The 56,539-nt window shown below is 66.5% G+C and carries 54 protein-coding genes and 1 riboswitch (2 of these 55 cut by a window edge); of the genes, 32 read left to right on the forward strand and 22 right to left on the reverse strand.

Annotation, left to right across the window (positions count from 1 at the left end; all coding sequences use genetic code 11):
- Nucleotides 1–107 carry the 3' portion of a cupin domain-containing protein gene (locus KY496_RS19570; RefSeq protein WP_005663760.1) on the forward strand. It extends 271 nt beyond the left edge of the window, so the window shows 107 of its 378 coding nt (coding positions 272–378); the start codon falls outside the window, past its left edge; its stop codon occupies nt 105–107.
- A gap of 46 nt (nt 108–153) precedes the next feature.
- Here the strand turns inward: KY496_RS19570 and KY496_RS19575 are convergent, their stop codons facing one another.
- From KY496_RS19575 to KY496_RS19595, 5 genes are all read right to left on the reverse strand, one after another.
- Complete coding sequence (locus tag KY496_RS19575; protein WP_219862047.1) at nt 154–1,185, reverse strand: NAD(P)H-dependent glycerol-3-phosphate dehydrogenase; 1,032 nt, start codon at nt 1,183–1,185, stop codon at nt 154–156.
- 18 nt (nt 1,186–1,203) lie between these two features.
- Nucleotides 1,204–1,617 (reverse strand): SH3 domain-containing protein, encoded by a 414-nt coding sequence (locus KY496_RS19580; protein WP_005663757.1) that lies wholly within the window; start codon nt 1,615–1,617, stop codon nt 1,204–1,206.
- Between the two features lie 122 nt (nt 1,618–1,739).
- Complete coding sequence (gene secB, locus KY496_RS19585) at nt 1,740–2,201, reverse strand: protein-export chaperone SecB (protein ID WP_005663756.1); 462 nt, start codon at nt 2,199–2,201, stop codon at nt 1,740–1,742.
- A 170-nt stretch (nt 2,202–2,371) separates the two neighbouring features.
- The gene (grxC, locus tag KY496_RS19590) at nt 2,372–2,635 is read right to left on the reverse strand and encodes a glutaredoxin 3 (RefSeq protein WP_005663754.1); all 264 of its coding nucleotides are present in this window, start codon (nt 2,633–2,635) and stop codon (nt 2,372–2,374) included.
- Nucleotides 2,636–2,681: 46 nt separating this feature from the next.
- Entirely contained in the window at nt 2,682–3,083 is a 402-nt protein-coding gene (locus tag KY496_RS19595; RefSeq protein ID WP_005663752.1) for a rhodanese-like domain-containing protein, read from the reverse strand.
- A gap of 91 nt (nt 3,084–3,174) precedes the next feature.
- Between KY496_RS19595 and gpmA the strand changes: the two genes are divergently transcribed.
- The 16 genes from gpmA to KY496_RS19675 all read left to right on the forward strand — a co-directional run bounded on the left by gpmA (nt 3,175) and on the right by KY496_RS19675 (nt 19,228).
- Nucleotides 3,175–3,921, forward strand: coding sequence for a 2,3-diphosphoglycerate-dependent phosphoglycerate mutase (gpmA, locus tag KY496_RS19600; RefSeq protein ID WP_219862048.1), 747 nt, complete (start codon nt 3,175–3,177; stop codon nt 3,919–3,921).
- A gap of 9 nt (nt 3,922–3,930) precedes the next feature.
- On the forward strand, nt 3,931–5,394 hold the full coding sequence (locus KY496_RS19605) for a murein hydrolase activator EnvC (protein WP_229520545.1): 1,464 nt from the start codon (nt 3,931–3,933) through the stop codon (nt 5,392–5,394).
- Between the two features lie 17 nt (nt 5,395–5,411).
- Nucleotides 5,412–6,896 (forward strand): S41 family peptidase, encoded by a 1,485-nt coding sequence (locus KY496_RS19610; protein ID WP_219862050.1) that lies wholly within the window; start codon nt 5,412–5,414, stop codon nt 6,894–6,896.
- Nucleotides 6,897–6,912: 16 nt separating this feature from the next.
- Complete coding sequence (locus tag KY496_RS19615; RefSeq protein WP_219862052.1) at nt 6,913–7,671, forward strand: molybdopterin-synthase adenylyltransferase MoeB; 759 nt, start codon at nt 6,913–6,915, stop codon at nt 7,669–7,671.
- 194 nt (nt 7,672–7,865) lie between these two features.
- Nucleotides 7,866–8,303, forward strand: a complete 438-nt coding sequence (gene gspG, locus KY496_RS19620; protein ID WP_184238452.1) for a type II secretion system major pseudopilin GspG — start codon at nt 7,866–7,868, stop codon at nt 8,301–8,303.
- Between the two features lie 9 nt (nt 8,304–8,312).
- Entirely contained in the window at nt 8,313–8,792 is a 480-nt protein-coding gene (locus KY496_RS19625) for a GspH/FimT family pseudopilin (protein WP_005663746.1), read from the forward strand.
- Between the two features lie 8 nt (nt 8,793–8,800).
- Nucleotides 8,801–9,193, forward strand: a complete 393-nt coding sequence (gene gspI / locus KY496_RS19630; RefSeq protein WP_040774939.1) for a type II secretion system minor pseudopilin GspI — start codon at nt 8,801–8,803, stop codon at nt 9,191–9,193.
- On the forward strand, nt 9,190–9,852 hold the full coding sequence (locus KY496_RS19635) for a type II secretion system protein J (RefSeq protein ID WP_005663744.1): 663 nt from the start codon (nt 9,190–9,192) through the stop codon (nt 9,850–9,852). The genes gspI and KY496_RS19635 overlap by 4 nt, the downstream gene beginning before the upstream one ends.
- Nucleotides 9,852–10,835, forward strand: a complete 984-nt coding sequence (gene gspK / locus KY496_RS19640; protein ID WP_219862054.1) for a type II secretion system minor pseudopilin GspK — start codon at nt 9,852–9,854, stop codon at nt 10,833–10,835. The genes KY496_RS19635 and gspK overlap by 1 nt, the downstream gene beginning before the upstream one ends.
- Before the next feature lie 16 nt (nt 10,836–10,851).
- Complete coding sequence (gene gspL / locus KY496_RS19645) at nt 10,852–12,099, forward strand: type II secretion system protein GspL (protein WP_040774936.1); 1,248 nt, start codon at nt 10,852–10,854, stop codon at nt 12,097–12,099.
- On the forward strand, nt 12,096–12,614 hold the full coding sequence (gspM, locus tag KY496_RS19650; RefSeq protein ID WP_005663740.1) for a type II secretion system protein GspM: 519 nt from the start codon (nt 12,096–12,098) through the stop codon (nt 12,612–12,614). Before gspL ends, gspM begins: the two co-directional genes overlap by 4 nt.
- Nucleotides 12,611–13,384: a type II secretion system protein N gene (gspN, locus tag KY496_RS19655; RefSeq protein WP_005663739.1), complete on the forward strand. Its 774-nt coding sequence runs from the start codon at nt 12,611–12,613 to the stop codon at nt 13,382–13,384. The genes gspM and gspN overlap by 4 nt, the downstream gene beginning before the upstream one ends.
- The gene (gspD, locus tag KY496_RS19660) at nt 13,384–15,798 is read left to right on the forward strand and encodes a type II secretion system secretin GspD (protein ID WP_219862056.1); all 2,415 of its coding nucleotides are present in this window, start codon (nt 13,384–13,386) and stop codon (nt 15,796–15,798) included. The genes gspN and gspD overlap by 1 nt, the downstream gene beginning before the upstream one ends.
- Before the next feature lie 3 nt (nt 15,799–15,801).
- Nucleotides 15,802–17,223, forward strand: a complete 1,422-nt coding sequence (gspE, locus tag KY496_RS19665; protein ID WP_005663735.1) for a type II secretion system ATPase GspE — start codon at nt 15,802–15,804, stop codon at nt 17,221–17,223.
- A 21-nt stretch (nt 17,224–17,244) separates the two neighbouring features.
- Nucleotides 17,245–18,465, forward strand: coding sequence for a type II secretion system inner membrane protein GspF (gene gspF, locus KY496_RS19670; protein ID WP_071360811.1), 1,221 nt, complete (start codon nt 17,245–17,247; stop codon nt 18,463–18,465).
- 19 nt (nt 18,466–18,484) lie between these two features.
- Complete coding sequence (locus KY496_RS19675; protein WP_229520314.1) at nt 18,485–19,228, forward strand: hypothetical protein; 744 nt, start codon at nt 18,485–18,487, stop codon at nt 19,226–19,228.
- Between the two features lie 52 nt (nt 19,229–19,280).
- Here the strand turns inward: KY496_RS19675 and KY496_RS19680 are convergent, their stop codons facing one another.
- The 9 genes from KY496_RS19680 to KY496_RS19720 form a co-directional block, all read right to left on the reverse strand.
- Entirely contained in the window at nt 19,281–20,012 is a 732-nt protein-coding gene (locus tag KY496_RS19680) for a helix-turn-helix domain-containing protein (RefSeq protein ID WP_184238442.1), read from the reverse strand.
- Between the two features lie 152 nt (nt 20,013–20,164).
- Nucleotides 20,165–20,368: a hypothetical protein gene (locus tag KY496_RS19685; RefSeq protein WP_005663727.1), complete on the reverse strand. Its 204-nt coding sequence runs from the start codon at nt 20,366–20,368 to the stop codon at nt 20,165–20,167.
- Between the two features lie 20 nt (nt 20,369–20,388).
- Nucleotides 20,389–21,729: an ATP-dependent protease ATPase subunit HslU gene (hslU, locus tag KY496_RS19690; protein ID WP_040775527.1), complete on the reverse strand. Its 1,341-nt coding sequence runs from the start codon at nt 21,727–21,729 to the stop codon at nt 20,389–20,391.
- A gap of 13 nt (nt 21,730–21,742) precedes the next feature.
- On the reverse strand, nt 21,743–22,279 hold the full coding sequence (hslV, locus tag KY496_RS19695) for an ATP-dependent protease subunit HslV (RefSeq protein ID WP_071360808.1): 537 nt from the start codon (nt 22,277–22,279) through the stop codon (nt 21,743–21,745).
- Nucleotides 22,280–22,535: 256 nt separating this feature from the next.
- Nucleotides 22,536–23,795: an STAS domain-containing protein gene (locus KY496_RS19700; protein ID WP_219862058.1), complete on the reverse strand. Its 1,260-nt coding sequence runs from the start codon at nt 23,793–23,795 to the stop codon at nt 22,536–22,538.
- 214 nt (nt 23,796–24,009) lie between these two features.
- Complete coding sequence (dksA, locus tag KY496_RS19705) at nt 24,010–24,459, reverse strand: RNA polymerase-binding protein DksA (RefSeq protein WP_005663718.1); 450 nt, start codon at nt 24,457–24,459, stop codon at nt 24,010–24,012.
- A gap of 421 nt (nt 24,460–24,880) precedes the next feature.
- The gene (locus tag KY496_RS19710; protein WP_071360807.1) at nt 24,881–25,939 is read right to left on the reverse strand and encodes a GTP-binding protein; all 1,059 of its coding nucleotides are present in this window, start codon (nt 25,937–25,939) and stop codon (nt 24,881–24,883) included.
- Between the two features lie 154 nt (nt 25,940–26,093).
- Complete coding sequence (xerC, locus tag KY496_RS19715) at nt 26,094–27,014, reverse strand: tyrosine recombinase XerC (protein WP_219862060.1); 921 nt, start codon at nt 27,012–27,014, stop codon at nt 26,094–26,096.
- A 10-nt stretch (nt 27,015–27,024) separates the two neighbouring features.
- Nucleotides 27,025–27,690, reverse strand: a complete 666-nt coding sequence (locus KY496_RS19720; protein WP_005663712.1) for a DUF484 family protein — start codon at nt 27,688–27,690, stop codon at nt 27,025–27,027.
- A gap of 322 nt (nt 27,691–28,012) precedes the next feature.
- Between KY496_RS19720 and KY496_RS19725 the strand changes: the two genes are divergently transcribed.
- A complete protein-coding gene (locus KY496_RS19725) occupies nt 28,013–28,729 on the forward strand; it encodes a hydrolase (protein WP_005663710.1) in 717 nt (238 codons plus the stop codon).
- A gap of 60 nt (nt 28,730–28,789) precedes the next feature.
- Here the strand turns inward: KY496_RS19725 and KY496_RS19730 are convergent, their stop codons facing one another.
- Nucleotides 28,790–30,070: a porin gene (locus tag KY496_RS19730; protein ID WP_005663709.1), complete on the reverse strand. Its 1,281-nt coding sequence runs from the start codon at nt 30,068–30,070 to the stop codon at nt 28,790–28,792.
- A 189-nt stretch (nt 30,071–30,259) separates the two neighbouring features.
- On the reverse strand, nt 30,260–31,309 hold the full coding sequence (locus KY496_RS19735; RefSeq protein ID WP_219862062.1) for a porin: 1,050 nt from the start codon (nt 31,307–31,309) through the stop codon (nt 30,260–30,262).
- Between the two features lie 509 nt (nt 31,310–31,818).
- On the opposite strand from KY496_RS19735, the gene KY496_RS19740 reads away from it, so the two are divergent.
- Nucleotides 31,819–33,549 (forward strand): SEL1-like repeat protein, encoded by a 1,731-nt coding sequence (locus KY496_RS19740; RefSeq protein ID WP_219862064.1) that lies wholly within the window; start codon nt 31,819–31,821, stop codon nt 33,547–33,549.
- A gap of 62 nt (nt 33,550–33,611) precedes the next feature.
- On the opposite strand, the gene dapF is transcribed toward KY496_RS19740, so the two are convergent.
- The 3 genes from dapF to KY496_RS19755 are packed head-to-tail and all read right to left on the reverse strand — an operon-like array spanning nt 33,612 to nt 36,238.
- Complete coding sequence (gene dapF, locus KY496_RS19745) at nt 33,612–34,472, reverse strand: diaminopimelate epimerase (protein WP_219862066.1); 861 nt, start codon at nt 34,470–34,472, stop codon at nt 33,612–33,614.
- A 3-nt stretch (nt 34,473–34,475) separates the two neighbouring features.
- Nucleotides 34,476–35,339: a hypothetical protein gene (locus KY496_RS19750; protein WP_005663698.1), complete on the reverse strand. Its 864-nt coding sequence runs from the start codon at nt 35,337–35,339 to the stop codon at nt 34,476–34,478.
- Nucleotides 35,336–36,238, reverse strand: a complete 903-nt coding sequence (locus tag KY496_RS19755; RefSeq protein WP_219862067.1) for a lysophospholipid acyltransferase family protein — start codon at nt 36,236–36,238, stop codon at nt 35,336–35,338. Before KY496_RS19755 ends, KY496_RS19750 begins: the two co-directional genes overlap by 4 nt.
- Nucleotides 36,239–36,384: 146 nt before the next feature.
- Here KY496_RS19755 and metK point away from each other — a divergent pair, with 146 nt between their 5' ends.
- The 4 genes from metK (at nt 36,385) to metF (ending at nt 40,456) form a co-directional block, all read left to right on the forward strand.
- Nucleotides 36,385–37,551 carry a methionine adenosyltransferase gene (gene metK / locus KY496_RS19760; RefSeq protein WP_005663694.1) on the forward strand — a complete coding sequence of 389 codons (1,167 nt, stop codon included), beginning with the start codon at nt 36,385–36,387 and terminating at the stop codon, nt 37,549–37,551.
- A gap of 100 nt (nt 37,552–37,651) precedes the next feature.
- Nucleotides 37,652–37,726, forward strand: a riboswitch (S-adenosyl-L-homocysteine riboswitch).
- Nucleotides 37,727–37,755: 29 nt separating this feature from the next.
- Nucleotides 37,756–39,168, forward strand: coding sequence for an adenosylhomocysteinase (gene ahcY, locus KY496_RS19765; protein ID WP_005663692.1), 1,413 nt, complete (start codon nt 37,756–37,758; stop codon nt 39,166–39,168).
- Between the two features lie 114 nt (nt 39,169–39,282).
- Nucleotides 39,283–39,639, forward strand: a complete 357-nt coding sequence (locus KY496_RS19770; RefSeq protein WP_005663690.1) for a phage holin family protein — start codon at nt 39,283–39,285, stop codon at nt 39,637–39,639.
- Complete coding sequence (gene metF / locus KY496_RS19775; RefSeq protein ID WP_219862069.1) at nt 39,626–40,456, forward strand: methylenetetrahydrofolate reductase [NAD(P)H]; 831 nt, start codon at nt 39,626–39,628, stop codon at nt 40,454–40,456. The genes KY496_RS19770 and metF overlap by 14 nt, the downstream gene beginning before the upstream one ends.
- 30 nt (nt 40,457–40,486) lie before the next feature.
- Here the strand turns inward: metF and KY496_RS19780 are convergent, their stop codons facing one another.
- Nucleotides 40,487–41,095 carry a 5-formyltetrahydrofolate cyclo-ligase gene (locus tag KY496_RS19780; RefSeq protein ID WP_219862071.1) on the reverse strand — a complete coding sequence of 203 codons (609 nt, stop codon included), beginning with the start codon at nt 41,093–41,095 and terminating at the stop codon, nt 40,487–40,489.
- Nucleotides 41,096–41,208: 113 nt separating this feature from the next.
- Between KY496_RS19780 and KY496_RS19785 the strand changes: the two genes are divergently transcribed.
- From KY496_RS19785 to KY496_RS19810, 6 genes are all read left to right on the forward strand, one after another.
- Nucleotides 41,209–43,194: a lytic transglycosylase domain-containing protein gene (locus tag KY496_RS19785; protein WP_219862073.1), complete on the forward strand. Its 1,986-nt coding sequence runs from the start codon at nt 41,209–41,211 to the stop codon at nt 43,192–43,194.
- 16 nt (nt 43,195–43,210) lie between these two features.
- Nucleotides 43,211–44,179, forward strand: a complete 969-nt coding sequence (locus KY496_RS19790; protein WP_219862075.1) for a complex I NDUFA9 subunit family protein — start codon at nt 43,211–43,213, stop codon at nt 44,177–44,179.
- A 17-nt stretch (nt 44,180–44,196) separates the two neighbouring features.
- Nucleotides 44,197–44,916 carry a glutathione S-transferase family protein gene (locus tag KY496_RS19795; protein WP_005663679.1) on the forward strand — a complete coding sequence of 240 codons (720 nt, stop codon included), beginning with the start codon at nt 44,197–44,199 and terminating at the stop codon, nt 44,914–44,916.
- Nucleotides 44,917–44,918: 2 nt separating this feature from the next.
- Nucleotides 44,919–46,022: a multifunctional CCA addition/repair protein gene (locus KY496_RS19800; RefSeq protein ID WP_219862077.1), complete on the forward strand. Its 1,104-nt coding sequence runs from the start codon at nt 44,919–44,921 to the stop codon at nt 46,020–46,022.
- 161 nt (nt 46,023–46,183) lie between these two features.
- The gene (locus tag KY496_RS19805; protein ID WP_229409711.1) at nt 46,184–47,740 is read left to right on the forward strand and encodes a diguanylate cyclase; all 1,557 of its coding nucleotides are present in this window, start codon (nt 46,184–46,186) and stop codon (nt 47,738–47,740) included.
- Between the two features lie 33 nt (nt 47,741–47,773).
- Nucleotides 47,774–48,424 (forward strand): GNAT family N-acetyltransferase, encoded by a 651-nt coding sequence (locus KY496_RS19810; protein ID WP_219862079.1) that lies wholly within the window; start codon nt 47,774–47,776, stop codon nt 48,422–48,424.
- A gap of 42 nt (nt 48,425–48,466) precedes the next feature.
- Here the strand turns inward: KY496_RS19810 and KY496_RS19815 are convergent, their stop codons facing one another.
- Entirely contained in the window at nt 48,467–48,976 is a 510-nt protein-coding gene (locus KY496_RS19815; protein WP_071360791.1) for an Lrp/AsnC family transcriptional regulator, read from the reverse strand.
- A 171-nt stretch (nt 48,977–49,147) separates the two neighbouring features.
- Between KY496_RS19815 and KY496_RS19820 the strand changes: the two genes are divergently transcribed.
- From KY496_RS19820 to KY496_RS19830, 3 genes are all read left to right on the forward strand, one after another.
- Nucleotides 49,148–52,747: an indolepyruvate ferredoxin oxidoreductase family protein gene (locus KY496_RS19820; RefSeq protein WP_219862080.1), complete on the forward strand. Its 3,600-nt coding sequence runs from the start codon at nt 49,148–49,150 to the stop codon at nt 52,745–52,747.
- Between the two features lie 143 nt (nt 52,748–52,890).
- Nucleotides 52,891–54,510 (forward strand): S41 family peptidase, encoded by a 1,620-nt coding sequence (locus KY496_RS19825; protein WP_219862082.1) that lies wholly within the window; start codon nt 52,891–52,893, stop codon nt 54,508–54,510.
- Between the two features lie 130 nt (nt 54,511–54,640).
- Entirely contained in the window at nt 54,641–56,401 is a 1,761-nt protein-coding gene (locus tag KY496_RS19830; RefSeq protein WP_005663667.1) for a M14 family metallopeptidase, read from the forward strand.
- Nucleotides 56,402–56,406: 5 nt separating this feature from the next.
- Here the strand turns inward: KY496_RS19830 and KY496_RS19835 are convergent, their stop codons facing one another.
- On the reverse strand, nt 56,407–56,539 hold the 3' end of the coding sequence (locus KY496_RS19835; RefSeq protein WP_005663665.1) for a hypothetical protein. It continues 359 nt past the right edge of the window; the window shows 133 of its 492 coding nt (coding positions 360–492); the start codon falls outside the window, past its right edge; its stop codon occupies nt 56,407–56,409.

Genomic DNA, 56,539 nt, shown 5'->3' on the forward strand with positions numbered 1-56,539 from the left:
ACACGGTGCGCGCGCTGAAGGATGCGGTGGCCTTGATGACCATCCTGATGGGGCCGGAACGTTCGGGCGGCCCGAGCGACGACCCGAGCGGGGCGCCGCCGAAGTGAGGTACCGCGTGGACGGCAAAGCCGTCCACCACGGCTGCAATACCAATTACGCCAGCTCCACCCGCGGATCCCGCGCCAGCAACTGCGCCGCCATCTGCGCCGCATCCACGCCGTCGAACAGCACGCTGGCCACCGCCTCGGTGATCGGCATGTCGACCCCCATCCGGCGCGCCAGTTCGCGCACCGCCTTGGCGCAGGGCACGCCTTCGGCCACATGGCCCAGTTCCGCCACGATCGTGTCCAGCGCCTTGCCTTCGGCCAGCGCCAGGCCGACCCGCCGGTTGCGCGACAGGTCGCCGGTGCAGGTCAGGATCAGGTCGCCCATCCCCGACAGGCCCATGAAGGTGCCCGGCTGGGCGCCGAGCGCCAGCCCCAGGCGGGTGATCTCGGCCAGGCCGCGCGTGATCAGCGCCGCGCGCGCGTTCAGGCCCAGTCCCAGGCCGTCGGCGGCGCCGGTGGCGATCGCCATCACGTTCTTGACCGCGCCGCCCACTTCCACGCCGATCAGGTCGTCGTGCGAATAGACGCGCAGGTTGTCGCCATGGGCCGCGGCCACCACGCGTTCGCGCAGCTCGGCCGAGCTCGATGCCACGGTCAGCGCGCACGGCAGGCCGCGCGCGACTTCTTGCGCGAACGAAGGGCCGGACAGCGCCGCGCCCGGGACGCTGTCGCCCAGCACCTGCGCCACCACCTGGTGCGGCAGCAGGCCGGTGCCGGCTTCGAAGCCCTTGCACAGCCAGACGACGTTCGGGATCGGGCGGCCACGCAATTGCTCCAGCAGCGGACGCAGGCCGGCCACCGGGCAGGCCAGGATCAGCAGCGGCGCGTCTTGCGCGGCGCCGGGCGCCACGTGGGCAAGCGCCGCCTCGAAGTCGGCGCTCACGCGCAACGCTGACGGCAGCGGGTGGCCCGGCAAATAGGCCAGGTTGTCGCGCGCCGCGTCGGTATCCGCCATTTGTTGCGGATTGCGGCCCCACAGCAGCACGTCGTGGCGTGCGGCCAGCGCGATGGCGACGGCGGTGCCCCAGGCGCCGGCGCCGAGGACGGTGATCTTGGTAGTGGGTTTGTTCTGTTGCATGGAACTCCTGGAGTGGATTTACAGGCCCCAGATGTCCGAGACCTTGATATAGCCAATGACGCCGTCGCGATGGCGCACGCGCGCCCAGACAATGGCATGGGGATCGACCAGTTCAAGTAAAACGCCCTTGTCGGCCGTCATCAGGACCGCCGAGGTTGCGTCCGGGCCGGAATGGACCCGGCCGCCGGGCGTGCGTACCAGCACATTGCGTTGCGCGCTCAGCGACCTGGCTGGGGTCCAGGCCACGTCGCCGTTCATGTCGCGCACCTTGACCCAGTCGCCATAGGCGATCATGACCTGGAGCGGCATGCCGGGCGGCGCCAGATAGAGTTTGTTGCCCTTGGCCGATGGCGTTCCGTACAGGATCGCCGGGGCGGCGCCGACCGTCTTGAAATCGAAGGCGTGAGCACTCGGCGCGGCCAGCACTGTCATCGCCAACAGTGGAGCAGCTGCAAGTGGTCGGGGAAAGCGCATGGCGGGCCTGGATTGTGGGTGAACCGCGACGCCGGAAGGCTGGCGCGGACGCGGCCTTGGCCGCATCCGCGAGATGATGCTTAGTTTGCCGGTGCGGCGGCAGCTGCTTCGGCCATGGCCGCGGCGCGCTGCTGGTAGAACGCTTCGAAGTTGATCTCGGCCAGGTGCACTGGCGGGAAACCGGCGCGGCTGATCACGTCGGCGATGTTCGCGCGCAGGTATGGGTAGATGATGTTCGGGCAGCCGATGCCCAGCAGCGGATCCATCTGCTCTGCAGGGATGTTGCGGGCTTCGAAGATGCCAGCCTGCTTGCCTTCCACCAGGAACGCGACCTTGTCCTTGACCTTGGCGGTGACGGTGATCGTCACGGTCGACTCGTAGATGCCTTCGGCGATGCTTTCGGCGCCGACGTCGAGCGACACTTCGATTGCCGGCGCTTCCTGTTCCAGGAAGATCGATGGCGAATTCGGTTGCTCCAGCGACATGTCTTTCAGGTAGACGCGTTGGATTTGGAATACTGGTTGCAGGTTTTCGTCAGACATGGAACGCTTTCTAATAATAGTGGGGAGCAGGAGGCTACTCCGGGTGCTTTGGTCGAGCGCGGCTATGGGGCCGGGCCCGACTTCGGGTCAAACGCGACGACAATTGTAGCAAAACCAACTTGGAAGCAATAGCGGCTTTGCCGTCCGCCGCCGCGTTCAGCCCAATTAGCTTACTCGCCCTTGAGCATCGGGTCCAGGCGTCCGGCCTGGTCCAGCGCATACAAATCGTCGAAACCGCCGACGTGGGTGTCGCCAACGTAGATCTGTGGAACGGTGCGGCGGCCGGTGCGCTGCATCATGATCTGGCGCTGTTCCGGGTCGAGGTCGACGCGGATGCGTTCGATGTCATGCACGCCCTTGGCTTCGAGCAGGCGCTCGGCGCGCACGCAATAGGGGCAGGCTGCGGTGTGGTAGAGAACGACGTGGGCTGTCATGCTGAATCCTTTCATGTCTGCCGGCCCGGAACAGGGGCCGGCGGGTTTACTTGGTGACCGGCAGGCCTGCAGCCGTCCAGGCCGCCAGACCGCCTTCCAGGCTGTGGACGTCTTCGAAGCCGGCCGCCTGCAACTGGCGCGCGGCCTTGTCGCCACGGGCGCCGCTCTGGCACACCACCACGACGGTACGGTTCTTCGACTTGTCCAGTTCGCCGATGCGATTGCCCAAGTCTGCCAGCGGGATGTGTTTCGCGTCGCGCAGGTGGCCTGCCGCGAATTCTTCCGCGCTGCGTACGTCGACCACGGTGGTCTTGCCGCGGTTGATCATCTGCGTCACCTGCAGCGGCGTCGCGCGTTTTCCGCGCGGCGTCAGTGCCGGCCACAGCAGGGCGACACCCGAAATCACGGCGATCGCAACAACGAAGATATTATCGAGTAAGAAATTCACAAGGGTTCCGATTGGTTGAACTGAATCGGGGCATTATAAAATAGATGCCGGACCGGACTTCAACCAGAATTTTTTCGAGAAGAAGAGACTAATGTACAAGATCGTATTCATGCGCCATGGCGAATCCACCTGGAACCTGGAAAACCGTTTCACCGGCTGGACCGACGTCGACCTGACCGAAAAAGGCGTGGCCGAGGCGAAAACCGCCGGCCGCGTGCTCAAGGAAGCCGGCTTCACCTTCGACGTGGCCTATACCTCGGTGCTCAAGCGCGCCATCCGCACCCTGTGGCTGGCGATGGACGAGATGGACATGATGTACCTTCCCGTCAAGAACGACTGGCGCCTGAACGAGCGCCACTACGGCGCCCTCCAGGGCCTCGATAAAGCCGAGACCGCCGCCAAGTTCGGCGACGAGCAGGTGCTGGTCTGGCGTCGCAGCTACGACACCCCGCCGCCGGCGCTCGAGAAGGACGACGAGCGCACCTCGTTCGGCGACCCGCGCTATGCAGCGCTCACCGACGAGCAGATCCCGCTGACCGAATGCCTGAAGGACACCGTGGCGCGCGTGATGCCGGCCTGGAACGACGAAATCGCCCCCGCCATCCGCGCCGGCAAGAAAATCCTGATCTCGGCCCACGGCAACAGCCTGCGCGCCATCATCAAGATGCTGGACAATATCAGCGACGCCGACATCGTCGGCCTGAACATCCCCAACGGCCAGCCGCTGGTGTATGAGCTGGACGCCGACCTGAAGCCGATCAAGCACTACTACCTGGGCGACCAGGAAGCGATCGCCGCCGCCATGGCGGCCGTGGCCAACCAAGGGAAGGCAAAGTAAGTCTTGCATTTGCCATTCACGAAGGGAGCCGGTAGCGTACTCCTGGGTACGCTGCTGGCGGTCGCGCTGTCCGGCGCGTTCGCAACGGATGCATGGGCCCAGCGCCAGACCGAGCGCAGCCGCCAGAAGGCGGCGGCCGAGAAGCAGCGCGCCGGCATCCAGCAACAACTGCAGGCGATCAAGCGCGACATCAGCCAGACCGAAAGCGCCAAGGAAGACGCGGCCGACACGCTGGCCGAGTCCGAGGCCGCCATTTCCAACGCCAACCGGGCGCTGCGCGACCTGCAGGAAGAGCAGGGCGCCACCAACACGCGCCTGCAAGACCTGGCCGCGCAGCAGGAACAGCTGAACCAGACCATCGCCGCCCAGCAAAAGCAGCTGGCCAGGCTGCTGCGCGAACACTATGTGGCTGGCAACGAAGACCGGATCAAGCTGCTGCTGTCCGGCGACAACCCGAACCGCATCAGCCGCGACTTGCAGCTGATGGCCTATGTTTCGCAGGCCCAGGCGCGCCTGCTGGATTCGCTGCGCGGCAACCTGGCGCAAGTCGAGGCCAACCGCGACAAGGTCGAGAATGCCAAGCAAGAGCTGGAAGAAATCGCCCAGGAACAGCTCGATCAGAAGGCGCTGCTGGAAAAAGAAAAGGCCAAGCGCGCCGCGCTGCTCAACAACCTGTCGACCCGCCTGGCCGACCAGCGCAAGCAGGCCGACCGCCTGGAGCGCGACGAAGAACGCATGTCGGGGCTGGTCACCCGCCTCGAGCGCCTGATCCGCGAGCAGGAAGAAGCCGAGCGCAAGCGCCAGGCCGCCCTGGCGGCGAAACGCGCCAAGGCCAAGGCCGCCGCGGAAGCGCGAGCCAGGGCGCTGGCGGCGGCGCGCGCCAAGGCGGCGGCCGAGAAGGCCGAGCGCGACCGCGAACGCGAGCGCATCGCGCGCGAAAACGCCAAGCCGGGCGCCAAGCCGAAGCCGATGCCCGAACCGATCAAGGAAGCGCCGATCGTGGCCGAGGAGCCGGTCGAGGAAGACACCCGGTCGAACGAACCGGCGCCGCCGATGCTGGGGCCGGCCGCGCCGAGCGGCTCGTTCGCGTCGCTCAAGGGCCGCATGGCCAGCCCGGTCAACGGCAGCGTCGTGGCCCGCTTCGGTGGACGCCGCGGCGACGGCCCGACCTGGAAGGGCAATTTCATCAAGGCCGCGGAAGGCGCCGAGGTGCGCGCCGTGGCCCCGGGTCGGGTGGTGCACGCCGACTGGATGCGCGGCTTCGGCAACCTGATCATCGTCGACCACGGCGACGGTTACCTGTCGATCTACGGCAATAACCAGTCGCTGCTCAAGCGTCCCGGCGACAGCGTGCGCGCCGGCGAGGCGGTGGCCAGTGCCGGCAATACCGGTGGCAACGAGGAATCGGGGCTATACTTTGAGCTCAGGCATCGCGGCAAGGCCATCGACCCGGCGGGCTGGGTCCGGTTCTAGGTACAACAAGGGTCAACATGGGCATGAAAGCAAAGCATTTCGGGCTGGTCGGCGTGGGCGTCCTGGTCGGCGTGGCGGCATCGTTCCAGCTGTCGGCCCATGCGCAAAAGGCCGGCGCGCCCTTGCCGCTCGACGAGCTGCGCCAGCTGGCCGACGTGTATGGCCTGATCAAGACCGACTACGTCGAGCCGGTGGAAGATAAAAAGCTGCTGTCGGAAGCGATCGGCGGCATGGTCGCCTCGCTCGATCCGCATTCGGTCTACCTCGATCCCAAGGCCTTCCGCGACATGCGCGAAGCGGTGCAGGGCAAGTTCGTGGGCGTCGGCGTCGAGATCTCGAACGAGGACGGCTACATCAAGGTGGTGTCGCCGATCGAGGATACGCCTGCCTTCAAGGCCGGCATCAAGCCGGGCGACCTGATCACCCGCATCGACAACGTCCCCGTGCGCAATATGTCGTCCGACGAGGCGATCAAGCGCATGCGCGGCAAGGTCGGCAGCAAGGTCACGCTCACCATTGCCCGTCCCGGCGAAGACAAGCCCTGGGTGGTGCCGATCGCGCGCCAGGAAATCAAGGTGGTCAGCGTCAAGGCCAAGATGGTCGAGCCCGGCTATGCCTGGCTGCGCATCAGCCAGTTCCAGGAAAACACCCTGGACGAGCTGGCCAAGAAAACCAAGGAACTGTACGCCGAACAACCCGACATCAAGGGCCTGGTGCTCGACCTGCGCAACGACCCGGGCGGCCTGCTGCCGGGCGCGATCGGCGTCTCGGCCGCCTTCCTGCCGCAGCCGGACCAGGTGATCGTGTCCACCAAGGGCCAGGTGGCGGACTCGAACCAGGAATTCTATGGCCGGCGCGAGTTCTATGCCCAGCGCGGCGACCCGCTGGCGGGCTTGCCGGCCGGCCTCAAATCCGTGCCGATGGTGGTGCTGGTCAATGGCGGCTCGGCATCGGCTTCCGAGATCGTGGCCGGCGCGCTGCAGGATTACCAGCGCGCGATCGTGATGGGCAGCCGCACCTTCGGCAAGGGCTCGGTGCAGACCTTGCGGCAACTGTCGGAAGACACCGCGATCAAGCTGACCACGGCGCGCTACTACACGCCGAAAGGGCGGCCGATCCAGGCCACCGGCATCGAACCCGATATGCGGGTCGACGAGAGTGCCGACGGCGACCTCCTGAACGCCCTGCGCGTGCGCGAAGCCGACCTGCAGCGCCACCTGGCGGCCGAAGGCGAGAAGAAGGAAACGGCGACGGAAGCGGCGTCCAAGGACCAGAACCCGAGCCTGGCGCAGCAGCAGCGCGCGCTGGCCCTGCTGAAGGACCGCAAGCCGATCGAGTTCGGCGGCCAGGACGATTTCCAGCTGGCGCAGGCGATCAAGCACTTCAAGGGCTTGCCGGTGCAACTGGCCAAGGGCGTGCCCGACGAAGACAAACCCGCGCCGGCGCCATTGCCGGGGGCGGAGCATAAATTGCCCGAATTGAAGGCGCCGCCGAAGAAATGAGGTCGGGGCGACCCCCATGAACGACAAGCAACTCCTGCGCTACTCGCGCCACATCCTGCTCGACGACATCGGCATCGAAGGCCAGCAGCGCCTGCTCGAGGCCCATGCCCTGGTGATCGGCGCTGGCGGCCTCGGCTCGCCGGCCGCGCTCTACCTGGCCTCTGGCGGCATCGGCCGCATCACCCTGGTCGACGACGACACGGTCGACCTCACCAACCTGCAGCGCCAGGTCATGCACACGACCGAACGCATCGGCCAGCCCAAGGTCGATTCCGGGCGCGCGGCCCTGCTGGCGATCAATCCCGAGATCGAGGTCGTGGCCCTGAACGAACGGGCCGGCCCCGAGCGCCTGCTGGCGCTGGCGCGCACGGCCACCGTCGTGCTCGACTGCAGCGACAACTTCGCCACCCGCCACGCCGTCAACCGCGCCTGCGTCGCTGCCGGCGTGCCGCTGGTGTCGGGGGCGGCGATCCGCTTCGACGGCCAGCTGTCCGTGTTCGATCCGCGCCAGCCCGACGCGCCGTGCTATGCCTGCCTGTTCCCTGAAGACAGCGGCTTCGAGGACGTTGCCTGCAGCACCATGGGGGTGTTCGCCCCGCTGGTCGGCATCGTCGGCGCAGTCCAGGCCGCCGAAGCGATGAAGCTGATCGCGGGCGTCGGCGAGCCCCTGGTCGGCCGCCTTCTCATGCTGGACGGGAAATACATGGAATGGACTGGCGTCAAGGTGGCGCGTAACAACGATTGCCCGGTGTGCGCGAAGCGGAACGAGATTTGATGAGGGCTGGCTTAACGGCGCGGATCCAAGGTGTCGTGACGGGCGTAGGTAGCTTACAATTGCACACCCGCCGCCGGTAGCGATGTAATCATTCGCACAATTTTGTACGCAGATTCATCCGCAGTATTATCTTGTCATATTTCGGCCGTATACTGTCCCGGCTCCACCGATTCACCAGCCTAATCACACTGCATATGAATTTCCAACGTACACAACGTCGCGCCCGCGGCTTTACCCTGGTCGAGATCATGGTCGTCGTGGTCATCATCGGCATCCTCGGCGCCCTGGTCGTGCCTAAATTGCTGGGCCGCACGGGCGAGTCGCGCGTCACTGCCGCCAAGGTCGACATCGCCACCATGATGCAGGCCCTCAAGCTGTACAAGCTCGACAACCAGCGCTATCCGACCACCGAGCAGGGCTTGAATGCCCTGATCGCCAAGCCGACCTCCGGCCCGGCCGCCAACGGCTGGAAAGAAGGCGGCTATATCGAGAAGCTGCCGAAGGACCCGTGGGGCAACGCCTACCAATACCTGTCGCCGGGCGTGAAAGGCGAGATCGACGTGTTCTCCTACGGCGCCGACGGGCAGCCGGGCGGCAACGGCGAGGACGCCGACGTCGGTTCCTGGCACTAAGCCTTTCCCATGCCGGCCTGGCGCGCGCGGGGCGCATCCTCCGGCTTCACCCTGGTGGAGCTGCTGGTCGTGATGGTCATCATCGGCATCACGCTGGGACTGGCTACGCTGAACGCCATCCCGAGCCCGCGCCAGGATCTCGAAAACGAGGCCAGGCGCATCGCGCTGCTGCTGCAGCTGGCGCGCGACGAAGCCATCGTGCGCAACCGCCTGGTCGCGTTCGAGGCCAACGGCGAGCGCTACCGCTTCATGGTGCGCGGCGACACCGGCTGGGAACCGGTCACGCGCGACGACCTGCTGCGCGAGCGCAGCTTCAAGAATCCGCCGCTGCGGCTCGTGCTCGAGCCGTCCGGCACGGGGGGCCCGGATATGCTGCGCATCACCTTCGGACGCGAGCCGGTCGACCGTCCCTTCGTGCTGACCCTGGCCTCGGGCGCCAACGCGGTCGCGATCCGCGCCGACGGCGTCGGCCACTTTACCGTCGAATGAAGCACATCATGTTCTCTCGCCGCGCCTCGCGCCACGCCTTCGGATTCACCCTGCTCGAAGTGCTGGTGGCGCTGGTCATCGTCGGCACCGCGCTGGCCGCCGGCCTGCGCGCGGTGGGCAGCCTGACGTCCAACAGCGCCGGCCTGCGCGCCTCGATGATGGCGACCTGGTCGGCCGAGAACCGGCTGGTGCAGATCCGCCTGGGCCGCGAGTTTCCCGCGATCGGCAAGCGCAGCTTTCCCTGCCCGCAAGGCGACCTGAACCTGGTATGTGAAGAAGAAGTGCTGTCCAGCCCCAATCCACTGTTGCGCAGGATCGAAGTCTCGGTGTTCGACGCCGACAACCCGGGACGCCGCATTGTCAAACTCATCCAACTGGTCCTGAGGCCTTCCCCGATATGAACGCCAGGTCGCGGCATGCAGGCTTCACGCTGGTCGAACTCCTGGTGGCGATCGGCATCCTCGCCATGGTGGCCGTGCTCGGCTGGCGCGGGCTGGACGGCATCGTGCGCGCGCGCGTGGCGCTCACGCACGAAATGGAAATCACGCGCGGCATGCAGCTGGCCTTCGCCCAGATGCAGAACGATTGCGAGAACGCGGCCGGCAACGACATCATGCGCGGCCGCCCGGCCTTGCTGTGGGATGCCGACCGCCTGACCCTGGTGCGCAAGGTGTTCGTCGAACACGAGCCGTCGCGCCTGCAGGTGGTCAGCTACCGCGTGGTCAACGGCCAGCTGATGCGGCGCGAGTCGCCCGGCACGCGCGACCTCGACCACATCGCCCAGCTGTGGCAGGCGCTCGCGTCCGATGCGCCGGCCGAGAATGCGCCGTCGGTCGTGCTGCAGGTCGGCGTGGGCGGCATGCAGGTGCAGGGCTGGCAAAACAATGCCTGGCGTAATGAGCCGACCGCGGTCGGCGGCAATGGCGAGCAGGAACCCCCGCCTGTCGATCCGGGCCTGGGCCCGGCCCGCTCGCGCGAACCCACCGGCGTGCAGGTGGCGCTCACCGTGCAGGGCCTGGGCCAGCCGATGGTCAAGTCTTTCCTGCTGGGAGGCACCTGATGCGGCCCGTGCCCCTTCCGCGCCGCCAGCGCGGCGTCGCCGTGGTCACCGCACTGCTCCTGACCACGCTGGCGATCTCGATCGTCGCCAGCCTGTTCTGGCAGCAGCAGGTGCAGGTACGCTCGATGGAAAACCAGCGCTTGCAGTTGCAGACCAAGTGGATCCAGCGCGGCGCCCTCGACTGGGCCAGCGTGATCCTGCGCCAGCCTTTCGGCGGACGCATCTCGCTCGAGCAGGTGTGGGCCACGCCGCTGGCCGAAACCCGGCTCGACCAGTACATCGAACGCGAGCGGGTGCAGGGAGAAAATTTCAATGCATCCCTGTCGGGTCAGGTATACGATGCCACGGCGCGATACAATCTGAACAACCTGGCAACGGGCGGCAAGCGCGATCCGGTCGAGACCGCGGTGCTCGGCCGCCTGCTGACCAATCTGCGACAAGAGCCGCGGCTGGCGCGGCCGATCGCCGATTTCGTCGCCGCCGGCCAGGCGCTGACGGTGGATCCGGACGCGGCGGGCAACAATAACACTGCGCAGACGCCGCGCAAGGGCAACCCGATGCCGCTCATGCGGGTGGACGACCTGCTGGCGGTGCAGGGCGTCAAGCCCGAGACGGTCGAGGCCTTGCGTCCGTTCGTGATCGTGCTGCCGGCGCAAGGAACGACGGTGAACGTGAACACGGCGCCGGCCGAGGTGCTGGCGGCGGTCCTGGCTGGCTGTTCGACCTCTCAGGCCAATGCCCTGGTCGAGCAGCGCAAGCGGGTGCCGTGGAACGACGTCCAGCAGTTTTTGAGCGAAGTGCAATGCAGGGATGAAGCGGTGGAACAGCCAAAGATCAGCATCACCAGCAATTACTTCCTGGTGCAGAGCCGCATCCGCCTCGACCGCGCGGCGCTGGACGCGGAGTCGCTGGTGCAGAAAGGCAGCCTGGCCAACCTTGGTCCCGCCAATGGTGTGACCGTGATCTGGACCCGCCAGAACTAGAAGAAAGCGAGACGGTTTGACTACTCTTTATATCCGGCATCCGGCCAGGAGCGAAGGCGAAGGCGCCTTGTGCCGGTTCGCGATGGTCGGCGACAACGGCGCCATCGGACAGCAGGGCGAAGGCGCGCTGCGCAACCTGGGCGACGTGGTCGCAGCCAGCCGGCGCGTGGTGCTGATCCTGGCCGCCAGCGACGTCACCCTGCTGGCGGTGCAGGCGCCGCCGCTGGCCGGCGCGCGCCTGCGCGCGGCGCTGCCGGCCCTGGTCGAAGAATATATCCTGGGCGACCCGCTCGATTGCGTGCTGGTGGCCGGCCCGGCCATGGCCGACGGCCGCCGTCCGGTGGCCGTGGTGCAGCAGGCCTGGCTCGAGCCGCTGGTGCGCAAGTTGCTGGAAATGGGCGCGCGCGCGGTGGTGGCCGTGCCCGAACAATTGTGCCTGCCCCTGCATCCAGGCAGCGTGAGCGCCGCCTTCGGCAAGGGCGAACTGATCCTGCGCCAGAGCCAGTACGAAGGCCTCGGCCTGGCGCTCGACGGCGCCCCGGTGGTGGCCCTGCAGACGGCCCGCGCGCTGGCGGGCGATGCGCCGCTGGTGCTGTATGTCGAGCACGAGCAACTGGGCGAGTACCAGGCGCTGCTGGCCGAGGCCGGCCCCGGCGTTACCCTCGAGAGCGACAACTGGGCGCACTGGATCGCCGGCGCCCGCGGCAGCAACAATGGCGGCGCCGTCGGCCCAGCGCTCGACCTGGTGCCCGGCCTGGGCACGGCCGGCGTGGCGCGGCGCGACTGGCGCCGCTGGCGCTGGCCGATCCGGCTCGCCCTGGCGGCGCTGGTGGTCAACGTCATCGGCCTGAACGTCGAGTGGCTGGGCCTGAAACGCGAGGCCGACGCCGTGCGCCAGCAGATGAGCCAAACGTTCCGCTCGGTGTATCCGGGCCAGCCGGCGATCGATCCGGTAGCGCAGATGCAGCAGAACATCGCGCGCGCCAGGGCCGGCAGCGGCGAGGTGGGCGGCGATGAATTCACCTGGATGGCGGCTGCCTTCGGCGAAGCCATCGGCGGCCTCGGCGCGCCGCCTGCGATTGCATCAATGGAGTTTCGCGAACGCGCGCTCACGGTGCGCGTCAAACCCGAGTCTGCCAATCCCGGCGCCGCAGACCAGCTGCGCCCGGCCCTGGCGGCACGCCACCTCAGCCTGGAAGCGCCCGACGCCAACACCTGGTTGATCCGCAGCACTGGCGCCTCGCAACCTGGAGTTACGCAATGAATGTCGCCGGCAAAATCAGCGGGCTGCGCGAACGCGCCACCGCCTACTGGATCGCGCGCACCGAGCAGGAGCGCAAGTTCCTGCTGGTCGGCGGCGCCGTCGCCGCGCTGGCGCTGTTCTATCTCGTCCTGCTCGAGCCCGCGCTCGAAGGGCGCGAACAATTGCGCCGTTCCTTGCCCGAACTGCGCCAGCAGGCGGCCCAGCTCGAGGCGCTTGCCGGCGAAGCCCGGGCCGCCGCCAGCGAGCCGGCGCCCGCCGTCACGCCAGTCACGAACGAGTCGCTCACCGCCAGCATGGCGGGGCGCGGCCTCAAGCCGGCCTCGCTGTCGGTCAGCGGCGAGTTCACCAAGGTTCAGCTCAACAATGTTTCCTTTGCCAACCTGATGGCCTGGCTCGACGCCCAGCGGCGCGAGAGCCGCCTGATGGTGCAGGACGCCCAATTCAGCGCCCAGACCGCGCTGGGCCAGGTCGACGCCACGCTCACGCTGCGCCAGCGCAGCGATCCGGCTTCATGAGGCGGGCGCTGACGTGGGGCCTGCTGGTCATCCTGGCGGTAGTGGCGACGGTGCTGGCTTTCCTGCCGGCGGCCTGGCTCGGCCCGATAGTCGAGCGCCAGACCGGCGGTCGATTGACGCTGGGGGATGCGCAGGGTACGCTTTGGCGCGGCTCAGCCTTTATCGGCGGGGCGCCGGGACCGGGCGGGTCGGTCACGCCCTTGCTGCCGGGCCGTTTTTCCTGGACCTTGTCGCCGCTGGTGGTGCTGGGCCAGGTCAGCATGAGCCTGGAAAATCCCCAGGCGCTGGCCAACCCGGTGCGGATCGAAGGCAGCTGGTCGCGCTGGCAGGTCAATGCCGGCGAGCTACTGCTGCCGGCCGAGGGCTTGTCGGGCCTGGGTGCGCCGCTCAATACGCTGGCGCCGAGTGGCCGCATCCGGCTATCCTGGAACGCGCTGGACCTGCTGCGCCAGCAGAACACCGTGACGGTGCAGGGGCGCACCGTCCTGTCGATGAGCGATATGGGGGCGCGCATGTCGCCCATCAAGCCGCTTGGCAGTTATGAAATGATCATGGACTGGCGTGGACCGCAGGCCGATTTGACCCTGCGCACCGTGCGCGGCGCTTTGCTGCTGTCGGGCTCAGGTGTACTGCAAAATGGACGCCTGCGCTTTTCGGGCCAGGCCAGCGCCGCCGACGGCTATGAGGACCAGCTCGGGACCATGTTGAACCTGCTGGGCCAGCGCCGGATGGTGAACGGCAAAAACGTAATCGCACTCGAGTTCAGATAATGAAGAAAACAGACCGCTCCACCTTCGCGCACCTCGACTTTTCGGCCATGCAGCTGCCGGCCTTGCGCCGCCTTGCGGCCGGCGCCATGCTGTGCTGCGCCGCCACGATGGTCGCGCTGCCGCTGCCCGCGCTGGCCCAGGACAGCGCGAACGCCGCCGCTTTGAGCTTCGTCAATGCCGACATCGAGTCGGTGATCAAGGCCATCGGTCACTACACCGGCATGACCTTCATCATCGACCCGCGGGTCAAGGGCACGCTCACCCTGGTGTCCGAGAAATCGCTGAGCAAGACCGAAGCCTTCGGCCTGCTCACCTCGACCCTGCGCCTGCAGGGCTTCGCGGTGGTCACCAGCGGCGACGGCTACGCCAAGGTGGTGCCCGAGGCCGAGGCCAAGCTGCAGTCCTCGCCGACCCAGGTCGGCGGCGTGCGCTCCAGCAAGGCCACCGGCGACCAGATCGCGACCCAGGTGTTTTATCTGTCCTACGAGTCGGCCGCCAACCTCACCGCCGTGCTGCGTCCGCTGATTTCGCCCAATAACTCCATCATGGCGAACCCGGGCAACAACACGCTGGTCATCACCGACTACGCCGACAACCTGCGCCGCCTGGCGCGCATCATCGCCGCGCTCGATGCGCCGGTGGCGGCCGACCTCGATGTCATCCCGATCCGCAACGCGATCGCCAGCGACATCGCCCAGCTCGTGACGCGCCTGATGGAACCGGCCGCCGGCGGCGATTCGGGCCGGGTCACGGTGCTGGCCGATCCGCGCACCAACTCGGTCGTGATCCGCGCGCCGTCGCAGGCGCGCGCCAACCTGGCCAAGAGCCTGATCGCCCGCCTGGATCAAGAGAGCTCGAGCAAGGGCAATATCCACGTGGTCTACCTCAAGAACGCGGAAGCCACGCGCGTGGCCCAGACCCTGCGCGCCGTGGTGTCGCAAGACGCCTCGGCCCTGCAGGTGCAGCAGGGCACCCAGGGCAGCTCGATCCAGTCCGGCATCGGCAGCCAGGCGGGCCAGGGCGGATTGGGCGGGCAGGGCGGCCTCGGCGGCCAACAGGGCCTGCAGGGCAGCACCGGCATTGGTGGTACTGGCAACAGCGCCGGCCAGCAGGGGCAGCAAGGAGCCCAGGGCGGCGGCCAGGGTTCGGGCTTCATCCAGGCCGACGCCTCGACCAACAGCCTGATCATCACCGCACCGGACGCGGTGTACCGCAACCTGCGCTCGGTGATCGACCAGCTCGACGTGCGCCGGGCCCAGGTCTATATCGAGGCGCTGGTGGTCGAAGTGTCCTCCAACAAGGCATCCGAGTTCGGCGTGCAGTGGGTCGGCGCCACTGGCGACTCCGACAGCAAATACCGCTTCGGCGGCCTGCAGAACTTCAACGGCGGCGGCTCGAACAACAGCATCGTCAACCTGGCGCTGGCGGCGGCCCAGGGCACGAGCGCCACCAACGGCACCAGCGGCCTGACGGGCCTGCCGACCGGCCTGACCTTCGGCCTGTTCCGCCAGGTGGGCGGCGAGCTGGGCCTGGGCGCGGTGGCGCGTGCGCTGGAAAACGATGGCAACGCCAACATCCTGTCGACGCCGAACATGCTCACCCTGGACAATGAGCTCGCAGTGATCAAGGTCGGCCAGAACGTGCCGATCATCACCGGTTCGTTCGCCACCAACAGCACCACCGGCGGCGGCAACCCGTTCCAGACCGTCGACCGGCAAGACGTGGGCCTGCTGCTGCGCGTGCGGCCCCAGATCTCGGAAGGCGGTACCATCAAGATGGCGATCTACCACGAGAACTCGAGCGTGGATGCGTCGACCCGCAACGCCGAATCCGGCCTGACCACCAACGTGCGCGCGATCGAGAGCAATGTGCTGGCCGACGACGGCCAGATCATCGTGCTCGGCGGCCTGATCGAGGACAGCGAAGGCGATGGCGAAGAGAAAGTGCGCGGCCTGGGCGACATCCCGGTGATCGGCAACCTGTTCAAGTACCGCACCCGCAGCCGCGTGAAGACCAACCTGATGGTGTTCCTGCGGCCGGTCGTGGTGCGCAGCAAGGAAGCCTCGAATTCGATCGCGATGGACCGCTACGACTACATGCGCGCGGCCGGCGCCGCCGCCCAACCCGAATCGTCGGCGCTGCTGCGCGACCTTGGCGCGCCGCAACTGCCGCCGCTGGTGAACGGCCAGCCGCCGGTCGGCGGCGGCATGGCGACCGTGCCGGTCCAGCGCCAGCCGGCGCCGAACGCGGCGCCGGGCGCGTCGAACGATGGCGCGGCGTCGCGGCATCAGGGCACTGCGCCGGGAACCGCGCCGGGGGCAGGCGTGTCTGAACCAGGATCGGGCGCGGTCATGCCCGGCGCGGCAGTGCCAAACGCGCCAACCCGTCCGGTGCAGCAACCGAACGGAAATTAAATCATGAACAATCTCTTGCCCTACGCCTTCGCCCGCGACCACGGCGTGCTGGCGCGCGGTAATGGCGAACCGGGCCAGAGCGTCGAAGTGCTGGTGTCCAGCGCCACCGCGCCAGCCGCCATCGCCGAGGTCTCGCGCCGTTTCGGCCGCATCCAGCTGCGCCGCCTCGACCGTGACGAGCTCGACGCGGCCATCGCCGGCGCCTATGCCGGCGGCGGCGGCGACGCGTCGCAGGTGGTCGACGAATTCGACGCCGACCTCGACCTGACCAAGCTGCTGCAAGACGTGCCGGCCATCGAAGACCTGCTGGAATCGTCCGACGATGCGCCGGTGATCCGCATGATCAATGCGCTGCTCACGCAATCGCTGCGCGAAGGCGCGTCCGACATCCACATCGAGCCGTTCGAGCAGACTTCGGTGGTGCGCTTTCGCATCGACGGCGCGCTGCGCGACATCGTGCGCCCCAAGAAGGCGATCCACGCCTCGCTGATCTCGCGTATCAAGATCATGTCGCAGCTCGACATCGCCGAGAAACGCCTGCCGCAGGATGGCCGCATCACCCTGCGCGTGGGCGGTAAACCAGTCGACGTGCGCGTCTCGACGCTGCCGACCGGCCATGGCGAACGCGCCGTGCTGCGTCTGCTGGATAAAGAAGCAGGACGCCTCGACCTGTCGCACCTGGGCATGGCCGAGGACATGCTGCCGCAGTTCGACCGCCTGATCAACCAGCCGCACGGCATCGTGCTGGTGACCGGCCCGACCGGTTCCGGCAAGACCACCACCCTGTACGCGGCGCTGTCGCGCCTGAACGCGTCCACCACCAATATCATGACGGTGGAAGACCCGATCGAGTACGACCTGAACGGCGTCGGCCAAACGCAAGTCAATGCCCGCATCGACATGACGTTCGCGAAAGCGCTGCGCGCCATCCTGCGCCAAGATCCCGATGTGATCATGATCGGTGAGATCCGCGACCTGGAGACGGCGCAGATCGCGGTGCAAGCTTCGCTCACGGGCCACCTGGTGCTGGCCACGCTGCACACCAACGATGCCGCCTCGGCCGTGACGCGCTTGCTGGACATGGGCATCGAACCGTTCCTGCTGTCCTCGTCGCTGCTGGGTGTAATGGCCCAGCGCCTCGTGCGCAAGCTCTGCTCGCAATGCAAGACCTTCGACGGGTCCACCTGGCATGCGGTCGGCTGCGAGCGCTGCGGCCATACGGGCTATCACGGCCGGGTCGGCGTCTACGAGCTGCTCGAGACCACCGAGCAGATCCGTTCCCAGATCCATAACCGCGCCTCCGAAGCCGAGATCCGCGATGCGGCGCTGGCGACCGGCATGAAGACCATGCGCGACGACGGCGAACGCTGGCTGGCGGACGGCACCACCACGCGCGCCGAACTGGTGCGCGTGACAAAGGATTAAGATGCGGATGGGAACTGACTGATGCCGGCATTTCGCTACGAAGCCGTTGACGCCGGCGGCGCCACCCGCAAGGGCGTGGTCAACGCCGACAGCCCGCGCGCGGCGCGCGCCGACCTGCGCACGCAAGGCCTGACGCCGCTCAACGTCGAGGCGATCACCGCCCAGGTCGACGCTTCGGGTGTCACCCGCGCGCGCGGCATTGGCGAGCGCCTGTCGCAGAACGAGCTGGCCCTGTTCACGCGCCAGCTGGCCAGCCTGCTGGAGGCCGGCCTGCCGCTCGAGCAAGCCTTCACCGCGCTGCTGGAGCAGGCCGAGCGCGCCTATATGCGCGACCTGATCGCCTCGATCCGCTCCGAAGTCATCGGCGGCTCGCCATTCTCCACCGCGCTGTCGCACCACCCGCGCGACTTCGCCGAGATCTACCGGGCGCTGGTCGCCTCGGGCGAGCAGATCGGCCAGCTCTCGCGCGTGCTGTCGCGCCTGGCCGACTACATCGAGCGCCGCAACGCCCTGGTGCAGAAGGTGCGGCTGGCCTTCACCTATCCGGCGATCGTGACCGTGGTCGCGTTCGCGATCGTGATCTTCCTGCTCACCTATGTGGTGCCGCAGATCGTCTCGGTGTTCGCCAACACCAAGCAGAAGCTGCCCTTCCTCACCGTGGTCATGCTGGCCGTGTCCGACTTCGTGCGCGCCTACGGCATCTATTGCGCGATCCTGATCGGCGGCGCGTTCTGGCTGTGGCGGCGCGCGCTGCGCAATCCCGACCTCAAGCGGCGCTGGCACACCTGGCTGCTGACGGCGCCCATCTACGGCAAGTTCGAGCGCAGCCTCAATACGGCGCGCTTCGCCAGCACGCTGGCGATCACCACCGGTTCCGGCGTGCCCATCCTGCGCGCGCTCGACACCAGCCGCGAAACCCTGTCCAACGTGGCGATGCGCGAGCTGGTCGAGCAGGCCACCGGCAGCGTGCGTGAAGGCGTGAGCCTGGCGCGCGCGCTGTCGGCGCAAAAACACTTCCCGCCGATGCTGGTGCACATGATCCGCGCCGGCGAGATCACCGGCGAACTGCCAGCCATGCTCGAGCGCGCCGCCAATTCGCAGCAGGCCGACCTCGAGCGCCGCACGCTCACCATCGCCGGCCTGCTCGAGCCGGTGCTGATCCTGGCCATGGGCCTGGTCGTGCTGCTGATCGTGCTGGCGGTGCTGATGCCGATCATCGAAATCAACCAGCTGGTGCAGTAAAACAATGGCAGTCAATAATATGAACAAACGTTTGCCTCTTCTTCTCAGCCTGCTTGCCCTGATCCTGCTGGCGGCCTCGATCGCCTACTGGGTGCTGCAGCTGTACAAGCCGGAGCAGCGGCCGCTGGCGGCGGCGCCGGTCGCCACCCAGCCCCCGCCGAGCCCGGAGGCGGCGGCAACGCTGTTCGGCGGCCAGCCGACCGCGGTGATTTCCAATTTCCAGCTCACTGGCGTGGTGTCGGCCGGCGCCGACAGCGCGGTCATCCTGGTGGCCGACGGCCAGCCGCCGAAAGCGGTGCGCATCGGCCGCGAGATCGCGCCGGGCGTGACCGTGGCCGAAGTGCACCGGCGCTACGTGATGCTGTCGGATGGCGGCGTGATGAAGCGGGTGGAACTGGCGCCCGATACCGGCCAGTCGACGTCGATCATGCCGCCGGAACCGCGCGTGATGCCAGAGCAGATGCCGCAACCGATGACCGCGGCGCCTGGCGTGGAACCGCAAACCGCGCCGGGCGTGGTCAGCGCGCCGCCCACCATGCGCAGCGTGCCGCCGCCGGGCGGCGGTCCGCAGGGCACGCCGACCACGCCGGAGAATGCGCAAGTGGTGCAAGAGCAGCAGGCGCCACAAGACCAGCAGGCGCCGCAAGAGCCGCAGGATCCGCCGCCGGAGCAGGGCGATCCGACCCAGCAGAGCCGCAACAACGTGCAGATGCCGCCGAATGCGCCGCCGATGAACCAGACCCAGCAACCGATCACCCAGTAAGGGCGGCGGCGCGGCGGCAGGCTCTTATCGCCTCTTCACCGTACCGAGCCCATCAGCGTCGCAGTGCGGTAAACGCCGCCAGTTCCCACGACCTGAACCCCAGCAACAAGGTATAGCCCTCGCGTTCTCCGGCCGGCAGGCGCCGGTCGTTCAGGTGCAGCCGCGCCAGTTCCGCCGCCAGTTGCTCGATCTTGAGCGACAACTCTTTTGCGCTGGCAGGCGACAGCCGCGCCGGCAGGCACATCAGCGCCTCGCCCGCGCCGTCGAAGCGCCCGGCAAAATAATCCTCCACCACGTGTTCGCGGAAGAACTGCTGCACCGGGCCATCCGGCAGCCAGCGGAATGCGTTCGACACCCGCAGCTGGTAGCGGTTCAGCGGCTTGAGTTCGATCAGTCCCAGCCGGTCGAGTTCGGCGAGCAGGGTGATGCACTCGGCCTCGCTCAGCTTGTAGGTGTCGACGACCTGTTCCACGTTCCAGTGGCCGAGGCAGCAGATCGCCATCAGCAGCAGGCGCGGATTGGCCACCAGCGAGCGCTCCTGCGGCAGGCTCAGGGCATCCAGCCGGGGCCGGGTGTCGAGAGCCCCGCGCAACAACTCTTCCAGTGGGATGCCGGTCGCCTGGCAGATCTCGGCCAGCCGCGACAGCGCCATGTCCTTCTGGCCGAACATGCGTTTCACGCTCGATTCGCTCACACCGATGCGCTCGGCCAGCAGCTTGTAGGTGATGCCGGCCGCGCGCAGGCGGGCGCGCAGGGCGTCGAGGATCAGGTCGGGTGAACTCATGGTATCCGTAAAGAATGGCGACGCTTGACTCTACCGTTGAACGGGGACAGGGACAAGGCGCATGCGACGAATGGCACGCCGGGCCGATGGACGAAAAAAAGCGGACACCGAAGTGTCCGCAAGGAGAATGTCTTGATCAGGCTAACGCAGGCTCAGTCGTCCTCGTCCGCCACCAGCTTGGCCTTCTTGAGCGCCCGCTTGGCTTCATGCCGCTCGCTCGACAGCGGCTTGGCATGCGGCCCGGCCGACCGCGCCTTGGCCAGCGCCGCGATCGGGTTGCGCGGCTTGCCGAACTGCTGCGAGGGTTCGACCCGCAGGCGCATCTTCTGCCGTGTCGCCAATGCCTTGTTCGCCATGCGGGTCTCCGCCAGGATGGTTACAGCACGTAGCGCGACAGGTCTTCGTTGACCGCCAGCGCATCGAGCCGTTCGTTGACATAGGCCGCGTCGATCCGCACCACCTGGTCCTTCTCGGAGCCGGCGCTGAACGAGATCTCTTCGAGCAGCTTTTCCATCACCGTGTACAGGCGGCGTGCGCCGATGTTTTCGGTGCGCTCGTTGACCGAGAACGCGATCTCGGCCAGGCGATGGATGCCTTCGTCCACGAACTCGATCTTGACGCCCTCGGTCGCCAGCAGCGCCTCGTACTGCTTGGTCAGGCTGGCGTGGGTCGAGGTCAGGATGCTCTTGAAGTCGTCGATCGACAGCGATTCGAGCTCGACGCGGATCGGGAAGCGGCCCTGCAGTTCCGGGATCAGGTCCGACGGCTTCGACAGGTGGAAGGCGCCCGAGGCGATGAACAGGATGTGGTCGGTCTTGATCATGCCGTACTTGGTGTTCACCGTCGTGCCCTCGACCAGCGGCAGCAGGTCGCGCTGCACGCCGGCGCGCGAGACGTCGGCGCCGCCGTGTTCGGAACGGGTCGCGATCTTGTCGATCTCGTCCAGGAACACGATGCCGTTCTGCTCGACGTTGGCGATCGCCTTCTGCTTGAGTTCGTCCTCGTTGAGCAGCTTGCCCGCTTCTTCGTCGATCAGGAGCTTCATCGCTTCCTTGATCTTGAGCTTGCGCGGCTTCTTGCGCGCATTGCCCACGCCGGCGAACATCGACTTGATCTGCTCGGTCATTTCTTCCATGCCCGGCGGCGCCATGATTTCCATCTGCGGCGCGGCGTCGGCCACTTCGATCTCGATCTCGCGGTCGTCGAGCGAGCCTTCGCGCAGGCGCTTGCGGAAGGTCTGGCGCGTGGCTTCGCCTTCCTTCGTGTCGCCGTTGCCGCTGCTGGTGTTGAAGCCGAAGTCGCGCGCCGGCGGCACCAGGATGTCGATGATGCGGTCCTCGGCCGCGTCCTCGGCGCGCTGGCGCACCTTTTTCGCTTCGCTGGCGCGGGTCTGCTTGACGCCGATGTCGATCAGGTCGCGGATGATGGTGTCGACGTCGCGGCCGACATAGCCCACCTCGGTGAACTTGGTTGCCTCGATCTTGATGAAGGGCGCGTCGGCCAGCTTGGCCAGGCGGCGCGCGATCTCGGTCTTGCCGACGCCGGTCGGGCCGATCATGAGGATGTTCTTGGGCGTGATTTCATGACGCAGGCTCTCATCGACCTGCTGGCGGCGCCAGCGGTTGCGCAGGGCAATGGCGACCGCCTTCTTGGCCTTGCCCTGGCCGACCACGTGCTTGTCGAGCTCGGAAACGATTTCGGGTGGGGTCATGTTCATGATGCTGCTCATATCAATCCAGGGTCTCGATGATGTGGGACATATTCGTGTAGATGCACAGCTCGCCGGCGATGGTGAGCGCCTTCTTGACGACTTCGCTAGGGGCCATGTCGGTGTTCTCGTACAGCGCCTTGGCGGCGGACTGGGCATAGACGCCGCCCGAACCGATGGCGCCGATGCCGTCTTCCGGCTCCAGCACGTCGCCGTTGCCGGTGATGATCAGGGTCGACTCGCGGTCGGCCACCAGCAGCATCGCTTCCAGGCGGCGCAGCACGCGGTCGGTGCGCCAATCCTTGGCCAGTTCGACCGACGCGCGCAGCAGGTTGCCCTGGTGTTTTTCCAGCTTGCCTTCGAAGCGGTCCAGCAGCGTGAACGCGTCGGCGGTGCCGCCCGCGAATCCGCACAGGACCTTGCCCTGGTACAGCTTGCGCACCTTGCGCGCCGAGCCCTTCATGACGACATTGCCCAGCGTGACCTGGCCATCGCCACCCAGCGCGACCTGGTTGCCGCGCCGCACACTGACGATGGTTGTACCGTGAAATTGTTCCATTTTGACCTCGTGATGTTCTAGCCAACAGCAGGTGGGGATCGTGCGCGGGATTGCAAGATTAGCTCAGCCTTAAATGCTCGAGGCCAAATGTGCGCCCGGCGCGGGCAGCGGCCTGTACGCTGTCCCTACGCCGCTGAATGGAGCCGTTAAACGATGTTCTTATTTTTTTCCAACAAGCTTGGTTGCCTTGGCTCGATCCTGGTGTCGCTGGTCGTGACCTTGCTGCTGTTGCTGGCCTTCGGCTGGCTCTGATCGGTCAGTAGCGGTGCGGATACAGCCGCACGCCATCGCCCGCGCCGAGCAGGCGCAGCAGGGTGGCGACGAGATGGTTCAGTTCGCGCAGCTCGACCGCGCGGCCGGCGGCGCCATGCGCATCCAGCCGCGCCAGCAGGCTGGCGGCGCCGGCATAGTCGATGCGCGCCAGGCGCGAGCAATCCAGCACCAGCGTCTCGCGCTCCTGGGCATAGGCGTCGATGGCCGCCAGCAGGGCGCCGTCTGGACCGCTCACAATGGCAGGCAACATGAAGCGGTCGCCATGGCCGGGCGCCGGCGCGGCGGTGGACACGCGCAGAGGCGCCTCGAACGAGGGCGGCGACACCTCGTAGGTGACGCAGTAATCCATCGCCGCTTCCTCGAATTGTTTTTCGCGACCGGTCAACAGCAGCAGCTCGAGCAGCAGCAGCCAGGGCGCCGGGCTGGCGCCGCGCTGGCCGATCGCCAGCATCGGTCGCAGGGTCGCCAGCAGGGTGTCGGCGCCGGCCAGCACCAGCTCGCGGCCGGCGCCGCGTAATTGTTGCAGCGCCGCCAGCAGGCAGGCGGCGCCGTCGGCGTCGATCGCCGTCACCCGGCCGAAGTCCAGGCGCACGACCGGCGCCGGCGCATCCAGCACGCGCTTGAGCGGCGCCGCGACGCTGGCGTCGATCCTGGGGGCGAAGGCCTCGACCGCAGCCAGGCCGGGACCGGGAAGGGCCGCAGCGGTTGCGGCGAGCGCGGCGGGCAGCGGCTTCCAGGCCGGCGGCGAGGTCTCGAAATGGCTGGCGTAGTCGATGGCCACGCTTTCGAAGGCTTCTTCGCGGCCATCGGCCTGGTACAGGTCGAACAGCATCCACCACGGCAGGCGCTCGGCGCGGCCAAGGGTCGGCAGGCAGGCGCGCAGCAGCTGTTCGGCCGCGTCTGGCTGGCCGTTGGCGTACAGGATGGCGCTTTCGTCGATGGCCGGGGCGCTGGCGGGCGCCGCGGCCTGCGGCGCAGTGTCATGTTCCGGAGACGCGACGCCAGCGGCCGGGCGCCGCACGCCGCTGCCCCAGGCCGGCTCGTCGTCGAACATGTCGGAAGCGAATGCGAGTTCGATCTCGTCGATCTTGGCGGCGGTGGCGCGCGCGATCTCGCGCTGGCGTTCGCGCTCGGCCTCGGTGTCCAGGCGCGACGGCTCGCCGCGCAGGCGCGACTCGGGCGGCGGCCAATCGCGCACCCCCGCATCGTCGTTCTTTCTCTTCAGGAAGGAGAAAAGCCCCATGCTCACCGTTGTCAATTAGGCCAGCCGTGCCAGACCATAGCACGAACCTTCGGCCAGTGTGCTGTGCACACGCCGCTCGGCCTAGTGTATCCGATGGGAAACGATAGCATATGCATGGCGCGTGAAGCGTGCGCAGTCATGCCGGGAGACGGGCGCGCAAACAAAAAAAGCATGCGATCCCTCGCATGCTTTTCTCGATGGCGTCGGCGATAAATCAGTCGCCGTACAGTTTTTGCTTCAGCTCACGGCGCTGCTGGGCTTCCAGCGACAGCGTGGCGGTCGGGCGGGCGATCAGGCGTGGAATGCCGATCGGCTCGCCGGTTTCTTCGCACCAGCCGTATTCGCCGCCGTCGATCGACTGCAGCGATTGCTGCACTTTCTTGAGCAGCTTGCGTTCGCGGTCGCGGGTGCGCAGTTCCAGCGCGTGTTCTTCCTCGATCGTCGCCCGGTCGGCCGGGTCGGGAACCAGGACGGTTTCGCGCAGGTGTTCCGTGGTTTCGCCGGCGTTCTTCAGCAGTTCCTTCTCGAGTTCCTGCAGACGGTTCTTGAAGAACGCGAGCTGGGCCGGATTCATGTAGTCGTCATCGCTCATCGCCCGAATCTCTTCTTCCGTCAGGAGGCGTTCTTCGGGCTGGGCGGTATTCGGTTTCGTTGTTTTAGTCATGATGCCTTCGATACGACAGAGGTTTTCATTTTATCAGCTTGCCAACTTTATACCCGATAAAGGTGTGCGTGAGGCAAGCTGCCTTGATAGCGACCTGGCGCCATCCCTTCTCTGGCCGCGCCGCATATGCAGCAAGGACAGTTCGCTACAGCAGGCTGGCGGCTAGTATATAGCGCACCGGTCGGTCCGGCGAGTCGGCCGCGACAAACTGTCGCGGCGGGTCGTCATGCGATCTGAGAGCCTACCCCGGCAGGTGGGAGTCGCGCCTGGCGCGCCTGGCAGGCGTGTGCTGCGTTGCTCGTCGTTGCATGGCGCCGCCATGCGTCCTCCTCGCGCCTTGCTCACGCCAGCCATGCATCGCCATGCGCTTCCCCCCACCTACCGGGATAGGCTCTTAACACGCCGGTCAAACCGATGTAGTTTATACCAAACATTGTTCAAGTCCGCGGACAAATACGTCTTTTGGTAAATTTTTACCAATAAAGACCATCTTGGTGGCAGGCGTCTCGTTTTCGCCCCATTTCGGTCCCACGTCGCTGCCCATGATCTGGTGCACGCCCTGGAACACCACCTTGCGGTCGACGCCTTCCATCCGCAGCACGCCTTTGTAGCGCAGCATTTGCGGACCGAAGACTTGCACCAGGCTGCCCAGGAATTGTTCCAGGCGTTCCGGGTCGAAGGCGCGCTCGCTCTTGAACACGAAGGCGGCGATGTCGTCGGTGTGGTGGCCGTGGTGGTGGTCGTGATTGCAGGCTTCGCCATGCGCATGGTCGTGGCCGCAGTGGGCGTGATCGTGGTCGTGATCATGGTCATGGGCTTCCTCGACCTTCAGGAAATCCGGATCCAGTTCCAGCTTGTCGTTCAGGTTGAAGCCGCGCAGGTCGAGCACGTCCGAGATCGGCGCGCGGCCGAAGTCGCTGGTCGCGATCGGCGCGCGCGGATTGATACGGTGCAGGCGCGCCTTCAGGGTCTCGACGGCGGCGGCGTCGACCAGGTCGGTCTTGGACAGCAGGATCTTGTCGGCGAAACCGACCTGGCGCTGGGCTTCCTCGTTCTGGGTCAGCTGGTCCATCGCATGGCGGGCGTCGACCACGGTCACCACGGCGTCGAGCAGGTAGTTGGCGCCCACTTCTTCGTCGACGAAGAAAGTCTGGGCCACCGGGCCGGGGTTGGCCAGGCCGGTGGTTTCGATCACCACGCGGTCGAAACTGATTTCGCCGGCGGCGCGCTTTTGCGCCAGGTTGGTCAATGCCACGATCAGGTCGCCGCGCACGGTGCAGCAGATGCAGCCGTTGTTCATCTCGACGATCTGCTCGCTCGAATCCTGCACCAGGATTTCGTTGTCAATATTCTCCTGGCCGAATTCGTTCTCGATGACGGCGATGCGCATGCCGTGCTCTTCCTGCAGGATACGGTTGAGCAGGGTGGTCTTGCCCGCGCCGAGGAAGCCGGTCAGGATGGTGCTGGGAATCAGGTCCATTGGTACGCTACTCGTGTTGGGGGTTGGACAAAAGAACCGGGGGATTATGCCGCAATTCTTGCAAGCTCACCATCAACAGTGTCCGGGCTTGATCGAGTTCAAACCATCAACCCGGGGATGTGGCCAGAATGGCGCGCCTGCGTCGGTCAGGCGATTACTTGGCCTTGGCGCGCGGATGGGCCGCGTCATACACCTTCGACAGGTGCTGGAAATCGAGTGCCGTATAGATCTGGGTCGAGGTGATGCTGGCGTGGCCGAGCAATTCCTGCACCGCGCGCAGGTCGCCCGAGGATTGCAGCAGGTGCGAGGCGAACGAGTGGCGCAGCACGTGCGGATGCACGTGGACCGGGGCGCCGGCGCGCAGCGCATGCTGCTTGAGCCGGTTCTGCACCACGCGCGGCGAGATGCGGGTGTCGCGCGCCGACAGGAACAGGGCGGCGCTGCCGTCGCGCGCGGCGGGACGCACCGCCAGCCAGGCCGCCAGCGCCTCGCGCGCCGGGCCGCCGACCGGCACCCGGCGCATCTTGCCGCCCTTGCCGGTGACCACCACTTCGCCGGCCTGCAGGTCGAGCCAGCCGAGCGAGGCCGGCTGGCCGGCGCGCGCATCCTGCCAGGCGATATCGAGGCCGGCCAGTTCCGATACCCGCAGCCCGCTCGAATACAGCAGCTCGAACATGGCGCGGTTGCACAGCTCGAAAGGTTCGGCGTGGCCGCGCGTATTTGCATCCATCAATTGCACGGCATCGTCGACGGCCAGCGCCTTGGGCAGGCTCCTGGGGCGTTTCGGGGCGTGCACGCCGTCGACCGGGTTGGCGGCCAGCGGGGTGTGGTTCGACAGCCAGGCATAGAAACCGCGCCAGCCGGACAGCTTGCGCGCGATCGTGCGCGCCGACTGGCCGCCGGCATGCAGCCTGGCGGCGTAGCGGCGGATATCGAAGTGGGTCAGCCGCGGCCAGTCGGCGTGGCCGGCCAGTTCGGCCAGCTCGGCCAGGTCGCGCCGGTAGGCGTCGACCGTGTGCGGCGACAGCTGGCGCTGGGTAGCCAGCTCGGCCAGGTAGCGTGCGGCCCAGTCCATGGCCGCTGGCTCAGGCGCGCAGCGGCGCCAGCGCGGTGGTCGAGGTGGCGGCGATGTGGACCAGGAAATCGGTCGACATCGCGGTCGTGAAGCGCGCCGGATCGGGCGAGCCCAGCACCAGCAGGCCGAAGCTCTGGCCCGGCTGGCCCAGCGGCAGCATGACGGTCGAGCGGATCGATTCCGCATCGTCCAGCCAGCGCACCGCCTCGAAATCGTTGTTCGGGCCGCAATATGGCGCGCGCAGGCTGTTGGCGAAGATGCGCGCGTCGTCCGACACGCCCTGGGCGAACCATTCGCCGGCATGCTCCGGCGCCACATTCCACAGGCGCAGGGTGACTTGCGGCACGATGAAATGGGTGCGCAGGCCGTCGGCCAGGTCGCGCGCCATGGCGGCGCCACCCTTTGACACCAGCAGGGCCTGGGTCCAGGCGTGGAAACGGTTGGCGATGCCGGCATTTTCTTCGGCGCGGCGCGACAGCTCCGACAGGCGCAGCTCGAGCGCGCGGAATTTGTCGCGCATCACTTCCATCTGGCGCTCCTGCAGCGACACGGCGCGGCCGGTCAGCGGGCTGGAGAGCTTCACTTCGCCCAGCAGGCCGGCATGCTCCTGGAAAAATTGCGGATGATCGATCAGGTATTGCGCGACTGCGTTGGCGTCCAGTGGTGCGATGCTCATGTGATGGGAGGTCCGGCGTGAAAATGATTCTCCCATTCTACCCGACCCAGGCATGGCGCCGGCGAACAAACATGCCGCCGGCGCCATCCTGCCACGCGGCTTGCCGCAGCAGGGACAGGTCGTCCCGGCCAATGGGATAGAGGCAAAATCGATGTTCGAAAATTTCGATGAAATGTTGATATTTTTTCCGTTTTTCCTTGGCGTTTCAGCACCGCATAATGGCTCCATCGCATCGAACACGAAGCAACGGAACAGGCAGAAGGCCTCGATCCAGCGTCGATCAGTTCGATGGTTTATACATACACAACCTGGGAGAACCATCATGCACAATCCGAAACTCGACGTCCTGACCCCGCAAAACTCGCAGCTGATCATCATCGACCACCAGCCGCAGATGGCGTTCGGCGTGCAGTCGATCGACCGCCAGACCCTGAAGAACAATGTCGTCGGACTGGCCAAGGCGGCCTCGGTCTTCGATATCCCGACCATCATCACTTCGGTCGAGACCGACAGCTTCTCGGGCCATACCTATCCGGAGCTGCTTGACGTATTCCCGGGCAAGCCGATCCTCGAACGCACCTCGATGAATTCATGGGACGACCAGAAAGTGCGCGATGCGCTGGCTGCCAACGGCCGCAAGAAAGTCATCGTGGCCGGCCTGTGGACCGAGGTGTGCAACACCACCTTTGCGCTGTGCGCCATGCTGGAAGGAGATTACGAGATCTACATGGTGGCCGACGCCTCGGGCGGCACCACCAAGGATGCGCATGACTTCGCCATGCAGCGCATGGTGCAGGCCGGCGTGGTGCCGGTGACCTGGCAGCAGGTGCTGCTGGAATGGCAGCGCGACTGGAAGAACCGCGACACCTACGACGCGGTCATGAAGATCGTCACCGAGCATTCGGGCGCCTACGGCATGGGCGTCGACTACGCCTACACCATGGTGCACAAGGCGCCGGCGCGCAATCGCGGCGACAACCCGGTGCTGGCGCCGGTTGCTGCTCCGGTTGCTGCAGCGAGCGCGGCGCCGCTGCGCTGATCCGGCGATCAAAAAAAAACCGCGGCCGTGGCCGCGGTGTGCATGCCTGCGCGGACCGCGTCAGAAACGATGACGGATGCCCAGCTGCAAGGCGCGGCCGTCGGCGCCCGGCGCTTCGGTGAAGCCGCCCGGATTGCCCGAGGTGCCCGGCGCATACTGCGCCTCGTTGTCGTTCTTGATGAAGGCCAGCGCGGTGTACAGGTCGGTGCGCTTGGACAGGTAGTAGTTGTAGCCCACCGCATACAGGTCGGCGTCGCTGTTGGAGGCCAGGCGGTCGTTCTGGTGCGCGTACGAGGCCACGATGCGGCCGTTGCCGACACGATAGTGGACGCCGACCTGGTAGCTGTTCGCGTCCTGTTGGGTGTTGGCGGTGATATTGGTCTGGAAGATCCTGAGCAGGGCGGCCTGGGTCGCCTGCGGGACGCCTTGCGCCACCAGCGCCGGCACCACGGCCTGGTTCCAGCCAGCCAGGTAATCCGGCAGCAGCGCCGAATTCTGGTTGCGCTGGCTGTGGAAGCCGGCGAAGAATTTCCAGCTGTCGTTCAGCGTGTAGGAACCGCCGACCGTCAGGGTGCGCAGGCTCGGCCGGTTCTGCATGTCGTAGCCGTGGTTGTAACCGATGCCGACGTCGAAGCCGTTGGCCTTATAGGTGACGGCGCCGGCGCGGAATTTGTAATAGCGGCCGAGGTAGCCGGAATTGCGGGCGCCATACATGACCGAGCCGCCCAGGCCGTTCGGCAGGGCGATGCGGTACTGGATCGCTTCCTGCGAGCGGATGTCGGCGCCCAGCGCGGTGAAGCCGGCGGTGCCGCCGGTGACGTGGCCCCAGGTGCCGGCGGTGCCCGATTCGAAGGCGTCGGCCATGTTGAACACTTCGTAGCCCGGGGTGTACATGCGGCCCAGCATGACGGCGCCGATCGGCGTGATCAGGCCGACCATCGCGGTGCGGTCGAACAGGGCTTTTTCCTGATTGACGGCCGGCGCGCCCGGCGGCTGGATCGCCGCCTGCAGGCGGTCGCGGATGGCTTGCGGGATCTGGTCCATGCCGCGCAGCAGGTAGACGCCCGGATTGTCGTTCATCAGGGCCGGCTGCTGCGAGCCGTTATCGAGTTCGACGCGGGCTTCGAGGTTGAAGATGGCCTTGTAGCCATTGCCCAGGTCTTCGCTACCCCGGATGCCGAGGCGCGAGCCGTCGGCGCCGCCACTATAGATCTTGGTCGGTCCACCTTTTTGCCACATCACGCCGGCATCGGCGATGCCGTAGATCTGGACGCTGGTCTGGGCCAGGGCGGAGCATGCAAACGTAGCGCCGAGCAGGGCGGCGATCAGGCTTTTCTTCATCGTGTCTCCATATTATTTTCTTGTCGCGATGCTTGAGCTCGCTCCACCAATATGCCATTGCCATGGCGCACTGTACAGAACGCTCGTTCGCGGACACGCCGAGGGTAGATTGGCGTTGTGAAAACACTACATGGATGATGGACGACAGGGACAACGCTGGTTGCGCCAGGTCGCCTCAAGCCAGAACGTCTAGAACGAATGGTGGATGCCGATGTCGTACTGGTTGACGTTGCCCGGATTGGTCAGCAAGCCTTTTTTGCGCGAAGCGTCGATGTACAGATAGGTGCGCTTCGACAGGCTGTATTCATAGCCCAGCGACAGCTGCCTGACCTTCTCCAGTCCATCGGTGTCCTTCTGCCCGTAGCCGGCCAGGAACCTGCCCGGGCCCAGCGTGTAGTTGGCGCCCAGCACCCATGAACTGGTATCGTTGTTGAACAGGCGGGTGTGGTCTTCGTCCAGCCTGGTAAAGGTGCCCATGAGCTTGAGTTCCGGGGTTGCCTGGACCGAGGCGCCGACCGACCAGACCTTCGACTCGATCGCGTTGCGCTCGTAGGCCGCCATCAGGGCGGCGGGGCCGTTGTTGTAGGTGGCCGAGACCGAGAACGGATTGGCCGAGGCTTCGGCGCCGACCGGATACTGCGGCGCGCCGGCGCTGCCGCGGCCGATCACGGCGACGCCGCCATTGTTTTCCCTGGTCGCGATCGCGGTGTTGAGCTGGAAGCCATTGACGATCGGTGAGTTGTACCAGATGGCGTTCGACCAGCGGTTGCCAGATGCGCCAACCGGGTCGAGCGGCTGCGAGCTGTAGCCGGCGACGCTCAGGTCGGTATAGAAGCCGCCCGCGGTCGGGATCGCATGAAAGGGTTCGAAGTTGCCGATGGTTTCATGGAACGGGGTCAGGCCGCGGCCGATGCGCAGCATGCCGAAGTCGCCTTGCAGGCCGACCCGGCTCTGGCCCTGGAACAGCTGGCGCTGATTGCCGTCGGGACCGATCTCGCTGCTGCCGGTATCCGGCTCGTAACGCATTTCAAGGTGGAACAGCGCTTTGAAACCATTGCCCAGGTCTTCGGTGCCGCGGATGCCGAGGGTGTTGGCGGCGCGCTTGCCGATGCTGACGTTCTCGCCACTGCGCTTGACGATGCCGGCATCGACATTGCCGTAGAGCTGCACCGACGTCTGCGCATGGGCCGCGCCGGCGCAAGCGCCAAACAGTGCGACGGCCAGGAGAGATTTCTTCATTATCGGTGTTCCCAGGATCGAGGTGAGCGCATGCAGAACGTCGAGGCCGGCCGCTCGGGTCACCTTGATTGTTTCAAACTTCAGGGCTGGCTATTTGGTCAATTATCAGTGGCGCGCTTGGTAGATCGCTAATAAATCCAATCGTGCTGTTGTATTTTTGAAACGTATGCCTGATGCATGACACAAAGCCGGCGGTTTTTGCGTCCGGGAAAAGGGACCGCAGCGTTCATCCATGAAGCGAGCGCGAGCATGCGTTGATGTCGTGCGGCCAGGGTGGCCGGTTTCATCCGCTTGAACCAGCTTTGCGCCCCGTCAACTCACCCCGGAATCGAATCGAATCGCCGGCTGCAGCGGCTTAGACTTTGGCCAAATTTGCATGAGCGGCGACAGGCCCTGTCAATACCTTGTATATTGGCAACCTCGCCAGGCCGGCTTGCGCCATGGGGCCGGACGGCCGTGATGCCGTCGCCGCTGCGTGTTGCCGACTCACTTTTTTACGTATTCCAACGATGGCTAACCGCGAAGAATTGGCGATCATTCGCAACGCCCGCGCCGGGCAGGTGGCGGCCCAGCTGGAGCTGGGCAAGCTGTATTTGTTCGGCAGCGCCGGACTCCCGCAGAGCCTGCCGACGGCGCTCCACTGGCTTGAACGTGCGGCTCGACAAGACTGTCCACCTGCCTGGCAGTTGATCGGTAACCATATTCCTCTTGAGCTTGCCCAACATAACGCCGGCGCCGTCGCCCAGTGGTACGAGCGCGCCTATGACGACGGCAGCCTGCATGCCGGCCTGGTGTTCGCCCAGCTGGTGCTCGATCCGGCGGCAGCGCCATCCCAGCAGCATCCGAAGGCCGTGCGGGCGCTCGAGGACGCGGCGCGCGCCGGCTTCCCGCACGCGCAATGGTTGCTGTCGCAGCGGCAGGGCAGGCAGCCCGCGGCCCAGCCCGGTACGCGGGCGGCGCCGCCGAGCGGCGCGGCGCAGCCGGCGTCCGCGGCCGGCGCCGCCGGGCGTCCGCCGGCGCGCCCGCCGGTGTCCGAGTCCGGCCAGGAACGGTCGCCGCGTCCGCCAGGCGCCGGCGTGGCGCAGTACGCCGCGCTCGACGAGGCATGGACGGCGCGCCGCTGGGACGACTACCTCGAGCGCGCACTGCCGCAGGCGCGCGCGCTGGTCAGCGAGCGCGGCGAACAAGGAGAAATGCGTCGTTTCGCCCCCGACGAGATCACCCTGCTGTCGCGTTGTGCGCGCCTGATCGACCCGGCCCTCGATGGCGTCAGCGGCCTGCAGGCGCTGGACGCCGGCGCGGCGGCGGCGCGCTGCCAACCGGGCGAACCGGCCGTGTTCTGGGAGCTGGCCGCGGCCGAGCATGACGCCCATGCACAGCTGGCGCTGGGCCTGCGCTGTGCGCGCATGCGGGTCGATGGCAGGCGTTGCAGCAATGGCCAGGTCGCGGATGCGCATGTCGCGAACGCGCATGTCGCCAACGCGCATGTCGCCAACGCGCATGTCGCGAACGCGCATGTCGCCAACTTCAAGAAAGCGATCCGGTGGCTGAACCTGGCCGGAGAGCAGGGCCTGGCCGAGGCCTGGTATGCGCTGTCGCGCATCTATATCAAGCCCGAGTTTTCGCAGCGTAACGTGGCCGATGCCCAGCGCTACCTGCAGCGGGCCGCCGAGATGGGGTATCGCGACGCCCAGCTCGAATGCGGCCACAACGCCTGGCGCGCGCGCCGCGAGAACGAGAACAACGACGTGCGCGCCGTGTACTGGCTGCAGAAGGCGGCGGCCCAGGGCTCGCACGAAGCCGTCGAGCTGCTGCGCAAGATCGCGCCGCGCGCCACGGCCGCGCCGTACACCGAAACCGGGCGGCTGCTGGCCAGCCACACCGACGCGCTGGCGGCGCATCCCTTGCTGGCCGCGCGCATCGAGCTGGCGGCGCTGTTCGGCCTGTCGCGCGCCGAGGCGCTGCTGCTGGACGTGGGGGCCGCCGACCAGGGCCATTGCCTCGTCATCGACATCCGCGCCAGTTACGGGCGCAGCAAGCGGCGACTGGTGATGGTGGAATCGGCGCAGGAACGCGAGGCGCTGGATCGCATCGTGCGCCTGTTCGAGCAGGTCGACTGCGGTCCGGCTGGGCCGGAAGGAAATTATCGGCAGCGCCTGTACCGGCTGCGCACCCTGCTCAATGTGGCGATCCCCGGCAACGACGCCGACGGCGGCGCCGACATCGAGCTGGCGGCCTGAAAACAGACAGGACTGCGAATGGAAAGGGCGCCAACGGCGCCCTGGACGTGGTGACGGCGGCGTCAGATCTCGACTTCGCCCTCGAACACCGACACCGCCGGTCCGCTGAGGTAGACCGGCTGGCCCGCTCCCGCCCAAGCGATGCTGAGCTCGCCGCCGCGGGCGGACACGCGCACCGGCGAATCGAGCAGGCCGCGCCGGATGCCGGCGACCACCGCCGCGCAGGCGCCGGTACCGCAGGCCAGCGTCTCGCCGGCCCCGCGTTCATGCACGCGCAGGCGAATATGATGGCGATCGACCACCTGCATATAGCCGGCGTTGACGCGTTTCGGAAAGCGCTCATGGTGTTCGATCAGCAGGCCGGTCTGCTCCACCAGCGCCGTGTCGACGTTGTGCACCACCTGCACCGCATGCGGATTGCCCATCGAGACCACCGAGATCTGCGTGGCCTCGCCGCCGACCGGCAACGGCCACAGCGTGTCCTCGCCTTCGGGCTTGCCGTCCAGGCCGGCGCTGTCGAACGGCACCTCGGCCGGATCGAGGCGCGGAGCGCCCATGTCCACCGTCACGTTGCCGTCGTCTTCCAGGCGCGGGTTGATGACGCCCGACATGGTCTGCACGCGGATGCTGCGTTCCCGCGTCAAGCCTTTCTCGACCACGAAACGCACGAAGGCGCGCGAACCGTTGCCGCACTGCTCGACTTCGCTGCCGTCGTTGTTGAAGATGCGATAGCGGAAGTCCACGCCGGCGTCGACCGGGCGCTCGACGACCAGGATCTGGTCGGCGCCGATGCCGAAGCGGCGGTCGGCCAGGCGCTGCCACCCGTCGGCGCTCATGCCGTCGACGTCGATCTTCTGGTTGATGGCGTCGATCACGACAAAGTCGTTGCCCGCGCCGTGCATCTTGGTGAATTTCAGTTTCATAAATTAATCATACAGCGAAGGTTCACCCGGGGGACGGGTCTTGAAGCGCTTGTGGGTCCAGAAATATTGCTCCGGCGCTTCGCGCACGCGCTCTTCGATGAAGGCGTTCATGCGGCGGGTCGCTTCGACCATGTCGTCGCCCGGGTAGTTTTCCCATGCAGGGTAGAAGCGCACGCGCCAGCCCTGGTAGTTCGGCAGATAGGTCGCGATCACCGGGATCACCTTGGCGCCGGTGGTGGCGGCGATGCGCCCCAGCGCGGTCAGGGTCGCGGCCTGCACGCCGAAGAAGGGCACGAATTCGGCATCCTTTTCGCCGAAATCCATGTCCGGCAGCATGAAGTAGGGCAGGCCGTCGCGCAGCGCGCGCAGGATCGGCTTGATGCCTTCCTTGCGCGTCACCAGGCGCACCGGGCCGTAGCGTTCGCGGCCGTGGCGCAGCAGGCGGTCGAAGGCTTCGTTTTTTTGCGGCACGTACATGCTGCACACCGGGATCACGCGCGAGGCGACGCCGGCCACGTCCAGGCACACGAAGTGCGGGCACAGCAGGATCGTGGGGCCGGCTTCCATCTCGGCCTGCGGCACCGCCGGCTCGACCTGGATCAGGCTGCGCACGCGTTCCTCGGGCGCCCACCACAGGATCGAGCGCTCGACGATGCTGCGCGCATAGGCGCGAAAGTGCCGGTGCGCGATGCGGCGCCGTTCCCGCTCGTCCAGTTCGGGCATGGTCAGGCGCAGATTGGTCAGCGCGATGTGGCGGCGCCGGCCCATGATCATGAACATCAGGCTGCCGATCGATTCGCCGATGCGGCCGAGGATGGGCAGCGGCAGGAAATGCAGCAGCCACAGGATTCCGAGCAACACCCTCATGCCGCGACCTCGCTTTCCGGACCGGCCACGCCTTCCGGCTGCTTGTAGCGGTTATAGCTCCAGAAATACTGACTCGGCGCACGCGCGATCAGCTGCTCCATGGCGCGGTTGATCGCCGCCGCCTGCTCGGCGGCGCTGCCGCTCAGGTCACCGTCGAACGGCACGAAGCGCACGATGTAACCGGCGCCGTGCGGGCGCCGCTCGGCGTACACCAGCAGGATGTCGGCCTTGCCCAGCTGGGCCAGCTTGGCCGGCAGGGTCATCGTATAGGCGTTGCGGCCGAAGAAGGGCGCCCACACGCCTTCGCCTTCCTGTGGCACCTGGTCGGGCAGCAAGCCGATCGGCTGGCCACCCTTGAGGGTCTTGGCCAGGATGCGCACGCCGGACAGGTTGGCCGGCGCCAGGTGCAGGTTGTGGCGCGCGCGTGCGCCTTCGACCAGCGGCCGCAGCGCGTCCTTGCGCGGCGGACGATACATGACCGTCAACGCCGTCTTGAGCGCGATCTGCTGCGCCGTCATTTCGAAGCAGCCCAGGTGTGGCGTCAGGAACACAATGCCGCGGCCGGCGTCGAGTTTTTCCTGGACCAGTTCCCAGTTTTCCACCGTGGCATGCCTGGCAACCCGCTCCGGTTTGGCGCACCACACGAAGGCGAGCTCGATCGCGGCCTTGCCGGCCTCGGACACGGCCTGTTTCCAGTGCGCGTCATAGCCGGCCTGGGCCAGGTTGGCGCGCAGGCGGCGCTTGTACGACGGCGACAGCCAATAGACCAGCCAGCCCAGCGCGGCGCCCAAGGCGTGCAGGACTGGCAACGGGAAAATAGATAAGATACGGAAAATGACTACTAACATGTCGATTGATGGGTGTCGGATCGCGTTGCGTTTGCGCGTGCGTTTCCACACCAAAATTCCAAGGAAGCGTAAAATACCACTTTATGCTGGATCCGCCGAGTTAACAGACAACTTGCGAAGCGGAATATAAATGTCGCTAAAGCGTCGCAGGCAACAGTTTGCTGCGGCAATTCATGTGAACAGTAACTGGAGCCTACATGTCGAACGACTACCTCTTCACTTCCGAATCCGTCTCCGAAGGCCACCCGGACAAGGTCGCTGACCAGATTTCCGACGCCATCCTCGACGCCATCCTCGAGCAAGACCCGACCGCGCGCGTCGCCGCCGAAACCCTGTGCAACACCGGCCTGGTGGTGCTGGCCGGCGAGATCACCACGCACGCCAACGTCGACTACATCCAGGTGGCGCGCAACACCATCAAGCGCATCGGCTACGACAATACCGATTTCGGCATCGATTACAAGGGCTGCGCCGTCATGGTCTGCTATGACAAGCAGTCGCCCGACATCGCGCAAGGCGTGGACGAAGGCGCCGGCATCGATCTGGACCAAGGCGCGGGCGACCAGGGCCTGATGTTCGGCTATGCCTGCGACGAAACGCCAGAGCTGATGCCGGCCGCCATCTATTATTCGCACCGCCTGGTCGAGCGCCAGTCGCAGCTGCGCAAGGATGGCCGCCTGCCATGGCTGCGTCCGGATGCAAAATCGCAAGTCACCCTGCGCTACGTCGACGGCCGTCCGGTCGCGGTCGACACCGTCGTGCTGTCGACCCAGCACCACCCCGACGTCACCCATTCGCAGATCGAAGAAGCCGTCATCGAAGAGATCATCAAGCCGACCCTGCCGCGCGAGTGGCTGGATAAAACCCGCTTCCTGGTCAACCCGACCGGCCGCTTCGTCATCGGCGGTCCGCAGGGCGATTGCGGCCTGACCGGCCGCAAGATCATCGTCGACACCTACGGCGGCGCAGCCCCGCACGGCGGCGGTGCGTTCTCCGGTAAAGACCCGTCCAAGGTCGACCGCTCGGCCGCCTACGCCGCGCGCTACGTCGCCAAGAACATCGTCGCCGCCGGCCTGGCGCGCCAGTGCCAGGTGCAGGTCAGCTACGCGATCGGCGTGGCGCGTCCGATCAACATCACCGTGTACACCGAAGGCACCGGCGTGATTTCGGACGAAAAAATCGCGGCCCTGGTCAACGAGCACTTCGACCTGCGTCCAAAAGGCATCGTCCAGATGCTCGACCTGCTGCGCCCGATCTATTGCAAGACCGCGGCCTATGGCCACTTCGGTCGCGAAGAGCCGGAATTCAGCTGGGAACGCACCGACAAGGCGGCCGAACTGCGCGCCGCTGCCGGCCTGGCATAAGCGTCAACGACCGTGGGGCGGCGGCATGGCCGCCGACCCCACGCGCCATCCCGCGATCCAACAAGCATTCCCCCCGCCATCCAGGCGTGCTAAACTACCCCGTTCCGAGGAGCGTTGCGACAGAGAGGTCCCTCTTTGCCAGGCTCGGATATCCAAGCAACTGCGCTCACGTTACTTTTTTCTAAACATTGAAAGGAGGGCGTGATGAGCGCCGTACTCAAAGACTCCCAAGACTACATCGTCGCCGACATCTCCCTGGCTTCCTGGGGCGAGAAGGAAATCCGCATCGCCGAAACCGAGATGCCGGGCCTGATGGCGATCCGCGAAGAATACGCCGCGACGCAGCCGCTGAAGGGCGCGCGCATCGCCGGTTCGCTGCACATGACCATCCAGACCGCGGTCCTGATCCGCACCCTGGAAGCCCTGGGCGCCACCGTGCGCTGGGCATCGTGCAATATCTACTCGACGCAAGACCACGCCGCCGCGGCCATCGCCTCGGTCGGCACTCCGGTGTTCGCCATCAAGGGCGAGACCCTGGACGAGTACTGGGAATACACCCACCGCATCTTCGAATGGCCAGGTGACAACCACGCCAACATGATCCTGGACGACGGCGGCGACGCGACCCTGCTGCTGCACCTGGGCGTGCGCGCCGAGAAAGACATCTCGGTGCTGGACAAGCCGGGTTCGGAAGAAGAAATCTGCCTGTTCAACGCGATCAAGGGCCGCCTGGCGCGCGATCCGTCGTGGTACTCGAAGCGCCTGCCTGAAATCAAAGGCGTGACCGAAGAAACCACCACCGGCGTGCACCGCCTGTACCAGATGCATCAAGAGGGCAAGCTGGCCTTCCCGGCGATCAACGTCAACGATTCCGTCACCAAGTCGAAGTTCGACAACCTGTACGGCTGCCGCGAATCGCTGGTCGACGGTATCAAGCGCGCCACCGACGTGATGGTCGCGGGCAAGATCGCCGTCATCGCCGGCTACGGCGACGTGGGTAAAGGTTCGGCCCAAGCCATGCGCGCGCTGTCGGCGCAGGTGTGGGTCACCGAGATCGATCCGATCTGCGCACTGCAGGCGGCGATGGAAGGCTACCGCGTCGTGACCATGGACTACGCCGCCGAACACGGCGACATCTTCGTCACCTGCACCGGCAACTATCACGTCATCACCGAGCAGCACATGCTCAAGATGAAGGACCAGGCGATCGTCTGCAATATCGGTCACTTCGACAACGAAATCGAAGTCGCCGCGCTCAAGAAGTACCAGTGGGACAACATCAAGCCGCAAGTCGACCACGTCATCTTCCCTGATGGCAAGCGCATCATCCTGCTGGCCGAAGGCCGCCTGGTGAACCTGGGTTGCGGCACCGGCCACCCGTCGTACGTGATGAGCTCGTCGTTCGCGAACCAGACCATCGCCCAGATCGAGCTGTTCATGAACACCGCGCAGTATCCGGTGGGCGTGTACACGCTGCCGAAGAAGCTGGACGAGAAAGTGGCGCGCCTGCAGCTCAAGAAGCTCAACGCCCAGCTGACCACGCTGACCGAAGAGCAGGCGAACTACATCTCGGTGAGCCAGGAAGGCCCGTACAAGCCGGAACACTACCGTTATTGATCGGTAGCGGCTTGTAGTCATGTGAAACGTCCTTCGGGACGTTTCGCTTATCTAAACACCGTGCGCCGTACCTTTTTTGCGTGCGGCGTACGCGTACCACGAAAGTCTGTACCGATGCGCTTGCTGGTTACCTGGCTGATCAATGCCGCGGCCCTGATGGCCCTGCCTTACCTGATGCACTCCGTCGAAGTTTCCAGCATCGGCACCGCCCTGATCGCGGCGCTGGTGCTCGGACTGGTCAATACCCTGATCCGTCCGGTGCTGGTGCTCCTGACCCTGCCGGTCACCCTGGTCTCGATGGGCCTGTTTATCCTGGTCATCAATGCCTTGCTGTTCTGGCTGGTGTCGAATGTGGTCGGTGGATTCGAGGTGGCGGGTTTCTGGTCGGCCTTCCTGGCAGCCATCCTGTACAGCATCATTTCGTGGGCGCTCTCTACCTTGCTTCTTTCCGACAAAGATGGAAACTCCTGATTTCAGTATCGAGTTCTTCCCGCCCAAGACGCCGGAAGGCGCGGAGAAACTGCGCATCGCGCGCGAAAAGCTGGCCGACCTCAATCCGAAGTATTTTTCGGTGACCTTCGGCGCCGGCGGCAGCACCCAGCAGGGCACGCTGGCGACGGTGCGCGAGATCCAGGCCGCCGGCCACGAGGCCGCGCCCCACCTGTCCTGCGTCGGCGCCACGCGCGAATCGATCCGCGACGTCCTCAAGCAATACCAGGACAGCGGCATCCGTCGCGTCGTGGCCTTGCGCGGCGACCTGCCGAGCGGCTATGGCGGCGCGGGCGAACTGCGCTATGCCAGCGAGCTGGTGGAATTCATCCGCCAGGAAACCGGCGACTGGTTCCACATCGAGGTCGCCGCCTATCCCGAGATGCACCCGCAGGCGCGTTCGCCGCAAGACGACCTGCAGGCGTTCGCGCGCAAGGTGCAGGCCGGGGCGAATGCCGCCATCACCCAGTATTTCTACAATGCCGATGCGTACTTCCAGTTCGTCGACAATGTGCGCAAGCTGGGTGTCGATGTGCCGGTCGTGGCCGGCATCATGCCGATCACGAACTATATGCAGCTGATGCGTTTCTCGGATATGTGCGGCGCCGAGATTCCGCGCTGGGTGCGCCTCAAGCTGGCCAGCTTCGGCGACGACAGCGCCTCGATCAAGGCCTTCGGGCTGGACGTCGTGACGGGGCTGTGCGAACGCCTGCTGGCGGGCGGCGCGCCGGGGCTGCATTTCTACAGCATGAACCAGGCGGCGCCGACGACGGCGATCTGGCAACGCCTGCGTGCCTGATGCAATGACGGCCGGGTCCAGGCCCGGCCGTCATTCTTCGGTAATCACGCCATCCAATGGTATGTCGTGGGCGTCGCCCGCGAATTCCACCCGCTGGCATCCATACGCGATCCCCACCGTCGCCGGCCTCGGCTCCGGCGCCAGCGTGCGGTCATAAAACCCCCCGCCATATCCCACCCGATACCCTAAAGCATTGAAGCCCAGGCAGGGCACCAGCAAAGCCGGTGGCCGTTCGACCATCCGCAGCTCGGCCGGCACCGCCACGCCCAGCCGGTCCGTCACCGTCGGTTCACCAGGCAGCCACTCGGCGAATCCCAACGGCGCATCGCGTTCGACCACCACCGGCAATGCCAGCCGTACGCCTGCTTGAGCCAATTCCGCGTAGGCTGGACGCAAGTCCGGTTCGCCGGCCAGCGGCCAGTACACGCCCAGCGTTTCGTGGGAATGCGCCCGGCACCAGGCAATCACCCGCGCGCCGATGCGGTCGTCCCAGGCGTGTCTGGTGGCCGGATCGATCGCGCGCCGCAGCGCCTTGAGTGTGTTGCGCAACAGTGCCTTGTCCTGTTGCTGGGCAAGTTTGCTCGCTGCCGTGTCTGGTGGAGGCGCGGAGGCGCGTGGTATTCTTTGATCGCCGGTCATGGTTTCAATGCAGCGTAATGTGAGAGTTGTGGATGTTTCAATCGAAATTGTCAGCCGGCTTGTGGCCGGCCGCTATTGCCCTTGTTCTGTCCTGCGCACTGCCTGCAGGTGTGATGGCCCAGGAAGACCCCGATGCACCCGCGCCCGACGTGGCGCTGCCGCCCATCCCGGCCGGTGCGCCGTCCGTTCCCGGCGCCGGCACCGTGGGCGTTCCCGCTGCCGGGCCGGCGCTGGTGGCCGACAGCCGCGCCGATGACGACAATTTCTTGCTGCTGCGCGAAGCGGCGCGCCAGAACGACGGCGCGCGCGTCAATGCGATCGCCTCGCGCCTGCCGTCGAATTACTCGCTGGCATCCTACGTCGACTATTATCGTCTGAAACCGCGCTTGCGCGATGCCATCCAGGATGAGGTGCTGCAGGTGCTGCGCCGGCACGACGGCACGGCGGTGGCCGAGCAGCTGCGCGCCGAGTGGCTGCTGGAACTGGGCAAGCGGCGCGAATGGAATACCTTCGAGCGCGAAGCCGGCGCGCTGGCCGGGACCGGCAGCCTGCAGATCCGCTGCTACGCCTTGCTGGCGCGCGCCGAACGCGGCGAGCGGGTGGCCGACGAAGCGCGCGCCTTGTTGAAAACGCCAGCCGGCTATGGCGACGCCTGCAGCGGCCTGATCGCGCAACTGGCCGGCAACGGCCAGTTCACCCAGGCCGACCTGCTGTGGCAGCTGCGTATTGCCGGCCTGGACAATACCACCGGGCCCGCGCGCCGCGTCGCCGTGCTGCTGGGCCTGCCCGAAACGCGCGCCGCCCAGGCGGTCGACCTGCCGGCGGTGGCGCTGGCGCGCGGCGTCGGCAAGACCCGCGCCGAACGTGAGCTCTACCTGGTGGCGGTCGGCCGCATGGCGCGCACCACGCTCAAGATCGCCGTCGCGAGCCTGGAAAAGAACGGGCCGCAACTCTCCAGCGAAGAGCGCGCCATCGGCTGGGCCAGCGTGGCGCTGGCGGCCTCGATCGCGCTGGCGCCCGAGGCGCACGGCTACTGGGACCGCGCCAAGGGCGCCACGCTCACCGAATTCCAGATGCAGTGGAAGACGCGCATGGCGCTGCGCCGCGGCGACTGGAAACAAGTGCGCGCCACCATCGAGGCGATGCCGCCGAACCTGCGCGCCGAGTCGACCTGGATCTACTGGCTGGGCCGCGCCCTGCAGGCCGAAGGCCGCACGCAAGAGGCGCGCGCGTTGTGGCAGGGCATCGCCGCCCAGACCACCTTCTATACCCAGCTGGCGCATGAAGAGCTGGGCAACCAGATCGTCGCGCCGCCACCGGTGGCGCCGATCACGGCGCCGGAACTGTCGCAGGCGACCAATAATGCGAGCCTGCAGCGGGCGCTGAAATTTTACCGTTTGAGCCTGCGCGCGGAAGGCAACCGTGAATGGAACTGGGGCTTGCGCGGGCTGTCTGAACGTCAGCTGCTGGCCGCCGCCGAGCTGGCGCGCCGCAACGAGCACCTCGACCGCATGGTCGAGACCTCGCTGCGCACACGCACCGAGCTGAGCTACGACCAGCGCTTCCCGGCGCCCCATCTCGAGGTCCTCAAGCCCACCGCCCAGGGCCTGAGCCTCGATAAAGCCTGGGTGTATGGCCTCATCCGGCAAGAGTCGCGCTTCATCCGCGACGCCCGTTCCGGCGTCGGCGCCTCGGGCCTGATGCAGGTGATGCCCGCCACCGGCAAGTGGGTGGCGGCCAAGATTGGCCTGGATAACTTCGTGCACACCATGCTCAACGACCTGCATACGAATATCACGCTCGGCGCCAACTACATGAATATGGTGCTCGAGAACTTCGAAGGCTCGCAGGTGCTGGCCACGGCGGCCTACAACGCCGGCCCGGGCCGATCCCGCACCTGGCGCGGCCGGCTCGACGCGCCGATGGAAGGCGCGATCTTCGTCGAGACCATCCCCTTCACCGAGACGCGCGGCTATGTCCGCAACGTCATGGCCAATGCCACCAACTATGCCTCGATCTTCGAGGGCAAGCCGCAATCGCTGAAGGCGCGCCTGGGCACGATCAGCCCGCGCCCGGGCAGCGCTTCGGTCCTGGACTGAGCCGGGGAGGACGAGCGTGAGCGTGCGGCCACCGAACGTGGTGCTGATCGGCGGCACCGGCTTCATCGGCCAGCACCTGGCCGCGCGGCTGTCCGACGACGGCGTGGGCGTGCTGGTGCCCGTACGCCACTACGAAAGCGCGAAGCAATTGACCATGCTGCCGGGCGTCGACGTCGAGGTGGCCAATATCCACGACGACGCCGTGTTGCGCAAGCTGCTGGCCGGGCGCGACGCCGTGATCAACCTGGTCGGCGTGCTGCATGGCGGCCACGGCCGGCCCTATGGCGAGGGTTTCCGCCACCTGCACGTGGAGCTGCCGCGCCGCATCGCCGCCGCCTGCGCCGACGTGGGCGTGCCGCGCTACCTGCACATGAGCGCGCTCGGCGCCAGCGCTTCCAGCTCCTCGATGTATGGCCGCTCCAAGTCCGACGGCGAACTGGCCGCGCGCAGCCAGCCGACGGTCGCGGCCACCGTGTTCCGTCCCTCGGTGGTGTTCGGTCCCGGCGACCACTTCCTGACCATGTTCGCGCGCCTGCAGCGCCACCTGCCGCTGGTGCCGCTGGCGGCCAGCCGCGCGCGCTTCCAGCCGGTGTACGTGGGCGACGTCGCCGCCGCCTTTTCGATCGCCCTGGCCCGGCCCGACCTGCGCGACGCCACGATCGAGCTGGGCGGCCCGGCCGTGTACACCCTGGGCCAGCTGGTGCGGCTGGCGGGCCGCTTCGCCGGCCGCGAGCGTCCGGTGCTGGGCTTGCCCGACTGGGCGGCGCGCCTGCAGGCGCGGCTGTTCGAGCTGTTGCCGGGGGATCCCCTCGTCAGCCGCGACAACCTCGATTCGATGCTGGTCGACAATGTCGTGGCCGCCGACACCCATGCCTTGACAGCCGAGTCGCTCGGGATCAAGCTCACGGCGATCGAGTCGGCCGCGCCGCACTACCTCAACCGGCACGACCGCCTCGACGCCTATCGCACCCATGCCGGGCGCTGAAAAATAAACGACAAACCATGCAGACCATCGAACGCGACCCCATCCTTGCCCGCACGCTCGACGCAACCCGACACCCCGGTTTAACCCTCATCATCGGCAACAAGAACCTGTCCTCGTGGTCGATGCGGCCCTGGGTCGCGGCGGTCGCCTTCGGCATTCCATTCACCGAAGTGAAAGTCCTGCTCGACCAGCCCGACACCGCCAACGAGATCGCGCGCTACTCGCACGCGGGACGGGTGCCGGTCTTGATGTCGGGCGACATGACGGTCTGGGACAGCCTGGCGATCGTCGAGTACCTGGCCGAGCAGTTCCCCGATAAACATCTGTGGCCGCAAGACGTGGCCGCGCGCGCGCTGGCGCGCTCGATCGTGGCCGAGATGCACTCCGGCTTCGGCGAGCTGCGTAACAGCATGCCGATGAACATCCAGGCGCGCCTGCCGGGCCGCGGACGCACGCCCGGCGCCCAGGCCGACATCGGCCGCATCTGCGAGATCTGGGAAGACTGCCTGTCGCGCTTCGGCCACCACCAGTACCTGTTCGGCGAGTTCTCGATCGCCGACGCCTTCTATGCGCCGGTGGTGTGCCGCTTCAAGACCTATGGCGTGGCGCTGGCCCCGGCATTGCAGGCCTATTGCGACCGCGTGCTGGCCCACCCGGCGGTGGCGCGCTGGGTGAATGAAGCCATGGCCGAGACCGATCCGACCCCGCTGCACGACGCCGATCTGCCGGGCGAATGACGATGCGCAGTTATATCGTCGGCGGCGCCGTGCGCGACGCCCTGCTGGGCCTGCCCGTGAAGGACCATGACCACGTGGTGGTCGGCGCCACTCCCGAGCAGATGATCAAGGCCGGTTTTCGCGCCGTCGGCAAGGATTTCCCGGTCTTCCTGCATCCGCAAACGCAAGAGGAATACGCGCTGGCGCGCACCGAGCGCAAGACCGCGCCCGGTTACCACGGCTTCGTGTTCCACGCCGCGCCCGACGTCACCCTGGAGCAGGACCTCGTGCGGCGCGACCTGACCATCAACGCCATGGCGCAGGCCGAGGACGGCAGCATCGTCGACCCGCACAACGGCCGGCAAGACCTGCAGGCGCGCCTGTTCCGCCACGTGTCCGATGCCTTCGCCGAAGACCCGGTGCGGATCCTGCGCATCGCCCGCTTCGCCGCGCGCCTGCCCGACTTCACGGTGGCGGACAGCACCAACGCCCTGATGCGCCGCATGGTCGACGAGGGCGAGGTCGACGCCCTGGTGCCCGAGCGCGTCTGGCAGGAGCTGGCGCGCGGCCTGATGGAGCGCCAGCCGTCGCGCATGCTCGAGGTGCTGCGCGACTGCGGCGCGCTGGCGCGCATCCTGCCCGAACTGGACGCGCTGTGGAACGAGCCGGCGCTGCGCACGATCGACCGCGCCGCCACACTCGGCCACCCGCTGGAAGTGCGCTTCGCGGTGCTGATGCGCACTCTGGCGGCCGTCGAGCCGATCCAGGCCGTGTGCAAGCGCCTCAAGGTGCCCAACGAGTGCCGCGACCTGGCCGTGATGACGGCGCGCGAGCAGGACGAGGTCGGGCGGGCGCTGGCGCTGCCCGCCGACGCCATCGTCACGCTGTTCGAACGCTGCGACGCCTTCCGTAAGCCGGAGCGCTTCGCCCAGATGCTGCTGGCGGCCGGTTGCGGGGAAGGCGAGCGGCCCCAGGGACCGCACCTGGCGCGCGCGCTGGACGCGGCGCGCGCCGTCAACGCCGGCGAGGTCGCGGCCCGCCACGCCGAGCGCAAGACGGAGATTCCGGGGGCCGTGCATGCTGCGCGCGTCGAAGCCGTCCGGCAAGTGTTGCATCAAGACAACTAATTCACATGTATTGACAGGGTTTGGTTACATGTAGTTACACGGTTCGTGCGGTGCGGCCAAACGTTTTGCTATCCTTCAGTAACTGTAAATTGTTGCGTTGGAGAAAAACGATGTTCACCTTGCTGGCACGGCGTGTTGCAAGTTGGTGCCGGCGCCGTCGTGTGCTTCTGGCAAGCCTGGCGGTCATCTTCATGAGCGCGGTGCTGGTGTTTCTCTATGTCCGCACCGAGACGGTGGACCCGGAAATCCGCAACAGTGTCATGCTGAACCTGCGCGAGCTCGAAAAGCTCGACGCCGAATGGGATGCCAACATCCTGCGCGCGCATACGGGACGCGCCGCCACGCCGCTCGACCTCGCTTCGCAACTGCCGCGCATGCACGACCTGATGGCGCGCCTGGGCGACACCCTGCCGCTCACCGGCGATAGCGACGCCCAGTCCGCCTACGCCGAGTTGCAGGAGGCGCTGCAGGGCAAGGAGCAGCTGGTTGCCCAGTTCGCCAAGCACAATCCGCCGCTGCGCGCGGCGCTGCTGCACATGCCGCCGGCCGTGGCCGACCTCAAGACCGAGATTTCGGGCATCGAAGGCGCGCTGGCGCCGGGCCGCATCGTGGTGCGGCTCGACACCACCCTGAACGCGCTGCTGACCGAGACCCTGCGTTACAACATCGCGCCGAGCCCGGCGCTGGCGGCGCGCATCGACGAAATCCTGGGCGACGTGGCGGCCCAGCAGATCGCGTTCTCGCCGGCCGTGAACGACAAGATGGATGCCGTGATCGCCAGCTGCCGCGTGATCCTGGAAAAGCGTCCGCTGGAAAACCTGCTCGAGGCGCAGATCGCCGCCGCCGGCAGCGCCGCCGCGCTCGACCGCCTGGAGCGCGAGTTCGACCGTTCCTTCGACGCCGTGCTGCTGGAGCGCCAGCGCTTTCGCGGCTACCTGTTCGCCTACAGCGCCGTGCTGATGGTGCTGCTGGTGTACGCCGGCGCGCGGCTGCGCCGCAGCTACCGCATCATCGGCGTGGTCAACCGCCGCCTGCAGTCGGCCAACGAGACGCTGGAACAGCGCGTGGCCGAGCGCACCGCCGAGCTCGAAGCGCAGTCGCGCCAGCTCGAGCGCCTGGCCCAGCATGACAGCCTGACCGGCCTGATCAACTATCGCCAGCTGACCCGCCTGCTGGAGCGGGCGCTGGCGCGCGCCGACCGCCGCGACAGCGTGGTGGTGCTGATGTTCATCGACCTGGACGGTTTCAAGGCGGTCAACGATACCTGGGGCCATGCCGCCGGCGACCTGGTGCTGCAGATGGTCGCGCGCCGGGTGCAGGCCAAGCTGCGCGCCGAGGACGCGCTGGCGCGCCTGGGCGGCGACGAATTCGTGATCCTGCTCGAAGACGTGGCCTCCGAGGCCGGCGCGCTGCGCGTGGCGCGCCTGGCCCTGGCCGAAATCGAATCGATCACCGAGGCCGATGGCCACGCGGTGACGATCTCGGCCAGCATCGGCATCGCCAGCGCGCGCGGCCAGGCGGGCGCCGCGCGTGGGCAGGAAGCGCTGCTGGCGGACGCCGACAAGGCCATGTACGCGGCCAAGCAGGCCGGGAAGGGGCGGTTCGTGGTCAGTCCGCAATCGCAATGGCTGGGCCTGGACCATCCTGCGGGACTGGCGCTGGAAGGCGCCGCGCGCGACAATACCGATCGCGCCGCCAATGCCGACCCGATCGGCTAGAATCCGAATGTTGCAGTACGTGAAGGTATCGAGATGCTGGACAATCCCTTACGCCGCTGGATCCAGGGCCTGAGAGGCAAGAAGGGCCAGCCGCCGGTGCTGGTCAAGGAACTGGGCGAACGCGACCGCCGTCGCGTGCTGCGCCATCTGCTGGCGCTGGACAGCAATGACCGCCTGCTGCGCTTCGGCAGCATGATCCCGGACGAACAGATCGCGGCCTACGTCGCGAAGATCGATTTCTCGCGCGACATCTTGTTCGGCGTGGTCAACAACGTGTTCCAGCTGGTCGGGATGGGCCATCTTGCCTTCGCCTCGGCCGACGGGCGCAAGTCGACGACCAAGCAGCAGGTGGCCGAGTTCGGCGTCTCGGTGTCGAAGTCGGCGCGCGGCCAGGGCGTGGGCACGCGCCTGTTCCAGCGCGCGGCGATCCACTGCCGCAACTCCGACGTCGACACCCTGTATATGCAATGCCTGACCTCGAACCAGACCATGATGCACATCGCCAAAAAGGCCGGCATGCGCATCAAGCGCGAGTACGGCGAGGCCGACGCCCACCTCGAACTGCCGCCGCCCAGCCCGGGCAGCGTGATGGCCGAGGCGCTGGAAGAGCAGTTCGCGGCGATCGATTACACGGTCAAGGCCAATGCCCGCGCGGCGGTGAAATTTTTTACACCGAAAAAATAAGTAAAGGCACCTTGGGTCCCCGCCTACGCGGGGATGACGTGCTCACACCAACGGCATCGCCGTCGTTTCCTTGATGCGCTGCAGCGCAAAGCTCGACTTCACGTCCAGCACCGCCGGATGCTTGAGCAGGGTGCCCATCATGAAGCGCGAGAAGTGGTCCATGTCTTCGACGTGCACGCGCAGCAGGAAATCCATGTCGCCGGTCATCGCATAGCAGGCCACGACCTCGGGCCAGGTGCCCACTGACACCGCGAAATCGTTGCGCGGCGACGTCGCCGGCAAGCCCGGCTGGCGGGTGGCGCTCGCCACCTCGCTGTGCTTTTCCAGCCGCACATTCACATACGCCAATAGCCCAAGGCCGATCTTGTCCGGGTCGAGCAGCGCCACGTACTGGCGGATGACACCTGCTTCTTCCAGGCGTTTGATGCGACGCAGGCAGGGCGAGGGCGACAAGTTTACCCTTTCGGCCACGTCCTGGTTCGACAGCCGGCCATCGCTTTGCAAGATTTCCAGAATCTTGCGGTCTGTTTTATCCAGCTCAATCTTTGACATACCCACCCCATTGCAGACTTTTGTATGGCAATTTTATTGCGCAATTCAAGAAGACGGGGGAATTGTTTGGAATTTAATGCTTGGGGGGCAGGACTATACTGGCTCACATACGGTCAGCGAGATGCAGGAAATGCGCCGCGACGTATCCGCCATGAGAATCTTGGAGACACCATGAACGCACCCACGGACCGCGCCCACCTGGCGCCGCCGGAGTCATCCCCGCCCGCGCCTTCGCAGCCCGGTCAGCCCGCCCAACCGCAACAGGACATCACGCTCGACGACAAATGGACGCTCGAGCGCGGCCGCGCCTTCATGACCGGCACCCAGGCCCTGATCCGCCTGCCGATGCTGCAGCGCGAGCGCGACCTGAAGGCCGGCCTGAACACCGCCGGCTACATCACCGGCTACCGCGGCTCGCCGGTCACCGCCGTCGACCAGACCGCCATGAAGGCGAAGAAACACCTCGACGCCCACCACGTCAAGTTCCACCCGGGCATGAACGAAGACCTGGCGGCGACCGCCGTCTGGGGCACCCAGCAGACCAACCTGTACAAGGACGCGAAGTACGACGGCGTGTTCGCCATGTGGTACGGCAAGGGCCCGGGCGTCGACCGCTGCGGCGACGTGTTCAAGCACGGCAACAACGCCGGCTCCGCGAAGCATGGCGGCGTGCTGGTGCTGGCCGGCGACGACCATGCCGCGAAATCCTCGTCCACCGCGCACCAGTCCGACCACATCCTGACCCACTGCGGCATCCCGGTGCTGTACCCATCCTCGGTCCAGGAATACCTCGACTTCGGCCTGCACGCCTGGGCCATGAGCCGCTACACCGGCCTGTGGGTGTCGATGAAGTGCGTGACCGACATCATCGAATCGGGCGCCGTGGTCGACCTCGACCCGGACCGCGTGCAGATCGTCACGCCGACCGACTTCCAGCTGCCGCCCGATGGCCTGAACATCCGCTGGCCGGACGCCGTGCTGGACCAGGAAGTGCGGATGAACAACCACAAATGGTATGCCGCGCTGGCGTATGCGCGCGCCAATAAACTCAACCGCATCATCTGGGACAGCCCGCGGCCGAAGATCGGCATCATCACCGCCGGCAAGAGCTATCTGGACACGCGCCAGGCGCTGGCCGACCTCGGCATCGACGAGCAGGCCGCGCGCGACATCGGCCTTCGCCTGTATAAAGTCGGCATGACCTGGCCGCTCGAGGCCGAAGGCGTGCACGAGTTCGCGCGCGGCCTCGACGAGATCCTGGTGGTCGAAGAAAAGCGCCAGGTGATGGAATACGCGCTCAAGGAAGAGTTGTACAACCTGCCGGACGGCGAGCGTCCGCGCGTGGTCGGCAAGTTCGACGATACCGGCGAATGGAGCAACAAGAACCGCATGGGCCACGGCGACTGGCTGCTGCCGGCGACCTATGAGCTCAATCCGGCCCAGATCGCGCGCGCCATCGCCTCGCGCATCTCGCACTACTGCGCCGGCCACCCGGTCGCCGAGCGGGTCAAGGAACGCATCGCCTTCCTGGAAGCGAAGGAACTGGTGCTCAAGAACATTCCGGCGAAACCGAATCCGCAGACCGACCGTATTCCGTACTTCTGCTCGGGCTGCCCGCATAACAGCTCGACCAAGGTGCCGGAAGGCTCGCGCGCCATGGCCGGCATCGGATGCCACTATATGGTGTTGTGGATGGACCGCGAAACGTCGACCTTCACGCACATGGGCGCGGAAGGCACGACCTGGATCGGCCAGGCCCCGTTCACCGACGAGAAGCACGTGTTCGTGAACCTGGGCGACGGCACCTACTTCCACTCGGGCATCCTGGCGATCCGCGCCGCGGTGGCGGCCAAGGTCAACATCACCTATAAGATCCTGTACAACGACGCGGTCGCGATGACCGGCGGCCAGAACGTCGACGGCCCGCTCGACCCGGGCATGATCAGCCGCCAGATCGCGGCCGAGGGCGTCAAGCCGATCATCGTCGTCACCGACGAACCCGATAAATACCCGAGCGACTATGCCTGGGCGCCGGGCACCACGGTGCGCCACCGCTCCGAGCTGATGGACGTGCAGCGCGAGCTGCGCGAAATGCCGGGCGTGTCGGCCGTGATCTACGACCAGACCTGCGCGTCCGAGAAGCGCCGCCGGAGGAAAAAGGGCGAGTTCCCCGACCCGGCCAAGCGCGTCGTGATCAACGAAGCCGTGTGCGAAGGCTGCGGCGACTGCTCGGTGCAGTCGAACTGCCTGTCGGTCGAGCCGCTGGAAACCGAACTGGGCCGCAAGCGCCAGATCAACCAGTCCTCGTGCAACAAGGACTTTTCTTGCGTGTCGGGCTTTTGCCCGAGCTTCGTCACCGTCGAAGGCGGCGGGCTCAAGAAGCCAAAGAAATCATCGAGCGCCGAGGCGGCGCCGCCAAGCTTGCCGCTGCCGGTCATTCCGTCGGTCGAGACGCCGTATGGCATCCTGGTGGCCGGCGTCGGCGGCACCGGCGTGGTGACCGTGGGCCAGATCCTGGCCGTGGCGGCCCACGTCGAAGGCAAGGGCGCCATCGTGCTCGACCAGAGCGGCCTGGCCCAGAAGGGCGGTCCGGTGATGTCGCACGTGCGCCTGGCCGAACGCCAGCTTGACCTGCACTCGACCCGCGTCGGCACCGGCAGCGCCGACCTGGTGATCGGCTGCGACCAGATCGTCACCGCCAGCCGCGACGCCCTGAGCCGCATGGGCGAGGGCCGCACCTGGGCCGCGGTCAACGCCAGCGGTGCGACCACCGCGGCCTTCGTCAAGAACCCGGACTGGCAATTCCCGGCCGAGGGTTCGCGCGGCGCCATCCAGCAAGCCTGCGGCAAGGACAACGTCGACTTCATCGACGCCGGCCAGATTGCCACCGCCCTGCTGGGCGACGCGATCGCCACCAATATGTTCATGCTCGGCTATGCCTTCCAGAAGGGCCATGTGCCGCTGCAGGAAAACTCGCTGCTCAAGGCGATCGAACTGAACGGCGTGTCGGTCGCCTTCAACAAGGCGGCCTTCAACTGGGGCCGCAGCGCCGCGCACGACCTGGCCGCCGTGAGCCGCGCCGCCTTGCCGTCGAAGGTGGTCGAGTTCAAGCGCATCCAGACCCTGGACGACATCGTCAGCCGCCGCATCGAGCTGCTGACCGCCTACCAGGACGCGGCCTATGCCGGCCAGTACAAGGCTTTTGTGGACCAGGTGCGCGCGCAGGAAGAAAGGCTCGGCAAGGGCACGCGCCTGACCGAAGCCGTGGCGCGCTACTACTACAAGCTGATGGCCTACAAGGACGAGTACGAGGTCGCGCGCCTGCACACCGACCCGGCCTTCCGCGAGAAGATCGGCGCCATGTTCGAAGGCGACACCAGGCTGAAGTTCCACCTGGCGCCGCCATTGATGGCCAGGCACGACAAGGAAGGCCGCGCCATCAAGCGCGAGTACGGCCCGTGGATGATGAGCGCCTTCGGCGTGCTGGCGAAGCTCAAGGGCTTGCGCGGCACCGCCTTCGACGTGTTCGGCTACACGGCCGAGCGCAGGATGGAGCGCGCCCTGGTCAAGCAATACCGCGAGACGGTGACGGCATTGCTGCCGAAGCTGACGGAGGACAAGCTGGCGCAAGCGGTGGCGATCGCCAGCATCCCGGAAGACATCCGCGGCTACGGTCACGTGAAGGAGCGTCACCTGAAGGCGGCCAGGGAGAAAGAGGCGGCGCTGGTGGCGGCGTTTCATGCGCCGGACGTGACGCCACGGGCGGCTTGATCGTGAGCGCGTGGATGGTTCGGCCATCCACGCGCTCAGTGTCAGGCCAACGATTGTTCGATTGATATCAGCCGTTGTGCTCTAGCCTCAACCGTTACAGTTGGTTGTATTCGGCCCGGATATCGGCGTCTATAATCGGACGCATGAGCTCGCTATCTACCTCCCGCAAGACCTTCCCATTGCGTTTGATTCCCAGTGCGCTCGCCGCGCTGTTCGTCCTCGCCGGTTGCGGCGGTGGCGGCGGTTCCCCGAGCGTCGGCGCGCCTCCGGTGGCGCAAAATCCGGCGCCCACGACGCCGGCGCCGACGCCGGTCCCGACACCGCCGGTCGCCACCCAGCCGACGCCGGAAGACCTGAACCCGAACCTGCTGGGCGACGCCTACGGCAGCTACTGGAACAAGTGCGCCGTCCCGCGCACGGGGCTGGATGCGAGCGGCAAATCCTATCCCGACGTGCAGGGCACCCTGCTCGACGAGCTGAAATTCCTGCGCGCCTGGGCCAACCAGTACTACCTCTGGTACGACGAGATCCCGAACACCTACAAGATGGCCGACTTCAAGAGCGCGCTCGACTACTTCGCGGTGCTCAAGACGCCGGCCCTGACGGCCAGCGGCAAGCCGAAGGACCGTTATCACTTCACCTATCCGACCGCCGAGTGGGAGGCGATGCAGACCCAGGGCATCGACCTGGGCTATGGCATCACCTGGAGCCGCAACGCCGATGGCCTGGCGCCGCGCACCTGGCTGATCACGGCGGTCGAGCCGGGTTCGCCCGCCGCCGCGGCCGGCCTGCTGCGCGGCGACATGCTGCTCAAGGTCGATGGGGTCGATTTCGTCAATGCCGACGATGAAGCCTCGGTCGACCGGATCAATGCCGGGCTGTTCCCGGCGTCCGCCGGGACCACCCACCGCTTCACCCTGCAGCGCGCTGGCGTGGCCTATGAGGCGACGCTGGCCGGGGCCGAGGTCGTGCTGGCGCCGGTGAAGAACGTCAAGGTGATCGAGACCGCCAGCGGCAAGGTCGGCTACCTGACCTTCGACAGCTTCAACGCCGTGTCCGAGAAGCAGCTGTACGACGCCTTCGTCACCTTCCAGCAGGCCGGCGTCAATGACCTGGTGCTCGACGTGCGCTACAACGGCGGCGGCCTGCTGTACGTCGCCAGCCAGCTGGCCTATATGATCGCCGGCCCGGCGTCGACGAGCGGCAAGGTGTTCGAGCAATCCCGCTACAACGACAAGACGCCGGCCTACCAGCCGATCATGTTCCGCTCGACCGCCTGGGGCTTCGCCTCGAGCAACCCGCTACGCACCGGCACGCCGCTGCCCACCCTGGGCCTGAAACGGGTGACCGTGCTCAGCACCCCGGGCACCTGCTCGGCCAGCGAATCGGTGATCAACGGCCTGCGCGGCGCCGACATCGAAGTGATCCAGATCGGCGGCACCACCTGCGGCAAGCCCTACGGCTTCACGCCGGTGCCGAACTGTGGCACGACCTATTTCTCGATCGAGTTCCAGGGCGTGAACCACAAGGGCTTCGGCGACTTCACCGACGGCTTTACGCCGACCTGCCAGGCGAGCGACGACCTGTCGCGGCCGGTGGGAGACCAGAACGAAGGCTTGCTGGCCACGGCCTTGGCTTACCGCGCGAATGGTGCCTGCCCGGTCTCGACCACGGCCAGGGCGCGCGTCGTGCCGATGCGGATCGTGCGGCCGGAGGTCAAGGAGATCTCGATCCACACCACGCCGGGCGCGCCACCGCGCTGAGAAAAAAGCCTGTATTGACGGGCGGACGGCGCCGCATGCCGTCCGCCCGTCGTGTTTCCAGGGTTGAACTGTTGCGCTAAGAACACGTCTATAATCGTCGGCTTCCTTCTGTCCTTGCCGGAGCTTTTCGATGATCCGTTCTGCGTTACTGCTGGCCCTGTTATCGGCTATCCCTCTTTCCCACGCTGCACCCGACCTGACCACCGTATCCGAACGCTCGGGCTTCACCGCCACCGGCCGCTACGACGAGACGATCGCGCTGTGCTCAGCATTCCAGCAGGCGTATCCGAAGCAGGTGCGGTGCATCGATTTCGGCGTCACGCCGGAAGGCCGCCCGATGAAGGCGCTGGTGGTGAACGGCAAGGGCGTGTTCACCCCGCAGGCGGCGAAACAGCAGGGCCTGCCGGTGACCCTGATGCAGGGCGGCATCCACGCCGGCGAGATCGACGGCAAGGACGCCGGCTTCCTGGCGCTGCGCGAGCTGCTTGAAGGCCGCGCGGCCAAGGGCGCGCTCGACAAGCAGGTGTTCATCTTCGTCCCGGTGTTCAACGTCGACGGCCACGAGCGCTTCGGCAAGTGGAACCGCCCGAACCAGCGCGGCCCGGTCGAGATGGGCTGGCGCACCACCGCCCAGAACTACAACCTGAACCGCGACTACCTGAAGGCCGACGCGCCCGAGATGCAGGCCATGCTGGCGCTGGTGAACGCCTGGGATCCACTGGTCTACGTCGACCTGCACGCGACCAACGGCGCCAAGTTCCAGCACGATATCTCGATCCAGGTCGAGCCGGTGTATTCGGGCGACCCGGAATTCCGCAAGGCCGGCCTGCTGCTCCGCACCAACGTGATCAAGGACATCGCCAGGGAAGGCTCGACGCCGCAGTCCTATTACATGTCGTTCGTGAAGCATGACGATCCGATGTCGGGCTTCATGGACGGCGTGTCCGATCCGCGCTTCTCGACCGGCTACTTCCAGCTGCGCAACCGCATGGCGATGCTGGTCGAAACCCACTCGTGGAAGGAATATCCGGTGCGCGTGCGCATCACCCGCAACACCGTGGTGTCGGTGCTCGACCAGGTAGCGCAGCACGGCAAGCAATGGCAGCAGGCCGCGTATGCGGCCGACGCGCGCGCCGCCAAGCTGGGCAACCAGCCGGTAGCGCTGTCGTACAAGGCTTCCGACAAGAAGGAGATGGTCGAGTTCAACGGCTACGCCTACACCCGCACGCCGTCGGAAGTCTCGGGCGCCCTGATGACGCGCTACGACGAAACCAAGCCACAGGTATGGCGCGTGCCGCTGTGGCAGGACATCGTGGCCGACTTCCAGGTCACCGCGCCGCGCGCCGGTTACATCGTGCCCGCCGCCTACGCCGCGATCGTGGGCGAGAAGCTGCGCCAGCACGGCGTCGAGTTCCGCAAGCTGGACAAGACGAAGGAAGACCTCCAGCTCCAGTCCTTCCGCGCCGACAAGGCAACCTTGGCCGCGGCCTCGGTCGAAGGCCACCAGCGCCTGACGGTGGAAGGCAAGTGGAAGGCGGAAGCCCGTCCGGTCGCGGCAGGCTCGCTGTTCGTGCCGATCGCGCAGCCGAAGGCGCGCCTGGTGGTGGCGATGCTGGAGCCGCAGGCGCCGGATTCGCTGCTGGCCTGGGGCACGTTCAACACGGCCTTCGAGCGCAAGGAATACATGGAGGACTACGTGGCCGAGGAGGTCGCGCGCGAGCAGATGGCGGCCGACCCGGCCGTGGCCAAGGCCTTCCAGGAGCGCCTGGACAGCGATCCGGCCTTCGCCAAGAATCCGCAGGCGCGCCTGGAGTTCTTCGCCAAGCGCCATTCGTCGTATGACGAGCGCCTGAACCTGTATCCGGTGCTGCGCGCAAATAGCGCGCCCTGAACCCCTTATCGGCTGCCCTGGATGAAGTCGTCGAGACGGATGAACTTGACGTCGCGCTCGCCGGCATCGCAGGCCTTCGCCGGCGCGCGCGCCGCCGCGGGACTGGCTCCCGCAGCCGGTCCGAGCGGGATGACGGTC

The organism is Massilia sp. NP310 (genome assembly GCF_019443485.1).
GTDB classification, from domain to species: Bacteria; Pseudomonadota; Gammaproteobacteria; order Burkholderiales; family Burkholderiaceae_D; genus Telluria; species Telluria timonae.

What these genes read in the sequence shown, in the direction of transcription:
- KY496_RS19575 (WP_219862047.1), bottom strand. Translation starts at nt 1,185, where the DNA reads ATGCAACAGAACAAACCCACTACCAAGATCACCGTCCTCGGCGCCGGC.
- KY496_RS19580 (WP_005663757.1), bottom strand. Translation starts at nt 1,617, where the DNA reads ATGACAGTGCTGGCCGCGCCGAGTGCTCACGCCTTCGATTTCAAGACG.
- secB (WP_005663756.1), bottom strand. Translation starts at nt 2,201, where the DNA reads ATGTCTGACGAAAACCTGCAACCAGTATTCCAAATCCAACGCGTCTAC.
- grxC (WP_005663754.1), bottom strand. Translation starts at nt 2,635, where the DNA reads ATGACAGCCCACGTCGTTCTCTACCACACCGCAGCCTGCCCCTATTGC.
- gpmA (WP_219862048.1), top strand. Translation starts at nt 3,175, where the DNA reads ATGTACAAGATCGTATTCATGCGCCATGGCGAATCCACCTGGAACCTG.
- KY496_RS19610 (WP_219862050.1), top strand. Translation starts at nt 5,412, where the DNA reads ATGGGCATGAAAGCAAAGCATTTCGGGCTGGTCGGCGTGGGCGTCCTG.
- KY496_RS19615 (WP_219862052.1), top strand. Translation starts at nt 6,913, where the DNA reads ATGAACGACAAGCAACTCCTGCGCTACTCGCGCCACATCCTGCTCGAC.
- gspG (WP_184238452.1), top strand. Translation starts at nt 7,866, where the DNA reads ATGAATTTCCAACGTACACAACGTCGCGCCCGCGGCTTTACCCTGGTC.
- KY496_RS19625 (WP_005663746.1), top strand. Translation starts at nt 8,313, where the DNA reads ATGCCGGCCTGGCGCGCGCGGGGCGCATCCTCCGGCTTCACCCTGGTG.
- gspI (WP_040774939.1), top strand. Translation starts at nt 8,801, where the DNA reads ATGTTCTCTCGCCGCGCCTCGCGCCACGCCTTCGGATTCACCCTGCTC.
- KY496_RS19635 (WP_005663744.1), top strand. Translation starts at nt 9,190, where the DNA reads ATGAACGCCAGGTCGCGGCATGCAGGCTTCACGCTGGTCGAACTCCTG.
- gspK (WP_219862054.1), top strand. Translation starts at nt 9,852, where the DNA reads ATGCGGCCCGTGCCCCTTCCGCGCCGCCAGCGCGGCGTCGCCGTGGTC.
- gspM (WP_005663740.1), top strand. Translation starts at nt 12,096, where the DNA reads ATGAATGTCGCCGGCAAAATCAGCGGGCTGCGCGAACGCGCCACCGCC.
- gspN (WP_005663739.1), top strand. Translation starts at nt 12,611, where the DNA reads ATGAGGCGGGCGCTGACGTGGGGCCTGCTGGTCATCCTGGCGGTAGTG.
- gspD (WP_219862056.1), top strand. Translation starts at nt 13,384, where the DNA reads ATGAAGAAAACAGACCGCTCCACCTTCGCGCACCTCGACTTTTCGGCC.
- gspE (WP_005663735.1), top strand. Translation starts at nt 15,802, where the DNA reads ATGAACAATCTCTTGCCCTACGCCTTCGCCCGCGACCACGGCGTGCTG.
- gspF (WP_071360811.1), top strand. Translation starts at nt 17,245, where the DNA reads ATGCCGGCATTTCGCTACGAAGCCGTTGACGCCGGCGGCGCCACCCGC.
- KY496_RS19675 (WP_229520314.1), top strand. Translation starts at nt 18,485, where the DNA reads ATGAACAAACGTTTGCCTCTTCTTCTCAGCCTGCTTGCCCTGATCCTG.
- KY496_RS19680 (WP_184238442.1), bottom strand. Translation starts at nt 20,012, where the DNA reads ATGAGTTCACCCGACCTGATCCTCGACGCCCTGCGCGCCCGCCTGCGC.
- KY496_RS19685 (WP_005663727.1), bottom strand. Translation starts at nt 20,368, where the DNA reads ATGGCGAACAAGGCATTGGCGACACGGCAGAAGATGCGCCTGCGGGTC.
- hslU (WP_040775527.1), bottom strand. Translation starts at nt 21,729, where the DNA reads ATGAACATGACCCCACCCGAAATCGTTTCCGAGCTCGACAAGCACGTG.
- hslV (WP_071360808.1), bottom strand. Translation starts at nt 22,279, where the DNA reads ATGGAACAATTTCACGGTACAACCATCGTCAGTGTGCGGCGCGGCAAC.
- KY496_RS19700 (WP_219862058.1), bottom strand. Translation starts at nt 23,795, where the DNA reads ATGGGGCTTTTCTCCTTCCTGAAGAGAAAGAACGACGATGCGGGGGTG.
- dksA (WP_005663718.1), bottom strand. Translation starts at nt 24,459, where the DNA reads ATGACTAAAACAACGAAACCGAATACCGCCCAGCCCGAAGAACGCCTC.
- KY496_RS19710 (WP_071360807.1), bottom strand. Translation starts at nt 25,939, where the DNA reads ATGGACCTGATTCCCAGCACCATCCTGACCGGCTTCCTCGGCGCGGGC.
- xerC (WP_219862060.1), bottom strand. Translation starts at nt 27,014, where the DNA reads ATGGACTGGGCCGCACGCTACCTGGCCGAGCTGGCTACCCAGCGCCAG.
- KY496_RS19720 (WP_005663712.1), bottom strand. Translation starts at nt 27,690, where the DNA reads ATGAGCATCGCACCACTGGACGCCAACGCAGTCGCGCAATACCTGATC.
- KY496_RS19725 (WP_005663710.1), top strand. Translation starts at nt 28,013, where the DNA reads ATGCACAATCCGAAACTCGACGTCCTGACCCCGCAAAACTCGCAGCTG.
- KY496_RS19730 (WP_005663709.1), bottom strand. Translation starts at nt 30,070, where the DNA reads ATGAAGAAAAGCCTGATCGCCGCCCTGCTCGGCGCTACGTTTGCATGC.
- KY496_RS19735 (WP_219862062.1), bottom strand. Translation starts at nt 31,309, where the DNA reads ATGAAGAAATCTCTCCTGGCCGTCGCACTGTTTGGCGCTTGCGCCGGC.
- KY496_RS19740 (WP_219862064.1), top strand. Translation starts at nt 31,819, where the DNA reads ATGGCTAACCGCGAAGAATTGGCGATCATTCGCAACGCCCGCGCCGGG.
- dapF (WP_219862066.1), bottom strand. Translation starts at nt 34,472, where the DNA reads ATGAAACTGAAATTCACCAAGATGCACGGCGCGGGCAACGACTTTGTC.
- KY496_RS19750 (WP_005663698.1), bottom strand. Translation starts at nt 35,339, where the DNA reads ATGAGGGTGTTGCTCGGAATCCTGTGGCTGCTGCATTTCCTGCCGCTG.
- metK (WP_005663694.1), top strand. Translation starts at nt 36,385, where the DNA reads ATGTCGAACGACTACCTCTTCACTTCCGAATCCGTCTCCGAAGGCCAC.
- ahcY (WP_005663692.1), top strand. Translation starts at nt 37,756, where the DNA reads ATGAGCGCCGTACTCAAAGACTCCCAAGACTACATCGTCGCCGACATC.
- KY496_RS19770 (WP_005663690.1), top strand. Translation starts at nt 39,283, where the DNA reads ATGCGCTTGCTGGTTACCTGGCTGATCAATGCCGCGGCCCTGATGGCC.
- metF (WP_219862069.1), top strand. Translation starts at nt 39,626, where the DNA reads ATGGAAACTCCTGATTTCAGTATCGAGTTCTTCCCGCCCAAGACGCCG.
- KY496_RS19780 (WP_219862071.1), bottom strand. Translation starts at nt 41,095, where the DNA reads ATGACCGGCGATCAAAGAATACCACGCGCCTCCGCGCCTCCACCAGAC.
- KY496_RS19785 (WP_219862073.1), top strand. Translation starts at nt 41,209, where the DNA reads ATGGCCCAGGAAGACCCCGATGCACCCGCGCCCGACGTGGCGCTGCCG.
- KY496_RS19795 (WP_005663679.1), top strand. Translation starts at nt 44,197, where the DNA reads ATGCAGACCATCGAACGCGACCCCATCCTTGCCCGCACGCTCGACGCA.
- KY496_RS19800 (WP_219862077.1), top strand. Translation starts at nt 44,919, where the DNA reads ATGCGCAGTTATATCGTCGGCGGCGCCGTGCGCGACGCCCTGCTGGGC.
- KY496_RS19810 (WP_219862079.1), top strand. Translation starts at nt 47,774, where the DNA reads ATGCTGGACAATCCCTTACGCCGCTGGATCCAGGGCCTGAGAGGCAAG.
- KY496_RS19815 (WP_071360791.1), bottom strand. Translation starts at nt 48,976, where the DNA reads ATGTCAAAGATTGAGCTGGATAAAACAGACCGCAAGATTCTGGAAATC.
- KY496_RS19820 (WP_219862080.1), top strand. Translation starts at nt 49,148, where the DNA reads ATGAACGCACCCACGGACCGCGCCCACCTGGCGCCGCCGGAGTCATCC.
- KY496_RS19825 (WP_219862082.1), top strand. Translation starts at nt 52,891, where the DNA reads ATGAGCTCGCTATCTACCTCCCGCAAGACCTTCCCATTGCGTTTGATT.
- KY496_RS19830 (WP_005663667.1), top strand. Translation starts at nt 54,641, where the DNA reads ATGATCCGTTCTGCGTTACTGCTGGCCCTGTTATCGGCTATCCCTCTT.